The sequence below is a fragment of the Flavobacterium sp. SOK18b genome (assembly GCF_014156605.1).
GTDB lineage: Bacteria > Bacteroidota > Bacteroidia > Flavobacteriales > Flavobacteriaceae > Flavobacterium > Flavobacterium tiangeerense.
Genome location: NZ_QKNZ01000066.1, coordinates 1 through 49,027, shown reverse-complemented (window position 1 = coordinate 49,027; position 49,027 = coordinate 1). Strand labels below are relative to the sequence as shown.

Below are 49,027 nucleotides of genomic sequence, written 5' to 3'. Positions count from 1 at the left end.
ATACGGTAAAAACCATGCCATATAAAGACATGATGCCATAAATTTTTGTTAAAGATATAAAATGTTTTATTGTAATGAAATGAAAGTTCAATTGATATTAAATTTTTACATTTAGTTCAGTTTTTACCAATTTCAGTCAGTACATTTGTTATTAATATAAATAAAAATTCTTTTTTTTAATTTTAAGTAAATGAAAAAAAACAAGCCACTAATACTTATTACAAACGACGATGGCATTTCGGCACCTGGGTTGAGAGCTTTAATAGCTGTAATGCAAGAAATTGGCGAAATTGTTGTTGTTGCTCCAGATAAACCTCAAAGTGCTATGGGACATGCCATTACCATAAACAGCACTTTATACCTAAATAAAATATCCAAAGATACCGACCCCTTTTTAGAATACAGTTGTTCTGGAACTCCAGTAGATTGTGTTAAACTTGCCGTAAATGAAATCTTAGAAAGAAAACCAGATCTTTGCGTATCTGGAGTAAATCATGGTTCAAATTCATCCATCAATGTTATCTACTCAGGCACCATGAGTGCTGCCATGGAGGCGGGAATTGAAGGTATACCCGCTATAGGATTTTCTCTTTTGGATTATGATTGGAATGCAAATTTTGATGCCATCAAAACCTTTATTCGTAAGATTGCGCTACAAGTTCTTGAAAATGGCTTACCCGAAGGTGTATTACTGAATGTTAATTTTCCAAAACTACAAGAAGAAAACATAAAAGGAATACGAGTATGCCGTCAGGCAAAAGCCATTTGGGTAGAAAAATTTGACAAACGCAAAACGCCTCAGGGCAGAGATTATTACTGGCTTGCAGGAGAATTTGTTAATCAAGATCATGGAGAAGATACTGATGAGTGGGCATTAAAAAACGGATACATATCAGTAGTACCTGTACAATTTGATTTAACAGCGCATCATGCCATTCAACAACTTAACACCTTTACATGGAATGAATAGTAGAGACATACTTATAGGATTTATAATAGGACTTTTGACTACCAGTTTAGGCAGTTTTATTTTTATTTATTTTTTTACAGATTACCAATTTATCGCGGGCATTCAGATCTTAAAATCTCAAGGGAATCTTGGAAAAATAATCACATTAGGCTGTGTATTAACGTTAGGAGCATTTGGGGTAGCTCTAAAATTAAACAGAGAAAAAATCGCGCAGGGAATTGTGTTTTCAGTAATTACTTTAGCCATTTTAACCTTAGTAATATAAATACAGAATTCGTTTTTTAAATTTAGCTTTTACAACCATGAAATATTACATAATTGCAGGTGAAGCCTCTGGCGATTTACACGGCTCAAACTTAATGAAAGAGCTTTTCAAAAAAGATCCACATGCAGAAATTCGTTTTTGGGGAGGTGATTTAATGGAGAATGTAGGTGGCACCTTAGTAAAACACTATCGTGAGCTTGCATTTATGGGTTTTATTGAGGTAGTCTTCAATTTAAAAACGATTTTAAACAACATAAACATTTGTAAAAAGGACATTCAGAAATTCCAACCTGATGTGTTGATTTTTATAGACTATCCTGGATTTAATCTCCGAATTGCAAAGTGGGCTAAAAAACTAGGAATCAAAACACATTACTATATTTCTCCTCAAATATGGGCTTGGAAAGAAAGTAGAATTACTGATATCAAAAGAGACATTGATAAGATGTATGTTATATTACCTTTTGAGAAAAAATTCTACGAAGAAAAACACCAATATCCAGTTGACTTTGTGGGACACCCCTTGATAGATGCCATTCAAAACAAATCGAATGTTACTGAAATAGATTTTAGAAAAGAAAACAATCTGAGTGACAAACCAATTATAGCAATACTTCCTGGAAGTAGAAAACAAGAAATTACAAAAATGCTGCAAATCATGCTCAGTGTTTCTAATGATTTTCCTGAATATCAATTTGTAATTGCTGGGGCTCCTAGTCAGGAATTCTCTTTTTATACCCCATTTATAACACAAAGTAACATTCAGTTTGTAGCAAATAAAACCTATGAATTATTACAAAATGCGACAGCCGCTTTAGTAACCTCAGGCACGGCTACACTTGAAACGGCTTTATTTAAAGTACCGGAAGTAGTATGCTACAAAGGCAATTGGATATCTTATCAAATTGCAAAAAGAATTATCACATTAAAATACATATCATTAGTCAACCTCATTATGGACGAAGAGGTAGTTACAGAACTCATTCAAGATGAATGCAATTCCAAACGCATCAAAGAAGAGTTGTACAAAATCTTGAAAACCGAAAAACGCAATACTATTTTAGAAAAATACATACTTCTTGAAAACAAATTAGGTGGTCGTGGTGCCAGTGAAAAAACAGCAGCTTTAATTGTAAATGATTTATTTTAAATTGAATTTTAAAACTTCGTACATACCAATAAAACAAGTACTTCGACGCAGTATAACAGTTGCTGTTATTGTGATTTTGGGTTACAGTTGTGCACCTAGAAATTATAGTTCAACGGCAAACAAAAGTGACTACAAAGAAATAAAACCTACATCAGATAAAAAAAAGATAGAAAAAACACTTCAATCAGTAATAGAAAATGCCTCAAAAGAGCTTGGAGCTCCCTACAAATATGGAGGAACTAGTTCAAAAGGATTTGACTGCTCTGGATTAATTATTACCATATTTAAACAGCAAGATATTATTTTACCACATAATTCTCTACAATTGTCCAAAACTGGACTAGTAATTAATGTAAAAAAAGATAAAGTCAAAAAAGGGGATTTAGTATTTTTTTCTAACAGCAAAAATAATTCAATAGATCACGTGGGCATTGTAATTGACACCTATGATGAGGAAATAAAATTCATCCACGCCTCTACTTCAAGGGGTGTAATTGTATCCTCTACTATGGAGCCATACTATAAAAAGAGTTTTGTTCAAGCCAATAGACTTTTTTAATTTTACAATTTTCTAACTAAAAAATAGTTCTTACTTATTTAAAATGTGTACTTTAGAGTTATGAAAGTGCTACATTTCCCACTGATAAAAATTACAATTGGTTTTATAATAGGACTTATTTTGTCTCATTATATCTTTTTCCCCACAAAATATATTTTTGTAGCAATACTACTTTCAGTTTTTGGATTAGGAGCACTACACTTTTTTCTCAAAAAAAATAAAAAAGCAGCACCATTATTTGGGATAAGTATATTGTTTTTAGCAGGATTAATTGGAGTTTCAACGCAACGCATACATTCTGATAGTTTCAGGGAGAGTCACTACTTACAAGTTAAAAATGTATTCGAACAAGAAAAAACTTATACACTAATCATTAGAGAAAAATTAAAAAAAACTTCATTTAGTGATCGATATGTGGCAATAATTACTCACATTAATAATGAAAATAAATCAGGTAAAATAGTACTGAACATCAATAATGATAGTATTGAAAATGCCTTAGAAGTCGGGAGCTTACTGCAGTTAAAGACCTCATTACACCGCAATACTTCACCCAAAAATCCTTATCAATTTGATTATGGAAAGTATTTAGAAAACAAACATATTTATGGCCAAATGTACACGTCAAGTGACGAAATAAAAATTGCAAAACAATTAAAAAAAGATCTTTGGTATTACTCGGATGCATTAAGAACACGCATTTTAAAAAACTTACAACATCATAATTTTAACGATGAAGAACTTCAAGTTGCCATGGCACTTATACTTGGGCAGCAACAAGAAATCTCGCCTACTATTATTAAAGACTATCAATTTGCAGGTGCTGTACATATTTTATCCGTTTCAGGACTTCATATAGGTTTCATACTAATGTTTATGACATTGGTTTTAAAACCTATACCAAACAATAAAAAAGGTTCGTGGATAAAGCTATTTATTATACTAACATCACTTATTTTATTTGGTATACTTGCTGGACTAGCACCATCAGTGGTACGTTCTGTGACAATGTTCTCTTTTATTGCAATTGGAAATCATCTTAGGCGCAGCGTAAACATATATCATACATTAATCGTTTCCATTCTAATAATTCTACTTATTGAACCTTCATTTCTATTTGACTTAGGATTTCAACTAAGCTATTTAGCGCTCTTTTTTATAATTTGGCTACAGCCAATGTTAAGCCTACTATACCAACCCAAAAATAAATTAACAAAATATTTTTGGGATATTTTAACCGTATCATTTGCAGCACAAATTGGTACCCTTCCATTAAGCATTTATTATTTTCATCAATTTCCTGGACTCTTTTTTATATCCAATATAATAGTAATACCATTATTAGGTGTAATAATGGTTCTTGGGGTACTGGTAATGCTTTGCGCTGCTGTATATGATACACCACAATTTTTATCTCAATTGTTTGAATGGAGTATCTATTTTCTAAATAAAATCATTCATAGTATTGCCTCCTTTGAACAGTTTATCATTAGAGATATACCTTTCCACTTTTTCATGTTAGTTAGTGCTTATATATCTATAATTTGTATGGTGTTTTGGATTAAAAAACCAAATTTTAATAAATTAGTTGGAGTATTGACCTCAATTATAGCAATGCAAGTTGGATGTATCTACACTCGCTGGCAAGACTCAAACAGTAGAGAATTAATTGTTTTTCATTTACCAAAAGAGACGTTAATTACTGTAAAACATGGAATTCATTGCAAGGTATATTGCAGCACTATCACTACAAAAGAAAACAAAGCAAAAAGTAACTTAAACACATACTTACTGAGCACTAATGGTTTTATACAACGAAAACAGTCTTTAAAAAACTTCATCTATTTCAAGGGAAAAAGAATTTTTGTATTAGACAGCTCGATACAACTTATCCCAAATATAAATCCCGATGTTCTACTATTAACACAATCAACTAAAGTTAATTTAGATCGTGTATTAATGAAGTTAAAACCCAAAATGGTTGTAGCAGATGGATCGAACTTTAGATCCATACAGCAAACCTGGAAAAAGAGTTGTGATAAACAGAAAATCCCTTTTCACATGACTCGTGAAAAGGGATTTTATAGTATTAAGTAAGTTAGAATTAATTATTCTTCAGTTACTCTTAAAAGTGCTTTAGCATCAGCTAACCATGTCTTTACTCCTCCGGTTTTGTAAACAATTTTACCTATCAACTGGTAATTAATCTTACCTTTTCTAGAACTAGCTCTTGCAAAACAAATTGAAGGAATAACATCCACACCAAAAGCACTTTTTAAATTTATGTTGCGATCAATATCCTCATTTCCTTCTGCTTGAGTAAGATCAATTTTAACAATTACAACATTATCCCTAGACCATAAAGCAAAATCAAGAGTATTCAAAACTTGAGAAAACAAAAGGGTATTTGAAGCATTTTTATCTGCAAATAAAAGTAATAAAGGCTTATTTTCTTTATTACTTATTTCAATAGCAGCATTTACATCTGTTAACCAATTCAAGGATTGGGCATTCATATTAAAGCTATACGAAAGTATAAACACAAAAAGTAAATTCTTAATCATAATGTAGGTCTTAAAAAGTTTTTATAAAAATAACAAAAAAACAGAATAATCAACAATAAAATGTAGATTTATGTTCAATTAATCTTTATAAAATAACAAAATCTCACCTAATTACTTTTTTAAAAGCTTATTAGCTTCTGTTAACCAGGCTGCTGGTCCTCCGGCAACATATCCCGTACTGCCTAATCCTTCAAAATTTACCTTACCTTCAACTGTTTTAGCATTTACAAAATGTACTGTTGGAAAACCTTGTATACCAAAAGCCATTTGCAATTCACTATTCTGCTTTTTAATTTCCTCTGTTTGGGTAGACTTTCTAGGAAAATCAAGTTCAACCAATACTACATTATCATTTGCCCATTTTGCAAATTCAGGTGTTTTTAGCACTTCTTTTTGCAATCTGATACACCAACCACACCAGTCACTTCCTGTAAAAAACAACAACATCGGTTTTTTAGTTTTGGTCGAAACTTCCATTGCCTTGTTAATATTAGTTTCCCAAACCAACTCTTGTGCTTGTGTAGCAACTGAAAAAGTTATCAGTAATAGCGTAATTATAATTTTTTTCATTGTGTTTTAATTTTTACAAATATATTCAAAAATAGTACCAAAAAAGGAGTCGCTACTTTACTTCCTGCATTAATTTTTTAATGAGTGGCGAACTTAAAATCAAAACTAACCCTGCAATTAAAGCATAAATCCCCAATTGATAATACCCATCAGCATATACGTAAAGTTTATCTAGATTGGATGCATTTTCAGATGCTTCTGCAATATTTGCCCCTAATATTCCAGCAAAATATTGTCCATACGCACTAGCTAGAAACCACATCCCCATGATTACGGCTTGTGTTTTTTGAGGGGATAGTTTAGTCATTGCTGACATTCCTATTGGTGATAAACACAATTCTCCAAAAGTGATGATAAACCAACCTAAAGTAAAAACTCCTAATGAGGTTCTTCCGTTTAAATCAGCAAAGAATTTAGTGTAATAAAATATCCAAAAACCTCCAGCAAGAAATATAAAAGCCAAACCAAATTTAATAACTGTATTAGGTTCTATCTTTCTTTTCGCCATCCACAACCAAACCAATCCCACTAATGCTGCAAAACCAATAACAAAAAACGAATTGGCTGCATTGTTTACTCCATTTGGACTTAATTCAACTCCTAAAATATCATTGTTTAAATTATTTGCAGCAAATAAGCTTAACGAACCCCCACTTTGCTCGAAAAACGCCCAAAAGAAAATAGAAAAAATGATAAACACTAAAGCAGCTAAAAGCTTTTTATTTTCTGCCAAAGAAAAATTCTTCATTTCATAGAACAAATACAATATAGAGGCAGGACCAATAAAAATCATAAAATAATCGGTATACTGGGTATTTGCAACCATGATTATTATTAACGGAATAATACAAAGCGAACCTATATAAGTTGCAATTTCAAGATTTTTTTTCTTCGATTTTTCAATATCCATCAAGGGTGAAAGTCCTATTGGCCCTAAACTTTTTTGAGTTTGAGTAAAGGTTAGCAAACTTACAATCATAACAACTGCTGCAAACCCGAAGCCAACATTCCATCTTAAATTTTCCGGTACTAATGATTGCCACATAGAACCTTCAGCTACAGCTATACAAATATAACCACCAATTAATGCTCCAAGATTTACACCCATATAAAAGAATGAAAAACCAGCATCTCTTCGTGGATCGTCATTTTTATATAACTGTCCCACCATTGATGAGATGTTGGGTTTAAAAAAACCTGTTCCAACAATTGTAAAACCCAAACCAATAAAGAAAAAATTCTTAGGATCAACGGCTAGAATGACACTTCCTATAATCATTAAAATTCCACCCCAAAAAAGTGACTTTCTTAAACCTAAAATTTTATCAGCAAATAATCCCCCAATAAATGTAAAGGCATATACCCAAGCTTGAGTAGCGCCATATTGCAGGTTAGCCACCGTTTCATTCATAGCTAAATGATTCACCATGAAAACCACGAGCATACCACGCATACCGTAGAAACAAAACCGTTCCCACATTTCACTAAAAAACAAATACCACAATTGTTTTGGATACTTTCCTTTAAAATTTTGAATTTCTTCTAATGACTGATTGATTTCCATACCTTAATTAATTCCGTGGTCTTTCATTACTTTGTTTAAATTTTTAACTAAAGCAAACATTAAAAGTGTCGCAAACATCAGTAACGCAAAATTAACCCAAAAGAAATTGGCTTTATCGTCATATTGATCCCACATACTTGCCAGAACTCCAGATAATTTATTTCCAATTGATGTTGATAAAAACCAACCGCCCATCATTAAAGCAGTGATATTTTTAGGAGACAATTTAGACACAATTGACAATCCCATCGGACTGAGAAATAATTCTCCAATGGTTATAATTCCGTAATTAGCTACTAGCCACCAAACAGAAACTTTTTCGGCTCCATTGTTGCCAATATGAACAGCAGCTACCATTACTAAAACGGATAATGCTGAAATTAATAATCCAAAAGCAATTTTAGTTGGAGTAGATGGTTCTTTTTTCCTGCTTCGTAAAAAAGTAAAAAAAGCAACAACCAATGGTGTTAAAATAATTACCCAACCTGGATTGATGGATTGACTTAAATTTGCCGACCATGTAAATATTTTACTTTCCTCTTTTGGTAATTTCTCATTCGCTACATTTCTAAAATACAATGGATAATCAACAACCTTTGTAACTTCGCCATCTTTTTTCTGAATTCTAAAAGCTGCATCATACAATGCAACTGAATCTTTTTTATACGTTAACGTATCGGTAAGGTTTAATTTAGATCCAATTTGTTGTGAAGTCCCTGTTAATTCTCTATCGGTATATTTATCACCCCAATTATTTAGTGCAGAACCATTCAATTTAAACACTGCCCAAAATAAAATCACTACTGCAAAAATTGACAGTAAGGCCCCGATTGGTCTTTTGTCTTCAACTTTAGCTTTGAAATATAAACTTCCGTAAAAAAACACAATTGGAATACACGCGAATATAAAAGCATCAGTACTGTCAGATCCAAAAACAGAACTATTAATATTCATTTCTGACTGAACACCTTTCAAAAACCAACCTATAACTCCAAAAACAACTGATGGCACTAAAATATACAATACAATTTTATAAAACGGCATGTCCCCTTCTTGCACTCCTTTTTTATCTGTTTTATCACCGTAATGTTTGGTCCCCAATAAAAATACAATCACACCAATAAACATTCCTACACCAGCGGCCATAAAAGCCTCTTGCCAACCGAAAAGAATTTTCAAAGCAGCACCAAAGAAGTTACAAATAAAGGCACCTACATTAATTCCCATATAGAAAATATTGTACCCCTCATCTTTCTTATCTTTATACTGTTCGTCATTGTAGAAATTACCTAACAGTGTTGAAATATTAGGTTTGAAAAATCCGTTTCCTACAATTACCAAAGTCATGGCAAAATACAACATCGGCAAACTGTGAATTCCCATCATGAGATAACCTGCACCCATCATCAATCCGCCAATTACGATTGATTTCTTGTATCCAAGATACCTATCTGCAATTAATCCTCCAATGAACGGAGTTAAAAACACCAAGGCAATGAAAGTTCCATACAAATCAGAAGCTTCTTTCTCTGTCATGGCAAATCCAGCCTCAACATCTTTTAGATATAAGGTAAAAATTCCGATCATTAAATAATAACCAAAACGTTCCCACATTTCAGATAAAAATAAGTAAGGCAATGCTTTAGGGTGACTTTTCCACATAATAAATTGGTTTAAAAAAACAAACCTACAAGGATTTCTTGTAGGTTTGAAAGATATAAAAATATTTTTAAAATTTAGTTAACGCACACCGTGCATCATTTTTTTCAATTTTGGAGTTAATGCCATTAAAATAACAGCTGCCAATCCGCAAAGAATAACGAATACCATGAAAAATTCAAATAAATTATGAATCTCAAATCCTGCAAAAACTGGATTGTTTGGACTGATTTGATTTTTCTCTAAGATTGCTAATTGTTCTACAGTTAAAGTGATTTTTTTATCTAAAACCGCTTGTAAATCTATGCCAAGTTCTTTTGCTTTATTGAATTTATCTCCAGTAGCAGGCAAAATAGAACCTAATGTTCCAGCCAAGGCATAACCTGAAGCATTTGATAAAAAGAATACTCCATATAATAAAGAAGAAAAACGCTTCGGAGATAATTTACCAACTAATGACAGTCCTATTGGTGATAAACATAATTCCGCACAAGTTTGAATCAAATATAAAAGAATCAACCATTTGATAGCAAGCAAACCATTGTTTCCTAAATCTTTAACATTGTAAGCAATAATAAAATAACTCAATGCAATTAATGCTAATCCAACTGCTTGTTTTACTGGTGAAATTGGCTCTCTGTCTTTGCTTCTTAAATAATCCCACAACATACTGAATGGTACTGCAAATGCTACAACAAATAATCCGTTAAAAATTTGAACCATCGATGGCGGCATATTGTACCCGAAAAAGTTTCTATCCGTTTGATTATCGGCAATAAATGTTAAGGATGAACCAGCTTGTTCAAAAGCAGCCCAGAAAAATATAACAAAGAAAGCTACAATATAAATTACAAAAATTCTATCTCTCTCTACTTTTGTAAGTGATGAATCTGAAATTATTAATCCCGCAAGTGATAAACCACTAGCATAAATTAAAGAGTATATAAAGTTTTGTCCGAATACAAAATGGAAAATTAATCCCAATCCGAAGAATGCTACTACTGCACCAATTAATGCTTTCTGCGAAAAAACAGCTTTTTGAGATTCTCCCTCTTCATAGTCAGAAGCATCATTTTTAGAAGGCAAACCTCCTAAAGGTTTTCCCTCTGGAGTAACTACATATTTGTTTTTAAGAAAGTAGAAAACTGCAGTTCCTATTAACATAGCAATAGAAGCTGCTAAAAACCCCCATTTAAAGGCATGGATGTCTCTTACTCCTTCTGTTTTAACATCACCAACAATTGGGCAAATCAACTGACCTAAAAAAGCTCCTAAATTGATACCCATGTAGAAAATTGTAAAGGCTGTATCTAGTTTGCTTTTTTCTTGCTTTGGATATAAACTCCCAACCATGGAAGAAATATTTGGCTTGAAGAAACCATTTCCAAAAATTATAATTCCTAAAGCTGACCACATTAGAGTGCTTGCTAAACTGATGTTAGTACCAAATACACTAGCGCTAATAAACAAAAAGAATTGTCCAATTGCCATCATCAATCCACCTAGCAAAATACAATTTCTGTTTCCAAAAAACCTATCGGCAATAAAACCACCTAACATAGGAGTTAAATAACAAAGTCCCAAGAATCCTCCATAAATTAAAGAGGCATCTTCTTCTTTCATCATCAGTGAGTTCACCAAGAACAAGGTCAAGATAGCCCGCATTCCGTAGAAATTGAATCGCTCCCACATTTCGGTTCCAAATAACACCCAAAGTCCTTTTGGATGTCCTGTTTTTACTGCTGTTTCACTCATTTTTATTAATTTGGTTTGTTTTTAATTATCGCTTTTATAAATTCTCTTTAATGAAATTTGTCATCTTTGTATACAATTGAACCCTAGTTTTACCACCATAAATCCCGTGGTTATTATCAGGATATATCTGAGAATCAAATTGCTTATTTGCTTGTATCAAAGCCTCCATCATTTGCATAGTATTTTGCACGTGCACATTGTCATCTCCAGATCCATGAATCAACAGGTACTTTCCTTTTAATTTATTCACGTGGTTTATAGGGGAATTATCATCATATCCACTAGCGTTTTCTTGTGGCGTAGTCATGTAGCGCTCTGTATATACACTATCGTAAAAACGCCAGTTGGTAACAGGTGCCACAGCAATTGCCATCTTGAAAACATCATTGCCTTTTAGAATACAATTTGAGGCCATAAAACCACCATAAGACCAGCCAAATATACCAATTCTAGATTTATCTACAAATGAATAATTCCCTATTACTTTGGCAGCATCAATTTGATCCTCTACCTCATACTTACCTAACTGCAATTGAGTCACTTTTTTAAAATCGGCGCCTTTAAAACCGGTCCCTCGTCCGTCAACACAAGCTACAATATAACCTTGTTGTGACAACATCATGAACCAATAATCATCAGTACTGTTCCATTCATTATTTACTTGTTGAGATCCAGGACCCGAATATTGGTACATGAAAACTGGATATTTCTTATTTGGATCAAAATCTTTTGGCTTTATAATCCATGCATTCAATTCTATTCCTTTTTCTGTTTTCAATACAAAAAACTCTTTGGCAGGTAGATCGTACTTCTTCAATTTGGCCGCAAGAGACTCATTATTTTCTATTACTTGAATTTGTTTTCCGGCCTTAGCTTCATTTAAAGTATAAGTAGTAGGCTGCGAAGCGCTAGAATATGTATTGATGTAGTATTGAAAATTTGGGCTAAAAGTAGCTGCATTAGTGCCTGTGCTTTGAGACAGTCGTACTTTTCCTTTGCCATTAAGCAAAACTTTATATACATCTCTATTGATGGAACCATTTTCTACAGATTGATAAAAAACCGAATTAGTTTTGTCATCATAACCATAATAATTAGTTACTTCCCAATTTCCATTGGTAACCTGATTTTTTAAACTTCCATTTTTGTCATACAAGTAAATATGATTGAAACCATTTTTTTCACTCGTCCAAATAAAACTGTTGTCTTTAAGAAAAGTCAAATTATCAGTAACGTCAACATAGGCTTTGTCCTTTTCATTCAAAACTACTTTTGTAGTTCCAGATGTGGCATCAACAAAAATTAAATCTAAATTGTCTTGATGACGGTTTAAAACCTGAGCCGAAACAACATTACTGTCATTTGTCCATTTTAATCTGGCAATATAAAAGTCATTGTAATTACCTAGATTTATGTTTTTCACCGCATTTGCGTCTACATCATAAACGTGCAAAGACACAACCGCGTTCTTTTCACCCGCTTTTGGATATTTAAAAGTTTGCATTGTAGGATATAAATCTTTAGCAAACATAGACATCGAGAATTCAGGTACTTTACTTTCATCAAAACGAATGTAAGCTACTTTTTTACTATCAGTACTCCAGTCGAAAGCTTTCACAAAAGCAAATTCTTCTTCGTAAACCCAGTCTGTAATTCCGTTTATGATACTATTTTTTTGTCCGTCTGTAGTTATGGCAGTAGATTTAGTAGTAGCTAGATCATAAACATAGAGATTGTTCTCTCTAGCATAAGCAATTTTTTTACCATCAGGTGAAAAGGTTGGCTCTTGAACTTGAAAATCAAAAAGTTTTTTCAACTTTTTTGTAGTTATATCGTACAAATAATAATCAGCTGTAAATGAATGACGAAAAATCTGATTGGAATTACAAGCCAGTAATATCATTTTTTCTGAGGCGTCAAAGGAATAACTGTCTATTCCACTAGCCAGCTCTTGATGTGATTTAGTATCAATTAATGTAACTATTTTCTTTAAAGTCGCAAAATCATATAAATCAATTTGCATACTCCTAGATTGCATATCTACGTTTAAAACAGTGTATTGATTCGTGTTTTTTAAGGATTGCAATTCATCCATTCCTTTGGCTCGAAATGTACCGTTGTACATTTCATCAATGGTTATTTTTTGTTGTCCAAGAACCGAAAAACAAATAAATAAAAATAAAGCGATATAATTTTTTGAATACATACTATTAAATTAAGGATAAAAAACCGTCAATTTTAGTGAAAAAATTACAATAATCAGTTATTTTTTATGTTAAATGTAAAAACAGCTTACCACAACTCACTCTTATTGAAATGATTTAGATTGCAAATAAAACCGCTAATAACGTATCTTTGCAGTATAGTACACCCTAATCAATTGAGAATGAACAAGACCATCAGTGGATTTTCAAAATTATCAAAAGAAGAAAAAATCAAATGGATTGCAACAGAATATTTCTCCAATCCATCTGAAGCAATTGCGATAATTAAAAATTATTGGAACAACGATGAAAAAATTCAACAACTTCATGATGAGTTCATAGAAAACACGATTACAAATTTTTACATCCCCCTTGGAATTGCACCAAATTTTTTGATAAACGGCAAGTACCGCACCATCCCAATGGCTATTGAGGAAAGCTCTGTCGTAGCAGCAGCATCCAAAGCTGCAAAATTTTGGGCTACACGAGGAGGTTTTAAAACCACGGTTATCAATACTGAAAAAATTGGCCAAGTTCATTTTATCTATAAAGGTGATGTATCTAAACTTAGCCTGTTTTTTGCTCAAAACAAAAATAAATTTTTCTCTGAAACCGAGTCGATCACCGCTAATATGCAAAAACGCGGCGGTGGAATTACCGATATTATTCTAAAAGATAAAACTGATTTATTACCAAACTATTATCAGTTACATGCTACTTTTGAAACTAAAGATAGCATGGGTGCCAATTTTATAAATTCGTGTTTGGAACAATTTTCCAAAACCTTAAAAGAAGAAGCACAACATTATGATTTATTCTCAACGTCAGAGAAAGAAATTGAAGTAGTAATGAGCATTCTTTCAAATTATGTTCCAAATTGCATAGTAAGAGCTGAAGTTTCTTGTCCTGTTGCTGACTTAGAGGAAAAACAAATTCCAAACCCACAGGTATTTGCAGAGAAATTTGTTCAAGCAGTACAAATTGCCGAAGTAGAGCCATACCGTGCCGTTACTCACAACAAAGGAATCATGAACGGAGTGGATGCCGTTGTACTGGCTACAGGTAATGATTTCCGCGCGGTTGAAGCCGGAATTCACGCCTATGCTTCCCGTAACGGAACTTATTCTAGTCTTTCCCATGCCAAAATAGAAAATGGAATATTTTCTTTTTGGTTGGAGATTCCGTTAGCATTAGGAACTGTTGGAGGATTAACATCACTACATCCTCTTGTAAAACTTTCTCTCGAAATGCTAGAAAAACCCTCTGCACAAGAACTCATGCAATATGTTGCAGTTGCAGGGTTAGCACAAAATTTTGCAGCCTTACGTTCGTTGACTACCACCGGTATTCAAGAAGGCCACATGAAAATGCACTTAAACAACATAATCAATCAATTTGAGGCCAGTAATGAAGAACGCCTTTTGATTCAAAATCATTTCAAAAAGAATGCTGTTTCTCATAGCGCCGTAGTCTCCTTTATTGAAAACCTAAGAAAATAAGATTGATTTTTGATTTTCCAATCAAAATTAGAAACCTTGATTTGGATTAAAACAAGACTAATGAAAAAAACATTTTATAGTAATGGTAAACTTCTAATTACTGGAGAATATCTTGTTCTTGATGGCGCACAAGCCTTTGCATTGCCAACAAAACAAGGACAAAACCTTTGTGTAGAAACAAGTAACAACAATGAAATCGTTTGGATAAGTTATGACTTTGATGGTCAAATATGGTTTCAAGACACCCTTTCATTTTCTGATATTACTAATGAAACTAAGGATCAAATGGAATCTGTAAAAAGTACACTTACCACTATTTTACACGAAGCCTATAAATTGAATCCTGAATTCATTCTCAATGCTAATGGATACACTGTTACTACTGAACTCAGTTTCTCTAAAAATTGGGGCTTAGGGACATCATCCACTTTAATCAACAACATTGCCCAATGGCTGCAAATTGACGCCTTCACGCTATTAAAAAACAGCTTTGGCGGTAGCGGATATGATATTGCTTGTGCACAACATGACACGCCTATTCTTTTTCAGATAAAAGACGGCAATCCAACCGTTAAAAAAATTGAATTCAATCCTGAGTTTAAAAAAAATATCTATTTTGTATATCTTAATAAAAAACAAAACAGTAAAACAGCCATTGCAGCCTATCACAAAAATAAAAAAAACAAGCTAGCCGAAACCATAGCACTAAATGACCAATTGACAACAGCCGTTTACAACGCTCCTACTCTTTTGGCATTTTCCGATGCTTTATCGCAACACGAAGCCCATTTGAGTTCTATTCTAGAAACTGCAGTCGTGAAAGAAACTTTATTTCCAGATTTTGATGGCGTTGTAAAAAGTCTTGGCGCTTGGGGCGGAGATTTTGTAATGACAGCATCGGAAGATAACCCAACCGCTTATTTCAAATCAAAAGGATATGAAACTATAATTCCTTATGAAGAAATGATCTTGTAGCTCATTTTAACTCATAAAAAAACCCGATACTTTGTCAGTATCGGGTTTTTTTTAGTGTTCGGAGTAGATTAATAATTAAAATCTAATCTGTTATCTTCAATTTTAGCATTTTCTTTAAGAGCAGGAATAACTCTATTCGCGTCTGATGCACTTTGAGCTTTCAACTTTGTAACATAAGCAGCATGGCTTTTTAAAGCTGGCGCTTTTACAACTCCTACATTTTTTACCACATAAACTCCTGTATTACCTTCAATTGGTGCAGAAAGTTTGTTAGCTGATAATGCAAATGCGTTTCCAACAACTTTTGGTTCTGGACCTACATTTGGTAACATAGAGTTCTCCATTGTTAATCCTGTTGCTTGTTGAACTGTTCCACCTACTGCTTTTGCAATAGCTTCAAGAGAAGAACCGTTCATTTTAGCTTTGATTAATTCAGCTTTCTTTTTGTTTTTCAGAATAGATTCTACGTAAGGTCTTGCTACTGAAACGGCGATCAATCCAGAATCGTCAATGCTTTTTAATTTAGCAATAACATGCCCAACATTAGCTACTTCAAAACGTTTTACATCACCTACTTTTACTCCTTTTTCAAAAGCCCAACGAACAATTGTTCTTTGGTTTCCAAGAGTACCGAAATTCTCATCTAAACCTTTAACAGATACTGCAGGTGCAACTTTTAAACCTAATGTTTTTGCAACCGAATTAAGATCTTTATCAGCTGCATCCATCTCTACCTTTGTAGCTTGAGCAAATATTTTATCAGCAGTAGCCTCAGAAGCCTCCACTTTTTGAGCTACAGTTGCTAAACGAATTCCATCTTGTTTATCAGTAACTTTAATTACGTGGAAACCAAATTGAGTTTCTACTAAACCTACTTTACCAATACCATTACTAAAAACAAAATCATTAAAAGGTTTTACCATTTGGTTTGGACCAAAATAACCTAAATCACCACCTTGTTGTGCAGAAGAGTCATCAGAAGCTGTAAAAGCCAACATCATAAAACTATCCGGATTTGCAGTTACCTGAGCTAAAATACTTTCAGCTTTTGCTTTTGCTTCCTCCTTAGTTCTTTTTTCTTTTTGATTAGGAACTTGAGAACCTTCATACCCAATTAATATATGACTTGCTTTAACATTTACTGCTAATTTTTTACCCATAGACTTTGACAAACAAATGTATTTACCAAACATGTACGGACCATAAACAGCACCAGGAGCAAGGTTAAACAATTTATCAGCATCTACAGCTGGTAAGTCTTTTTTGGCTATGTATGTAGAGTCATAAGGAATATCAGAATTAGAATTAACAAAATCTACAGCATTAGCTGTAGTTCTAAATCCTGGTAAAGTATCATTTTTACCTGTTTTTTGGTTGTATACCACACTACCAGATAACAATCCGTTTATTCTAGTTTTAATTTCAGATTCATCAGCTGGTGATGCTTTGTCTTCAATTAATACATACTCTACTTCACGAGATTCGTCAGCTTTGTATTTTTTCTTGTTTTTACTCATGAAATCTACAATTTCTGAATCAGAAATTTTAACTTCACTATCTTTAATTGTTGAATACAAACCAGCAACATAAGCAAAATTTACTTTGTTAGATTCCATTTCGTACTTCATCTTACCTTCGCTATCCGTTGTAAAAACTGAAGCTTTTATAAGCGTGTTGTACAATTGAAACTTAGCATTCAAATCAGCATCTTTTTCTCTGTCTTTCAAAAACTGAGCTTGTTCTGGGTTTGATTTAAAATATTGTTTGAATTTTGCAACATCAAAAACGCCAGCAGCATTTAAAAACAATGGATTACCACCTATGTTTTGATCCGCTTTAAAAATCTCTAACAAATGTTTCTCACCTACACGTAATCCTAGTTTTTCAAACTCAGATGTTAATAAAGCAACAGAAACCTCTTGATCCCATACTCTATTTGCAGCTTGTGTAGAAGTAATACCTTGACCACTTTTTTCAACATTACTAACTTTAACTCTAAAATCTTCAAATGAAATGTCTTTTCCATCAACACTACCTACATCTTTTGAAGTACTGCTAAAACCACCGCTATTGAATATATCACCTATGATAAATGCTAATAAACAAAACCCGATAACGAGTATCAAGAGAAGTGAACGTTGTCTAATTTTTTGTAAAACTGCCATTTTATTGTTGTTAATTTTTATATTCAGTTTGCGAAAATACAATTATCTAATTAATAATTATACTAGTAGCCTTTTATTTTGCAAGAAAATTTATTTTCCCAATAAAATAAAGCCTTGAAGCTTTATTTAGTATTTTTAATTTAGCTTAAACCAATGATTTTTGAGGGCTTTAAACACTATTTAGAGCTTTTTTCATAGTCATTGAACCGTTAAAAGAAACTTTGAATTAAATCTGAAAAATGATTTAAAACTAAAGTTTCATCACCTAAAAACACTTGTTTTATTGAAGACAAAACCCAACTTTTAACAAATAAAGCTATCTTGTCAAATAAACAAACCAAGTATTTTTATGGTTTCATATTTTTATTTCTTTCCTCAAATTTTTTAGTGAACCTCCTTCTAAAGAAAAACATAAACACTGCAAAAGCTGCTATTATAAAATTCAACCAAGCTTCACCAAGAGCTGGATTGTTGAGTTTTTTAACCCCATCAAAAATAAGATAGGCTGCAAAAAGTAAATAAATGTATTGTGTGTATTTAAAATATTTCATGATGATATGTTTTATTCTTCTGTTTGAACCTCTCCCGTTATTTTTTGTGAATTAATGATCTTAAAGTCTTTACTAAAATCTATTCCTTGCCCATTTGAAACACCTTTTGCCCCAGAAAGCTTAAATTTTCTTTCGGTAAAAAACCATTCGTTTTTTTGATCAAAATACAATTGCTCTGTTTCTAATTTTTGACCGTCTTCGGTGAAAATTTTAACATTGCCTTGTAAATCAATCATATTTGTAGCTTTGTAAGAGACTGCATAATTTGACTTTATAAAGGTTTTTTTGCCTTTCTTGTCATACAATGTTACATCAATACCTTTTGGGAATTCAGTAAAAGGAAATTCAACTGTGGCATAATCTAGCATTTTTGGACTTACTAAAACAGCGGTAATTCTTCCCGAATCAGTATATTTTAAGTCTACTAAATCAGCATCACTACTAGGTACAAACTCAGAGAAATTGATTTTTTGAATGTTTTTAAAATTACTCTCGCAACTTACAAGTGCTAAGACACAACTGCTAATGGCTGCAAATTTTAAAAAAAAACGTTTCGTAATTGTCATATACAGCTATTAAGAACACAAATTGTAAAAATCCTAGTAGAACTTTCTTCTTTCAAACCATTTTTCATTTAATGAAAACCCAAGACTAACATTAGCATAATTCTCCTGAATTAAATTAGCTTTTGTAGTACCTCTTTTTCCCATTTCAAATCCAATGTTTACATTAGAGAATGTTCCATTTAGCGGCAAACCTACACCAAGCGTAAGACCCATGTCATTTATAGATTCTGAATTAATAACGAGACCCGTTTTTTCATACCTTAAACCACCTCTATAAACAATTCGCTTAGCATAACTAGTAAAAGAATTGTATTTTGGAATGTAATATCCTCCTAGAGAAACACTACCATATTTACCATAACCTACATTAGCACTATTATTGTATTCATTGGCTTGACCTGAGTTTTTTCCGTACTCAATTGTACCTCCCAAAAGCCATTTTCTAGCTTCTCCAATACCCCCACCAAGCGCTATTTTACTTGGCATGCTTAAATCTTTAGACGAATTGATATCTGCAAGAACATCAACAACCGCGATATTAAAATCCGAATTGTATAGTGCAGTTGCAATGTTACGAGAGTTATTTGATTTCAAATTACTCTGCAAGGTATACGTCAAACTGCTATATGCATTGATCTTTTTGTACAATTTAGTTTCAAACATCATTCCCAAACTAAAATTAACACCCGATAAATCAGCAGTGTTTAACTCCCTTGACCCTATTGAAACATCATTAATATACTCAAAACTGTTAGTCTCAATTTTACCAAAATTATAACTTACATCAGCACCGATGTTAAATTTAGGAGTAACTTTGTAGCCAAGACCTAAAAAAGCCTTATTCAAACCACCTTTTCCATCAAAACGTCTGTTTGTGGCAGCAGCATCCTCAGATGTAGATTGTATTTTAAACCCAACAGAAGAATACGGTATCAAACCAAAACCTAGACCAAATTTACCCATTGGTAATCCAACAGCTAGATAATCTATAGTTGTTCTTTTAGCATTTGCAGATTGCGAATCATTTTTCAAAGTTGTAGTTCCATATGTACCTCCAAGCGCTACACTCGTATATTTCAAATTAGCATAACTTGCAGGGTTTTGTAAATTGATATGTATACTATCTTGCTCCACTGCAACACCAGCCATAGAACGGTATTCATGTGCTCCTCTAAACCTTATTTGTCCTATACCGTAAAAAGAATATGGAGATGCCGATCCTTCTTGTGCGAAAGTTGCTACTGAAAAAAACAAGCAAGAACTTATTAAAATTTTTTTAATCATTTTTTGATATTATAATGGAATTTTCGATTCAAACTCTCTAATAGGAAATTTGAATTGGCAAATATGGTATTTTTTAATCGTTTAGCCAAAAAAACTGCATCACCGCCCGTTAAAATTATTATAAAATTTGGATACCTCAATTTGTAATCTGCTATGAATCCATCGATTTCATAGACCAATCCATTTACAACACCTGAATGAATGGAACTGTTAGTAGAATCGCCAATGCTGTCTTTTGGCATTTCTAAAGTAAGCAAAGGAAGTTTTGCTGTGAAATTGTGTAAAGATTCATATCTCAATCTTAAGCCAGGAGAAATAGCACCACCCAAATAATTATCTTGATCGTCTATAAAATCATAGGTCACACAAGTACCTGCATCTATCACCAACCTATTTTGCTCAGGAAACTGCAATACAGCACCCGCTGCCAAAACCATTCTATCAATTCCTAATGTTGCTGGTGTTGCATATTTATTAGCAAAAGGATACTCATCCTCACGTCTAACATAGTGTACTTTTAACTTTGAATGATGGTCTAAAAAAGCAATTTCATCTACAAAACCCACTGATGAGATTGCAACATCAACCACCGATGGGAATTTTTTTAAAATATTTTCAATATTTATTTGAACATCCTCTTTAGCAAAAATAAAAACCTCATTAGACTTATCCCCCTCAAAAACAGCAGCTTTAATCCTGGTATTCCCAACATCTATTACTAGAACCATATTTAAACATTTAAGATGACGAAGATACAAATTCATTTTTTTTTAAATTTGTTTTGGAGAAACAAAAAATGATTCTATATTTGCACCCGCATTAGCACGGTACCTTAGCTCAGATGGTAGAGCAATGGACTGAAAATCCATGTGTCCCTGGTTCGATCCCTGGAGGTACCACAAAACCCGAATAGAAATATTCGGGTTTTTTGTTTATCTATACCTCTCAAAAAATCAAAAACTAGTTTTTACTTTTTTTTTAAAACACTCTGCAATACCAACCAACTATTTTTCACTACACGAGAAATCTATTTGTAGCAATTTTACTATTGCTACACTAAATCTTCCTTTTTTAAAATCCCTTTACAGTCAAAACCTTATTTTACTGATAATACCATAACAAATAATAGATAAAAATAAACAGTATATATATTTATTTGATTTTTTTTAAATAATTCTAATTTAGAATGTTGCTAATTTAGTATATTTATGCAAAATTTATATACATGGAGCTTTTAGCCTGCCCGAAATGTCAAGGAACCCAAATCACAAAAAGCGGAGTAATCAACAATAAACAAAGGTATTTATGTAAAAAATGCCGCTACTTTTTTACGGTAAATAAATTGGGTAAAAAGATTGATGATTACTATGTCACTAAGGCCTTACAACTTTATTTGGAAGGGTTGAGTTTTCGAGAAATCGAACGTATTATTGGCGTTTCGCATGTCACCATTAGCAATTGGGTAACATCATTTAACATAAAAAAACCATCTCACGCAAATTACCACCCTACCTACAAAATTTTAAGTCACTTAGAACTAATTGAATACTTAAAGAACAAAGCATTATTATCTGGTGCAGGAATGATTATCACTGAACTGGGAGATAAATTCATGCTAATTAAATGGGAACGATTCAAGGATTAACTATAGTATTTACACAAAAATATATCTGAATTTTTTTTCACAATAAAAAAATAGAATTTGGCACTTTATTAACCGACCATTTACTAACCAAAATTTTATTTATGAAAAAAATATTGTTTTCAGCGGCAGTACTCCTACTATCACTGCAAGGTTTTTCTCAAGGCTCCACTGACTACGGTGCTGGCATGAAATTTAACCTGAACGAAGACGGTTCTAAATTCATGCGTGTCATTGCATGGAACCAGATCTGGATGCGTTCCTCTCAGATGAATCCCGGTACAATGATTGGTGGCGAAGCAACATCAACTGGAACCGATATAGGGAACAGACGTTTGCGTTTTCTAGCCTATGCACAAGTATCTAAACGATACATGATTTTGACCCATTTTGGGATTAACAACCAAACTTTTACTAATGGTGGTGCAGCAGGATCTTCAGGAACTGGAGCTTATGGTGCAGGAAAAAAACCAGGCTTATTCTTTCACGATGCATGGAATGAATATGCGGTTGTACTTCCAGAAAAAGACAAAAAATTTAGTATGTCACTGGGTGCAGGATTGCATTACTACATGGGTTTATCCAGATTAACAATGGCATCTACACTTAACTTCCTCACTATTGATGCTCCTATATTTAACTGGCCCTTGATTGAAAACTCAGATCAATTTGCTAGACAAATGGGGCTGTTTGCAAAAGGTAAATATGGAAAACTAGAATATCGCTTGAGTTACAACAAACCTTACGCCACTAATGTAGTTCCTACAAACACTACTACCGCAGATAACGCCGTAGCGGTCGATAACAGTGGTATGACAAAATGGTCGAAAGCTGGATATTTTGAATATCAATTTCTAGATCAAGAAGCAAATGTACTACCCTTTAAAGTAGGTAGTTATTTAGGTACTAAAAAAGTATTCAATGTAGGTGCTGGTTTTTATAATGCTCCAGATGCTACAAGATCTTCTGTGAACAGCACCATCAACAAGCACGACATCACACTTCTATCTGCTGACGTGTTTCTAGATTTACCTATTGGAAAAAAAGAAAACAAAATGGCTGTAACCGGTTACAGTGTACTTTATGATTATGATTTTGGACCTAATTATTTACGTAATGTGGGTATTATGAATATTGGATCAGTAGATCCTAATTTCACAGGAAGCAGAGCTATTTCAGGACCTGGAAATGCGCAACCTACTATTGGTTCTGGAACGATCTGGTACACACAAGCCGGGATTTTATTACCCAATAAAGAAGCAAAACCGAAGATTAGAATTCAACCCTTTGGAGCAGTTACTTATAAAAACTTTGATGCTTTAACACAGTCCAGCACACAGTTTGATGTGGGATCTAATTTTTTCTTAGATGGGCATCATGCAAAAATAACGACACAGTATTCAACGAGACCCGTTTATACCTCATCAACAAATAGATCAGGTTCATTAGGAGACTTCGTAGTACAATTGCAAATTTATTTATAACTAATTTTAAAAGCATAATTTATGAGCACTAAATCAACAAAAGGAATTTGGAAAGTCATTTCTGCATCCTCAATGGGTACCATGATTGAATGGTATGACTTTTATATCTTTGGAAGTTTAGCCGTTGTAATTTCAACTAAATTTTTCCCTTCTGACAATCCTACTGCTGCTTTCCTATCTACTTTAGCCACATTTGCAGCTGGATTCGTTGTTCGCCCGTTTGGAGCCCTTTTCTTTGGAAGATTAGGAGATTTGATCGGTAGAAAATACACTTTTATGGTTACACTCCTTTTGATGGGAGGAGCTACATTTTTAATAGGATGTATTCCAACTTATGAAACCATTGGGTTTATGGCGCCATTATTAGTTTTGATTCTTCGTTTGCTTCAAGGACTAGCGCTTGGGGGTGAGTATGGAGGAGCTGCAACTTATGTAGCGGAACATGCACCCGTAGGACAAAGAGGGTATTGGACTTCATGGATTCAAACTACCGCTACGGTGGGACTATTTATTTCCTTGATGGTAATTTTAGCTACGAGAAACTTTCTTTCTCCAGAACAATTTGACGAATGGGGATGGAGAGTTCCGTTTTGGGTATCCATTGTCATGGTAGGAGTTTCGTATTTGATTCGTAAAAATATGGATGAATCTCCTGTTTTTGCCAAAGCAAAAAGCGAAGGAAAAACAAGTACCAACCCACTAAAAGAAAGTTTTGGAAACCGTTACAACTTGAAATTTGTATTGCTTGCGTTATTTGGAGCAACAATGGGACAAGGTGTCGTTTGGTACACAGGACAATTTTACGCGATGAGTTTCCTTAAAACGGTTATGTCTATTGATTCCTCACAAGTAGATACTTTACTTGGGATTGCATTAATTATGGGTACTCCGTTCTTCATATTTTTTGGATGGTTGAGTGATAAAGTGGGTAGAAAATACATTATGATGGGAGGAATGCTAGTTGCTATACTATTGTACAGACCAATCTACAAGCAGATGTTTGAAACAACAAATGTGAAAAATAAAACAGAAGTGGTTGCCAATACTAAAATTCTTGCCGAATTAAAAGAAAACAAGAAGCAAACCATGGACTCTATCTACACGACTAACAAAGAGTACGAAGATGGAACAACATTAGTAGAAGTAAAAACAGTATCTTTAGAAAACGGTATTGCAAAAATAGTTGACGGAAAACCAAAAGTTGAAACTAAAACCACTATAAAAATTAACTCTAGTGACAACTGGACACTAATCTTTTTAGTTTTTATTCAAGTGATATTTGTTACAATGGTTTACGGTCCGATAGCTGCTTTCCTTGTTGAAATGTTCCCGGTGAAAATTAGATACACTTCTATGTCATTGCCTTATCACGTAGGTAACGGAATTTTTGGTGGCTTACTACCCGCAATATCAACCTACTTTGTAACCAATGCGAAAGATTTAGGTCATCCTGAATATTACTTAGAAGGATTATGGTACCCAATTGTTATTGCTGCTATCAGTTTTACCATTGGAATGGTTTACATAAAAAATAAAGATAAAAACGCTCACGTATAAAAAACACAGCTATGAATCAATTAAAAAGACTTTTAGGATTAGTTTGGATTGCATGTGCAGCAGCTGCAGCCTATTTTTGTATTTTCCAATTTGGGTTACCCAAATTTACATCAGGAAAACAAGAAGATTTAGTATTTGGAATTATTATCCTTTTTGTGCTCACTCCGTTAATCGTGGCGGGACTTGGAACCTTTGGTTACTATGCTCTCGCTGGTGATTATGACGAAAGAAACGATTAAGCAAACCATTATTTTGGGCAATCTCTACAATCAATTGTAGAGATTGCTTATTTAAAGCAACGTTGAATGAAAAGCCATTTGCTTTACGTGCAGGAACAATTACTCCTTATTAAAAAACGCATCAATTAGACTATTCCCTTTTGTATGAAAAAGAGACATGAACAAAAACTCGTTATTCTTTCAATGCTAATGCTATTGGCCTTGAACATGCCACTCTTACTTTTATTTGACAGTTCACAACCCCTTTTTGGATTTCCAATTGTCTATGTTTATATCTTCTCGGCATGGCTTTTTTCAATTGCAATCTCGTATTTAATTATCAAAAGGTATTATGAATAGTATAGGTCTTTTATTAATATTAGTACTCTATGTGTCTATTCTTTTTTACATTGCCTATTGGTCTGAAAAAAGAAGCCACTCCAAATGGACTAATAATCCTTATATTTATTCTTTTTCGTTAGCCGTGTATTGCACTGCCTGGACTTATTATGGCAGCATTGGCGTAGCTGCAGAATCCGGTTTAGGATACTTACCTATTTATCTTGGCCCCATATTAATCATCCCAACATGGATGATTATCCTAAAGAAAATCATCCGAATTTCGAGAGTAAATAAAATTTCCAGCATTGCAGATTTTATTTCTTTACGCTACGGAAACAGTAGATTTCTTGGTGCCTTGGTTACCATAGTTTGTATTTCTGGAATTTTACCCTACATTTCCTTACAACTTAAATCGATATCAGATACTTTTCATATTGTAACAAAAACACAAGCAAGTTCAAATATTTTTAATGATACTACCACCTACGTATGTCTTGCTCTAGCTCTTTTTGCCTCTTACTATGGAACTAAATATGTTGATGCATCTGAAAAAAGAAGAGGTATTGTTACTGCTGTGGCAATGGAGTCGATCTTAAAGTTGATTTTCTTTTTGATCATAGGGATTTATGTAACCTATTTTGTATTTGATGGCGTTGATGATATTTATAAACAAGCAGCAACTCTAAAAGATTTTGACAAAAAAAATACCATTGGTGGCATTACAGATGCTATGAACTGGTTTTTCCTTTGTGTTTTATCCATGTTTGCCATATTTCTTTTACCACGACAATTCCATACCGCCATAGTAGAGAACAATAAAGAAACTCATATACGCACCGCAATATGGCTATTCCCGCTGTATTTACTACTATTCAATATATTTGTATTCCCAATTGCTTGGGGCGGCAACATCCTTTTTGAAGGTAAAGGACACAATTCAGATACGTATTCGTTACTTATTCCGCAATTGTTTGACAACGATACCTTGACGGTAATGGTTTTTCTGGGTGGATTTTCTGCAGCTATATCCATGATTATCGTTTCGTCTATATCTCTAGCCACCATGTTAAGCAACAACTTATTGATTCCGTATGGCTTTATAGGTTCCTTAGAAAATTCGTCGCAAGAAAAAAACAGCAAACGCATCGTGAACAGCCGTAAAATTGGAATTTTTTCTCTAATTATTTTGGCGTATGCCATTTACAGATTATTTATTCTAGACTATTCACTAGTTTCAATAGGTTTAGTAGCCTTTGTAGTGATTGCCCAATTAGCACCCTCCTTTTTTGGTGCTATCTTTTGGCGTCGAGGATCAAAAAAAGGCGCTATAACAGGAATCATTCTCGGATTTGCTGTTTGTTTTTATACCTTACTAATTCCGTATGCAACTGGCATGACTAATTCAGTCAGTCTTTTTGTTACCGAAGGACCTTGGGGCATTTCCCTCTTAAAGCCATTTCAACTTTTTGGATTGGATTATTTAGAACCTATTCCACATGCTTTTTTTTGGAGCTTATTGATTAACATCATGAGTTATGCGGCAGTATCGGTGAGTTTCAAAGGAAATTACAGAGAACGCAATTATGCCGAAATGTTTGTGGATATTGATAAATACATCACCAATCACGAAAACGCTTTTGTATGGAAAGGAACAGCATACATTTCTGATATTCAAAAAGTATTACAGCGCTTTCTTGGCGAAGACCGAACAAAACGCGCTTTGACTATTTTCAATTTAAAATACAACATTGATAAAAATGTGACCACTGCTGATGCCCGATTTATAAAGTTTGCCGAGAATTTATTAACAGGGCACATAGGTACGGCTTCCGCCAAAATACTAATTTCGAGCGTTGTCAAAGAAGACAAAATCAGCTTGCCCGAAGTATTGCGAATTTTGGAGGAATCCAAAGAAAATATCATCATCAACAAGAAATTGACAGACACTTCGAACGAGTTAAAAAAAATATCGGAACAACTCAAGAATGCCAATCAGGAATTAGTCAATAAAGACATCCAAAAAGATGAATTTCTAGACACCGTAACCCATGAATTAAGAACGCCCATAACAGCAATACGCGCAGCAAGCGAAATCTTGCATGATGATGACGCTATTCCCGAAGAACTGAAAAAGCAGTTTTTGCAAAACATCATTTCAGAATCGGATCGGTTGAATCGTTTGATTGATAAAATTTTGGATTTAGAAAAATTTGAAACGGGAAAACAGAAAATCTACTTGTCAAAAAACAACATTACAAAAACGATTTTAACGACGATAACTTCATTAAATCAATTAATTAAAAACAAAAAAATCACAGTTGACTTTGACAAAACTGATCACCTCATTAAGGCTTTTTATGATGAGGAACGCATCGTACAAGTAATCCATAATTTATTGTCTAATGCCATAAAATTTTGTTCAGAAACGGATGGAAAAATAACTATTTCTATCCTTGAGAATGAAACAAATGTAGCGGTCAAAATTCACAATAACGGCAAAAGTGTTAAAGAAGAAGATGCCGAAGCTATTTTTGATAAATTCTATCAATCTCGGAATCAAAACATAAAAAAACCAATAGGAAGCGGATTAGGATTAGCCATTTGCAAACAGATTATAGAACATCATAAAGGAACTATTTGGAGTGAAAAAAATGAGGTTGAAGGCGCCACTTTTACTTTTACATTACCCAATTATAATACAAGCGAAACACATTAAAACATGAAAAAAATTTTAATTGTAGATGACGAACCAAACATTGTAATGTCATTAGAATATACCTTCAAAAAAAACAATTTTGAGGTTTTTATAGCCCGTGACGGACAAGAAGCATTGGATATTTTACAAACTAAACTCCCAGACGTTATTATTCTAGATGTCATGATGCCCATGGTGGATGGTTTTGCAACATTGGAACAAATAAAAAAAGAGGAACGTTTGCAACATTGCAAGGTAATTTTCCTTTCGGCAAAAAATAAAGAAAAAGACATTGAAAAAGGGCTTTCATTAGGTGCTAACTTGTATGTCGTGAAACCATTTTCGATCAAAAAGTTAGTCGAGCAAGTACATGATTTACTATCCTAAAAAACACATTCAGTACCATGAAATATAACAAAATTTACGAAGACAGTATTGCAAAACCAGATCAGTTTTGGGCACAACAAGCTGATGCAATTGAGTGGTACAATAAACCCGCGACAATTTTATCGAAAGATGAAAATGGATATCCGCAATGGTACAAAGACGGAGAATTGAATATTTGTTATTTAGCCCTTGACAAACACATTCAAGATGGATACGGCGACCAAGTTGCCCTAATATATGATTCTCCCGTAACACAAACCGTAAAAAAATATACCTACTCTGAAGTAAAAACCGAAGTAGCAAAACTAGCAGGTGGTATGCTGGCATTAGGGTTAAAAAAAGGCGATACGGCCATTATTTACATGCCTATGATTCCGCAAACAGCATTTGCTATGTTAGCTTGCGCACGAATTGGAGTGATTCATTCAGTTGTTTTTGGTGGTTTTGCACCACATGAATTGGCTATCCGCATTGATGATTGTAAACCACGTGCCATTATTACGGCTTCATCAGGAATAGAAGTAGATCGATTAATTGCCTACAAACCATTAGTTGATGAAGCCATTGCATTAGCGAGTCACCGACCTAAAAAAGTTATCGTTTTCAATAGAAAATTAGGCGCCCGAATTCCGTTTAAGAAGTATGATGTAGATTATGACGCCTTAGTGTACGGCTCCGAAGAGACAGCCTGTGTTGCCTTACCTTCTAATCATCCGCTTTATATTTTATACACATCTGGAACTACAGGAAAACCAAAAGGAATTGTAAGAGACACTGGAGGTTACGCCGTTGCATTGAAATTCTCGATGAAACATATTTACAACGTAAATCAAGATGAAGTTTTTTGGGCAGCGTCGGATATGGGTTGGGCAGTAGGACACAGCTACATTTTGTACGGCCCATTATTAAACCGAAATACAACCATTGTATTTGAGGGCAAACCCATCAAAACACCTGATGCGAGTACGTTTTGGAGAATCATTTCGGAGCATAAAGTAGGCACCATGTTTACAGCACCAACTGCCATTAGAGCCATTAAAAAAGAAGATCCGAACGGAGAATTCATCAAACAATACGATTTAAGTTGTTTAAAAAATCAATTTTTAGCAGGAGAACGCTGTGACAATGCCACGTTAGAATGGTATCAAGAACACATCCCGATTCCTGTTATAGACCATTGGTGGCAAACCGAATCTGGTTGGCCCATGATTGCCAACTCCCTTGGAATCGAAAAAATGCCTGTCAAATCTGGTTCGGCTACAAAAGCAGTTTGTGGCTATGACATTCGGATTTTCAATGAAAACGGCCAAGAACTAGGTCCAAATGAAGAAGGGCTTGTAGTCATAAAATTACCATTGCCACCCGGTAATTTATTAGGAATTTGGGATAATGAAGCCCGATTTAAGGCAAGTTACTTCAGCAAATTTGATGGTTTTTATTTATCTGGTGACGGCGGTTATAAAGATGAAGATGGCTACATTTTTATTACCGGAAGAACCGATGATGTCATTAACGTGGCTGGACACAGGTTGTCAACCGCCGAAATGGAAGAAGTTGTTGCTGCTCATCCCTGCGTTGCAGAATGTGCTGTTATAGGAATTCACGATGAGTTAAAAGGACAAGTTCCACTGGCATTGGTCGTAACTAAACTTGGAACCGAAATGGAACAATACCAATTAGAACAAGAAATTATAAAACTGGTTCGGCAGCAAATTGGGGCCGTTGCTTCACTGCGAAATGTAGTTGTAGTGCAACGTTTGCCAAAAACACGATCCGGAAAAATATTGAGAAAACTAATGCGAAGTATTGTTGATGGTGAAACCTTTCAAATTCCATCTACAATTGATGACGAAGCCATTATTGACGAAATTACACAAACAGTGCAAAAACATAAAATAGGTAGTTATAATTTATAAAATTAATCAAACATCATGAGTTACTATAAAATCAATACTTTAGAAGAATATTTTAAACATTACAAAAAATCAGTTCGTGAACCAAAAAAGTTCTGGGACAAAGTAGCCTCTGAAAACTTTACTTGGTACCAAGAATGGGACAAAGTGGTTGATTTTAATATGGCCGAAGCCGAGATAAAATGGTTTACCGAAGCCAAAGTAAACATCACTAAAAATTGTATTGACAGACATTTAGCCAAAAACGGAACAAAAACTGCCATCATTTTTGAACCCAATGATCCAACCGAGACCGCTTTGCACATTTCCTATAACGTACTACACGAGCGTGTGTGCAAAATGGCTAATGTTTTACAAGAGCAAGGCATACAAAAAGGAGATCGCGTATGCATTTATTTGCCTATGATTCCAGAACTAGCTGTTACTACGCTAGCATGTGCAAGAATTGGTGCTATTCACTCCGTTGTTTTCGCAGGATTCTCGGCATCGGCGGTGGCAGCTCGTATTAATGACAGCTCTTGTAAAATGGTCATCACCTCAGATGGTGGTTATCGGGGCAATAAAACAATTGATTTAAAAAGTATCGTTGACGAAGCCTTATTGAGTTGCGATTGCGTTGAAAAAGTATTGGTTGCTAAAAGAATCAACTCCACTATCAATATGAAAGAAGGTCGTGACCAATGGTTACAGCCACTTCTAGACGCTGCATCAGACAATAACGTGGCTGAAATTATGGATGCCGAAGATCCGTTGTTTATTTTGTACACCTCTGGCTCTACAGGAAAACCAAAAGGAATGGTTCATACTACTGCAGGCTATATGGTGTATACCGCGTATACGTTTAAGAATGTTTTTAATTACGAGGACAACGACATTTTTTGGTGTACTGCTGACATTGGTTGGATCACTGGACACTCCTATATATTATACGGACCTTTATTGAATGGAGCTACGACTGTAATTTTCGAAGGCGTTCCCTCCTATCCTGATTTCAGTAGGTTTTGGCAAACTATCGAGAAACATAAAGTCACTCAATTTTATACCGCCCCAACAGCCATTAGAGCTTTGGCGAAAGAAAGTATCGAATTTGTACAACGATACCAATTGACTTCTTTAAAAGTCATTGGATCCGTGGGAGAACCTATTAATGAAGAAGCTTGGCACTGGTACAACAACCATGTAGGCGATAAAAAATGCCCTGTGGTGGACACTTGGTGGCAAACCGAAACTGGAGGAATTATGATCTCGCCAATTGCTTTTGTAACACCAACTAAACCTACGTATGCATCGTTGCCATTACCTGGAATACAACCCGTTTTGATGGATGAAAAACGCAACGAAATTGAAGGTAATCAAGTTACAGGAAGTTTGTGTATTAAATTCCCTTGGCCAGGAATTGCAAGAACTATTTGGGGTGATCATCAACGTTACAAAGACACGTATTTTTCTACCTTTCCAGGCAAATATTTCACTGGAGATGGCGCTTTGCGTGACGAAGTTGGGTATTACAGAATCACAGGCCGCGTAGACGATGTTGTAATTGTTTCTGGTCATAACCTTGGAACAGCCCCTATTGAAGATGCCATCAATGAACATCCAGCGGTTGCTGAAAGTGCTATTGTAGGTTTCCCGCATGATATTAAAGGAAATGCTTTGTATGGCTTTGTAATTCTAAAAGAAACTGGAGAATATCGTGATAGAGAAAATCTGAGTAAAGAAATTAATCAACACATATCAGATCACATTGGTCCTATTGCTAAGTTAGATAAAATTCAGTTTGTTTCTGGTTTACCCAAAACCCGTTCAGGCAAAATCATGCGTAGAATTCTACGTAAAATAGCCGAAGGAGATTACTCTAATTTTGGAGATACTTCAACCTTGTTGAATCCTGAAATTGTGGACGAAATCAAAGATGGTAAAATTTAATTTTTAGTTTTAATTTGTTGTTGAAAAACTGCTTCATCTCTGGAGCAGTTTTTTTATACAAAAACGGCTGTCTTTTTAAGGACAGCCGTTTTTCACTAATTCAACGCAATATTAATTTTTCAATAGTTTCAATACCTTCATGACATTATTCTCATCGAATGTTTTTACAATATAAAGTCCTTGATTCAAATCACTAACTAAAAATTGAGATCCTGCTGTTTTAGTAGCATCAAAACTTTTAACCAATTGTCCCGTGATAGAAAAAATTTGAACTTTAGAAATAGTTCCATTCAATGTAAAATAATCAGATGCTGGGTTTGGATACAAAACAATCGTTGGTGATTTTTCATAATCGGCAATTGCCAAAGAAGCTGTTTTATTTCCGTATATTTTAAACTCACCTGGCTGTAAAGATATTGGTTGTGATGTACTTGAAATTACAATTTCACTGTTATCCATCAAATTATACCATGTACCTGTGTAAGCAAAACCAGATGGAACTGTTTGAGCGGTTACATTAAAATTAGCAAGAATCAAAACATCTTTTAATTGGCTTGAAGCCAAAGCACTGTTTGTAATTTTGATATTTGGGTATAACGAACTCGTGTTTGCAATGCTTGCGGTACCAGAAAAAACCGGTTCGATTGTTTTCATGGTGATCATTTTGGCCCAATCATCGTAAATTTTACTTCTATTGGTATCTCCAAGCCAATTACCCGTCCATTGCGGTTGTGGTTTTGTATCCAATTTACAATCGCCAGAAGTACCATCAGACGATGTATTTACCGTTCCATTGTTACAAGAAAATATAGATTTGTCCCAACCTAACTCCCCAAATTGCCAAATCATTTTTGGTCCAGGAACCAATAATGAAACGGCTCCTAAAGCAGACATTCTAGATAATGCAATATTCAAGTTTTTAACATCATGATTGGCCTCAGAACTGTTACCGGTCTGTAAGTTATTGTACATCAAACGTTCTTCATCATGACTTTCAGCATAACCCATTAATCGATGCGCTGTAAACCCTCTACTGGAAGCGTTCATTCCTGATATGTTTCCTGCAAATCCTTTTGTAAGATTGTTGTATTGACCCGTCAAAATTCCCCACATCATAACTCCCTTGCTAGGTGTTTCATTCAATCTGTAATTTGCCCATTGCTGTTCTTCATCATTACCTCCTAAATGTTCAAAAATAACATAGTGATTCGGGTCTAAACTCCAAGAATAACTGGCATATTTTTGCAATACCTCTACTCTATCTTGCTGTCTATTTCCAGTGCAATTTTCCTGACCACCGGCCACATTAGCTGGACAATTTTGGGTAAACCCTTTGGTTAAATCCCATCTAAATCCATCAATTTTATATTCTTCAACCCATTGTTTAATGACACGTTGTACATAGTTCTGCGTTCTAGGTTGCTGGTGGTTAAAATCTTCACCCACACTGTAACTGTGCATGGCTGTTGTATTAAAATAAGGATTCTCAGTAGATGGTGAACCCCAGCCATCACCGTCAGGATCATTCATCCACATACGAACCATAGGATTACGACCAAAAGCATGATTTAACGCCACATCAAGAATCACGGCTATCCCGTTTTGATGGCACAAATCAATAAATTCTTTTAGTTTATCTGATGTACCATAAAACTTGTCTAATGCCATGTGAAATGAGGTGTTGTATCCCCAACTTTCGTTGCCTTCATATTCCATCACTGGCATTAACTCAATTGCATTGATTTTCAAATTTTTGAAATAATCAATCTTATTAATTAAGTCCTGATAGCTTCTATTAGCATCAAAGTCACGCACTAATAATTCGTAAACAACTAGTTGTTCTTTTTCTGGCTTCACAAAGTTGGTAGTAGCACTGCTCCAGTTATAAGGAGCTTTACCCGTTTGCAAAACAGTAACCTCACGTTCTTGCCCTACTGGATATACAGGCATGTTTGGATACTTTGCTGCTGAGATTCCACCATCATCAAAAGGAGATAATACAAGCGTCGAATACGGATCTGCAGTTTTTACTAAAGAAGGTGTACCTGCAATTGGAGTAGCATCAACAACCCAGTATTGATAGGTGTAATTTACTCCTGATGTTAAGCCTGTTAATTCTAACCAAAACTTCCCCGAGGTCGGGTCCTTTTTCATAGCGTAAACGTCTGTAGGTTGCCAATTATTAAAACTTCCTGCAACGTAAACAAAATCTTTAAATGGCGCATCAAGTACAAGTGTTGCTTTTGAGGCATCCGCATTATTATAGTTTATACCATCTAACAACCCCATTGGTATGGCTTGGCTAGCAGCATTTGGGTTTACAATAGCGCTGAATTTTTTACTAATTGTTGTTGCTCCTTGTGTTACTTGAAGTTCGTAATTTTGATTACTAGTGATTCCTATTTGATTAAAATTGTAGTTAGCAGTAGCAGGGTTTGTGTTTACTGTTACTCCGTTTGCTTTTAATACATAACTCGCACTACCACCCGAATTTAAAGCTGAAATATTCAAACTTCCGCCACTAGAAATGATAGTTGCGCTGTTTTCTGAAGGAGCAGTCAATGTTACTTGAAATGAACCTACTTCATTGATTATATCTTGCGATTTTTTATCTCCCGTACCGTCTTTAGCTTTTACTAAAAAACCAATTCTTCCGATTCCGTTTCTACTGTAAAAAGTGTTTGGAGTAAATGTTTTTGTGTAGGTATCTGAGCCCGAATCATACGTAAATCGGTTCGCTTCATTAGATGCTGTCCATGCACCATTAGTAGGACAATCAACAATATTTGCATCATTGATGTCAAAAGACCATGCCCAAATATATAGTGCATTTCCAGTTACTCCCCAAGCAGACTCATTTACACTACTCCCATTGATGGTAATGGTTATAGAATTAGTTTCTTCAAAAGTAGGAGGACTGATGCTATAGCTAACTGTTTGTTGTTGAGCTGAAGCGACAATTGAAAAGAAAAACAATACAAAAAGTACAATTTTTTTCATGGTTTAAAGAGTTAGATTTAGTGAAATAAAAAAAGGGCTATCTGTATGACAGCCCTTTTTTATCAAAAAAAAAATTTAATTTAAAGTGATCGTCTTAGCAACGCCATCAACCTTCAAGACTCTTACTCTTGTTGTACCTGTATATTTAAAATTACTATCACCATCATTTGCATTAACTAATTCAGGAGTAATAGTATATCCAGCATTAGCATAAAACGGATAGTTTCTACTTGAATCCCAATTTCCGTTGCTTGTAAAGTTGTTTCCTAAAAAGATACGAAACGCTTCACCATTTTTTAATACTACGGATACTTGGTACACATTAGTTTGACCCGGTACAAGAGGAAACTCAGTTTCTGCATCGTTATCCCATGTCCATCCACCTGGAGTGGCAGCACCAACTAACCAGTGTGAAGATGCTAGTGGTACTCGGTAAGGAGTAACTTTAATAGTAAATGAATTAGAAAATTGAGCAGCAGTTGCTGTAGCACCCACTGATGATTTGATACGAATATCAACTAAGTTTTCTTGCTTGTCTATAAAACCTCCATTAATTAAAGCTGCATTTAACTCAGCAACTGTAATACTTTTAAAACGACTTGTAGTTGTAGTTACTACTGTTGGAGTAGCAAATTTAGTACCTGCTTTTGCAATTTCAATACTGTAGTTTACAACAGTTGAAGTTCCAGCATAAGCTGCATCATCCCATACCATTGTAGTAGCAATATCTTTTTCGGTAGCTTTAGAAAGAACAATATTAAAATCTCCTTTTGGTGTCAATAATACAGGTGCAGTAGTTGCTGCTACAGCCTCTCTATCCGTATTTTGAATGTCATCGGTACATGAAATGGCTACTATACTTAACATAGCCAATACTATTTTATTAAAATTTTTCATTTTTTATGTTTTTTGAATTAAATATTATTTAGTAACCCGTGTTTTGAGTTAAGTTTGGATTTGCAGTAATAGAAGCGCTAGGAAGTGGAAACACATTCAACTCAGAAGGAATAGAAGTTCCATTTGCAATATTACCTTTCCAAGCCCAATTGTAAGATCCACCACCATATTTGTTAAAACGAATCAAATCTTGTCGTCTGTGTCCTTCCCAATGTAATTCACGTGATCTTTCGTCAATCATAAAATCAAGATTTACTTGTGATTGCGTAACATTTGCAATTGTTGCTCCACCATTTGCACGTTGTCTTAAAGCATTAATATAAGTTAATGACTGAGCAGTTGCAGTTGTAGCATTATTAGTGTTTGTAGCACCATCTTTTCTCATTTGAGCTTCGGCATACATTAAGTAAGCATCAGCCAATCTAAAAAGTGGAAAATCAGTATCTACAAAAGTAGAGTTAACACCAGCAACACCTGTTGTTGTTTTATTAGAATATTTGCGTAAAATGTAACCTTGTCCAGCATTGGTCAAATCGGCAATATCAATAGGTCTAGAACCTGCAGAATACGTTTTTCTCTCATCATTATTAAATTGAGAACCATCAAACTTTTCAACAAATTGCTTTCTAAGTCTAAGGGCACCACCCCAACCACCTACAGCAAACTCAGCACCATTAGACTCAACCGAACCAACTTGACCGTTAATCATAACAGTTGTTGCACCATAATTTTGAGTTTTTACTCCGTCTGATTGTAATGTAAAAATCATTTCAGATGAAGTGTGGTTATTTGCCTTAAAGTTGTCAAGGTATTTTGTAGTTAAGGTATATCCACCAGCAATTACCTCTTGACATTTTGCCATACACTCAGCATACTTTGGAGTACCAATGTAAACTTGGGCATTCAAATACATCTTAGCCAAAATCATTTGAGCCATAGCTTTGTCTAATCTTCCGTACTCATTTGTTTTAGCCGCTTTCAAATTAGGAATAACCTCATTCAATTCTTTTTCAATAAAAGTAAAAAGCTGCTGTCTGTCATATTGAGGTCCTTTAAAATTTAAAGGATCATTTTCAGTAATAAACGGTGCTTTTCCAAACAAGTCCATCATGTTATAGTATGCAAATGCTCTTAATACACGCACTTCATTTCTATATACATTAATTTCAGTAACATCAGCAGGATTAGTAATTCCTCTTGAACTAAGCAAAGCTGGAGTAGATTGTCTCAAGAAATCATTAGCAAGAGCAACCTCAGCCATCGTTCTACTGAACATTCCTAACAAAATAGGATTAGCAGAAGTCCAAGTATTACGCTGAAGCTCAGCAGTTCCTTCGTCATTTTCATAAGTCCACACTACCTCATCAGTAGTTAAATTTTGCAAATACCACATACAACGTCCAAACTGACTTGTACCAGCATCAATACCTTGTAAGAAAGACGAACCAGCATCACCAGTTCCTGTTAAGCTTAAATTACCGTAAACACCACCTAGTGCTTGCTTGTACCCTTGAGGCGTAGCAAATAACTCCCCAGGAGTAAGTACACGGGCATCCTCGGCTACTACATCTAAATCACTGGTACACGATTGTAACGTCGCGAAAGCGAATAGTACGTAAATAAAATTTATTTTTTTCATGATTTAATTATTAAAATTTAACATTAACCCCACCTAAAATAGAACGCTGTCTAGGGTAAATTGTATTATCAACACCATTATTAGCAACCTCTGGATCCAATCCTGAATAATCAGAAATTACAAAAACGTTTTGCATTCCAGCAAACAAACGTAGTGATGCTTTCCCTTCTAACCATTTTGGGAAAGTGTACCCTAATGTGATGTTATCCATTCTTAAAAACGATGCGTTTTCTACAAACAAATCAGACAAAACAACATTTGATGTTGTTGTAAAATTAGTATCAAGAACTGATGTAGGTATGTTACCTACTGTAGCACCACTTACTAATTGATCATATTGAGCTCTTCCAGCATTTACAGCGTTAAAGACTCTATTTCCTACACTTGCTCTCAAGTTGAAAGAAAAATCAAGGTTTTTGTAATTTAATGTTGAAGCAAAACCAAAAGTTGCTTTTGGATCTGGATTTCTATATACATATTTATCACTTGAGTTAATTACACCATCATTATTGATGTCAGCGTATCCATTCTCAATTGGTTTTCCTGCAGTGTCAAATAATTGTTTGTATAACAAGAAAGAGTTTGGTGCAAAACCTACTTGGTGAACTTGTCCTTGTGTTCCTGTTCCTGCAATGTTTCCTCCAACTCTAATAAACTCTGAACTTAGTTTTGTAATCTCTCTTTGAAAAGTAGTTGCATTAAAGTTTAAATTCCAGTTTACAGCTTCTGTTTTTATAACATCACCGCTTAAAGACAATTCAGCTCCCTTTGTAGTAAAGCTTCCAATATTCTGCCAAGATCTGTTTGAAAAATTACTACCATCAGCAGTAGCAACATCAGCTAATAAATCTTTAGAATCTTTATAAAAAACCTCTACACTACCTGTGATTCTATTTCCATACAATCCAAAATCTAAACCTGCATTGTAAGTTGTTGTTTCTTCCCATTTAAGATTAGCACTTTGTCTTGCAGAAACCGCAATAGGCAAAGCAACAGTTCCAAAATAGTATTGAGAGCTTCCGCTTCCTAGATTATATTGTTGTAGGTAATCATTATTATTACCTATTTCTTGTTGACCAGTAATACCGTACCCTACTCTAAGTTTCAAGTCAGATACCGTTGTGTTATTTGACAATAAATCTTCTTTAATTTTCCAAGCAAATGCAGCAGCTGGGAAATTAGCCCATCTGTTGTCTTTGTCAAAACGTGACGATCCATCTCTTCTATAAGACAAAGTTACTAAATATTTGTCTTTGAAATTCAAGTTTGATCTCCCAAAGAAACCAACATTTACTCTATCAAAATCAATGGTCGTTTGCGGAAAACCTGTCAATCCAGTTGGTAAATTTGGATCGTTTGTATTTCCTGTAACATAATTAAAGGAATCCCATTTTTGATACGAGTAACCTGCAGTAACATCATACACTAAATCTTTGTATGTATTGTTGTAAACTAAATACGCATCCAGTAATTTGTTTTTTCTTTCGCTTCTTGAAAATTCCTTAGTTCCATAAGGAATATCATTATTTGATCCGCTGCTTGCAGCAAATAAAGATGCAACTTTTGATCTCTCACCGTCAGCTTGATCGTAACCTGCATTTACTACAGCTCGTAAAGCTGGCATGAAATGAAATTTATAATCTACCTCAAAGTTACCAAAAACTCTATTATTAGACCCTTTATCAAATGTTTGTAACAATTGAGCAACAGGATTTCTTGGCGTTTGAGGAAATAATTTATTGTCAATACGGTTGTAATATTCAAAGAAACCACCATAAATAGACCCTGCGCTGTAAATAGGTTGTGTAGGATCAAAACGAAGAGCAGAACCTTCTACATTATCTGCAAATCTATTTTTCTCATTAGAGTAATTTGCATTCAATTTTATTCTTAAATGATCTTTCAAGAAGGAAGGGTTTAATGCTAAACCTACTGTATTTCTATTGAACGTATTCGTTAATCGTAATCCTTCTTGGTACGTATTACCTACAGTTAATCGAGTAGGTATTGCGTTGAACAAGTTTCCTCTTATAGAAATGTTATTATCAACATAATCAGTTTTTCTATAAATTGCTTTTTGCCAATCTGTGTTTGCAGTACCTAGTTTAGATAAATCACTCGGACGCTTATCTGCAATTAATGCTCTAAATTGGTCTGCATTAAATACTGGAATCGTTTTATCAAGTGATCCACTTCCGTATTGAAAATTATAATCAACAGCTAAGTTTTTACTTCCTTTTTTAGTAGTAATGATAATCACACCATTAGAAGCTCTTGACCCGTAAATAGCAGTAGCCGAAGCATCTTTTAATACAGTCATAGACTCAATAGTACTTGGATTGATTGAAGCTAAAATAGAAGTTGAACCAAAGTTTTTATCTGAATTATTCTCTATAGGTAATCCATCAATAACAATTAAAGGATCATTACTTGCAAATAAAGATGATCCACCACGAATTCTAATTTGAGAACCAGAACCTGGCGCACCACTAGTATTCACAGTAACACCAGCTACTCTACCGTTTAATAAATTCTCAGCAGTTACGTTTGCTCCTTTGTTAAAGTCTTTTGTACCTAATACAGTTACAGCCCCAGTAGCATCTTTTTTCTTAACGGTACCATAACCTACTTGCACTACAACCTCTTTTAATTGGTTTGCATCTTCTTGCAAGCTCACATTAACTGTTTTTTGACTTAGGAATTCTACAACAGCCGTTGTATATCCTATAAAAGAATAAACAATCTTATCGCCTGTTTTTACATTATTTATTTGGTATTTCCCTTCGTAATCCGTAGACACTCCATTTTTAATACCTTGAACGTTGACATTTACTCCAGGAATAGGTTGACCTGTGGTTTTATCAACAACAGTTCCACCTACTGTACTCTGAGCCAGAATACTAAATGGGAGTAGCAGTACTAAAATCAACAACTTTTTATAAATTGTTTTCATACTTTTTGTTTATTTTAATTTAATTTTGTTTTGGTTGCGTTATAGCTTTAACAATTACTTCGAATGTTAAATTTATGTAAAATTTAATACACACAACAAGGTAAAAAAAATATCAGGTTACGAAAACGTAATAGTGTTGAAAACTTTCTGTTTTATTGAAAATTTTGAGAGTATAATTACCATATTAAAAATTTAATTTTATCTTTATTGAGAATTAAATTATACCAAATGCTATCATGAAAAGGAAAATAACGCTTAAACAAATTGCAAAAGAATTAGACGTTTCCATTTCTACCGTTTCCAAGTCCTTAAGAAATAGTCTTGAAATAGGCGAAGAGACAAGACTTAAAGTTCAGGCTTTCGCCAAATTTTATAATTACAAGCCCAACAACATTGCGCTAAGTTTAAAAAACCGAAAAACTAAAGCAATAGGCATCATAATCCCAGAGATAGTGCATCATTTTTTCTCCACTGTAATCAATGGTGTTGAACAAGTTGCAAATGAGCATGGGTACAGCGTAATCATTTGTCTTTCTGATGATTCTTTTGACAAAGAAGTATTAAACATGGAAATGCTAGCAAACGGTAGCATTGATGGTTTTATCATATCGTTATCAAAAGAAACCCAATTTAAAGCAGATTTTCATCACATTACTGAGGTCATCAATCAAGGAATGCCGGTTGTAATGTTTGACAGAGTTACCAATGATGTTTTATGTGATAAAGTAATTATTGATGATCAAGCAGCAGCTTATGAAGCCGTACAAAGCTTAATTGATAAAGGTCGAAAAAAAATAGCCCTAGTAACTACTGTAGACTACGTTAGTGTGGGCAAGTTACGAACTGATGGTTATACAAAAGCGCTATTGGATAACGGAATTCCATTTAATGAAAATCTAATCCTTAAAATTGAAGACGTAAACACCTGTGAAATCACCATTAGTAAACTCTTAGAAGACAAGGCTATTGATGCGGTATTTGCTGTAAACGAACTATTTGCCGTAACAATAATCAAAACTGCTAATAAAATAGGTTTGAATGTCCCTAAAGATCTAGCAGTAATTGCTTTTACAGATGGTATCATTTCTAAATATTCTACTCCTACTATTACCACTGTAAGTCAAAGTGGGGTAAAAATGGGAAATAAAGCTGCTAAAATGCTTATTGACCGACTTGAAGCCAAAGATGAAGAGGATGAAAATTACAAAACCGAAATTATAGAAACACACTTAATCGAAAGAGAGTCTACTTTATAAAATAATCCTTTTTTAGGCGCAGTTTTCAGCTGCAGTTTTTAGTCCCTTTTTGTAAACTGCAGCTGAAAACTGAATTGATTTTTTAAAAATTCTTGTATTATATTCATTACTACAACCTTGTAGTTAAAAAAGATTGCTGATATTTCTATTTGCAAAACAATTGTTCCAAATATCTTTTTATATTTACCCCTCAAAGCTTTAACTTTTACTTCGAAAAAAAAGATAAGTTTTGATAAGCAAAGCGCTTATCGTATCACAATTAAATTACGATAATGGAAAAGCGTAGATTAAGTTTCTGGGAAATTTGGAACATGAGTTTCGGTTTCTTAGGAATTCAAATGGGTTTTGCACTGCAAAATGCTAACGCCAGCAGAATTCTCCAAATTTTTGGCGCTGACGTTCATGAACTATCCTGGTTTTGGATTATTGCCCCACTAATGGGACTTATTGTACAGCCCATCATAGGCCATTACAGTGATAAAACGTGGGGAAAATTCGGAAGACGAAAACCTTTCTTTTTAGTGGGTGCCTTGTTAGCTTCTATTGGTCTCATATTAATGCCTCAAGCCGAAATCTTTATTTCGTTTTTGCCTGCACTTTGGGTGGGAGCAGGAATGTTAATGATTATGGATGCTTCGTTTAACATTGCCATGGAACCTTTTCGTGCCTTGGTGGGCGATAATTTACGTACTGACCAACGTACACTAGGATTTAGCGTGCAAACAGCCTTAATTGGGTTTGGTGCTGTAATCGGATCTTGGTTACCTTACGTATTAACCAATTGGTTTGGCGTTTCTAACCGTGAAGAAAATGGCGGAGTACCAATGCACTTAATCTTATCATTCATCATTGGAGCTGCTATTCTTGTGGGTTCTATTTTGGTTTCCATCTTTACAACTAAAGAATATTCACCTGAGGAATTAGCACAATTTGAAGACGAAATGGCACATCAGCAAACTAAGGTAGTTGATGCAAATCCAAAAGAATCCAGTTTACTTGACATTTTTGATGATTTTAGAAAAATGCCTACCACCATGCGACAATTAAGCTGGGTGCAATTTTTCTCGTGGTTTGGTTTATTTGGAATGTGGGTTTTTACCACGCCAGCTATAGCCCATCATATTTATGGCTTACCCATTTCAGACAGCAAGAGTGAAGCATATCAAAACGCAGGAGACTGGGTAGGAGTTCTTTTTGGTATTTACAATTTAGTATCTGCTTTTTATGCTTTTGCTTTGCCTTACATCGCAAAAAAAATAGGTCGAAAATTAACACATGCCATCTCCTTAATTATTGGAGGACTTGGACTTATTTCCATCTATTTTGTTCCCGATGAAAACTGGTTAATTCTTTCCATGATTGGTGTGGGGATAGCTTGGGCAAGTATTTTATCTATGCCGTACGCCATATTAGCGGGATCAATTTCTCCAATGAAAATGGGCGTTTACATGGGGATTTTCAACTTCTTTATTGTTATACCCCAAATTATCAATGCCTTAATTGGCGGACCATTAGTTAAATATGCATACAATGACAATGCCATATTTGCATTAGTTACCAGCGGTGTCAGCTTCTTGATTGCTGCAATATTAGTAGTAAAAGTGAAAGATGTTGATGATGTAATAAAATAATAGTAATGACTAAAAAAGCATTTATATTCGACCTTGACGGAGTGATTGTTGACACGGCTAAATACCATTTTTTAGCATGGCAAAAAATTGCAAATGAATTAAATATCGAATTTACACTCGAACACAATGAATTATTAAAAGGAGTAAGCCGTGTGCGCTCCCTTGATATCATATTAGAATTAGGAAAAGTAACCGCTTCGCAAGAAGATAAAGACCGATGGTTAGTTCAAAAAAATGAAGATTATTTATCCTATATAGTTGACATGGATGAAAGCGAAATTCTTCCAGGAATTTTCCCAATACTTCAATTTTTAAAAGAAAAAAAACAACCTATAGCATTAGGTTCAGCAAGTAAAAACGCTAGACCCATTCTAGAAAAAACAGGTTTGTTATCGTATTTTGATGCAGTTGTAGATGGAAATGATGTGACCAATGCCAAACCAGATCCGGAAGTTTTCTTGATGGCTGCAAAATTACTAAACATCTCTCCAGAAAATTCCATCGTGTTTGAAGATTCAGTAGCAGGAGTTCAAGCGGCCAATATTGGGAATATGACCAGCATCGGAATTGGAGAAGCATCTACGTTGCATGAGGCAAAATATATCTTTAAGGATTTTACCGAAATTGATACCGCATTCATTGCAACATTGATACAATAAAACGAAATATATTTTAAAGTTTTCGAGACTACTTGAAACCTTACCCGAGGTGATGCCAAATTGTATGGAGCGCAGCGGAATAAAACTTTAAACAAAAAATAAAATGAATCAAGATTATATAAAACCAGACAATTGGTCCATCATAGAAGAAGGTTTTGACGCTGAACGTGTAAAATCATCCGAAAGTTTGTTTAGTATTGGCAACGGAGCTATGGGACAACGCGCTAATTTTGAAGAAAATTATAGCGGAGAAACCTTTCAAGGCAGCTACATTGCTGGAATTTATTATCCAGATAAAACAAAAGTAGGCTGGTGGAAAAACGGATATCCAGAATATTTTGCAAAGGTTTTAAATGCACCAAACTGGATTGGGATTGACATTGAAATCAACGGTGAAAAATTCGATTTGAATACCTGTACCGATGTCAAAAACTTTCGTCGAGAATTGAACATGAAAGAAGGATGGTATCATCGTTCTTTTGAAGCTACCTTAAAAAATGGAACTGAAATTTCGGTAAATATTCGTCGTTTTCTTTCTATCGTTTTGGATGAAGTTGGTGTTATCAATTATGAAATTACACCTTTGAATAAGGATTCTAAAATTGTATTCAAACCTTATATTGATGCTGGTGTAACAAATGAAGATGCAAACTGGGAAGAAAAATTCTGGGAAACGGTTGATGTAAAAAAATCAGGAAATGAAGCTTTTGTAACAGCTCAAACCTTCAAAACCCATTTCAAGGCAACCACGTTCATGCACAACAGCATTTTAGCTAATGGTGAAAAAACAGGAATTTCACCATCAAATATTGATGCTACTACAGATAAAATCCAATTTAGCTACGATGTAATTGTGGCTCAAGGCCAAAAATCATCGATCCAAAAAATTGGAGGTTATACCGTTTCTTTAAATCATGAAAACACTATCACTGCTGCCGAAAAAGTAATACAAGCTGCCTTAACTTTGGGCTACGAGCAGTTAATACAAGACCAGATTGACGCTTGGGCAAAAATTTGGGAAATGTCAGATATTACTATTGATGGCGATGTCAAAGCACAACAAGGAATTCGTTTCAATATTTTTCAATTGAACCAAACCTATCTTGGTAAAGATTCTCGTTTGAATATTGGACCAAAAGGTTTCACTGGCGAAAAATATGGTGGTTCTACCTATTGGGATACCGAAGCATACTGTATTCCGTTTTACATGGCGACTAAGGATCAAGAAGTAGCGCGCAACTTGTTGACGTACCGCTACAATCAATTAGACAAAGCCATTGAAAATGCAACTAAATTAGGATTTACTAATGGTGCAGCTTTATACCCAATGGTTACTATGAACGGTGAAGAATGTCATAACGAATGGGAAATCACTTTTGAAGAAATTCATAGAAATGGAGCCATAGCATTTGCTATTTACAACTTTTACAGATATACTGGTGATTACAGCTACATTCCTGAAAAAGGTCTTGAAGTCCTTATTGGTATTGCTCGTTTTTGGCATCAAAGAGCGAATTTTTCAGCAAATTTAAACCAATATGTAATACTTGGTGTAACGGGTCCAAACGAGTATGAGAACAACGTAAACAATAATTTCTATACCAATTATATTGCAAAATGGTGTTTGGATTATACCTACGAACAAATTCAGAAAGTATCCCTGGAATATCCATCAGATCACAAAAGAATTACTGAAAAAGTAAACATCACAGACGCAGAATTACAATCTTGGAAAAAAGTTTCGGACAATATGTACTTTCCGTTTTCGGAAGAACATAATGTATACTTACAGCAAGATGGTTTCCTAGAGAAAGATTTGGTTCGCGTAGCTGATTTGGATAAAAGCCAAAGACCTATCAATCAAAAATGGTCTTGGGATCGCATTTTACGTTCGCCATACATCAAGCAAGCCGATGTTTTACAGTGTTTTTATTTCTTTGAAGATCATTTTACGAAAGAAGAACTAAAAAATAATTTTGAATTTTACGAATCCTTTACGGTTCATGAAAGTTCACTTTCGCCTTGCGTACACTCTATTCAAGCGGCTTTGTTAGACAAAATGGATATGGCTTATACCTTCTATTTAAGAACATCACGCCTGGATCTTGATGATTACAATAAGGAAGTAGAAGAAGGTTGTCATATAACCTCAATGGCAGGAACTTGGATGAGTATCGTAGAAGGTTTTGGCGGAATGCGAGTTAAAGATAATACACTTCATTTTTCGCCAAAAATCCCAAAAGAATGGACAGCATATTCGTTTAAAATCAATTTCAGAAATCAAATTTTGACTGTGAATATCAATCACAAAGAAACTACTTTCTCTATTGTTGGCAATACAGAATTGACAATTGTAATAAACGGAGAGCAGGTTATGGTCTCTCCAGAAAACGCACTTGCAGTATAAAAAAATGTTAGAACTTGTAGTACAATCTATCATTTACAAAGTCCTTTACTAGGAAAAAACAATCCCAATTTCAATTGGGATTGTTTACATAATGTTGATTCTTAAGCATATTTAACAGCAGAATACACCTAGACATAGCATCAGCTATTCTAACCTCGCTTTTTAAAATTATATCATTGACCATGGACAAAATTATTTCTCTATCTTTAGCTAACCGGAATTTTTTTAAAAAGATAACCTTATTCCTTTTTTTTATGTCTGTAACGCTACACGCTCAAATTGACAAAATGGAACCACCGTTTTGGTATGCAGGAATGAAAAATACAGAATTGCAGATTCTGTTTTATGGCAAAGACATTTATCAATATCAAGTCTCGGTTTCCAATGGGATAAAAATAAGCTCCGTTCAAAAGACAGAAAATCCAAACTATCTTTTTGTAACCATTGACACCAAAAAAGTACCCGCCTCTAATTTTCTATTTACCTTTAAAAGTAAAAACAAAGAAACGTTTACACAGAAATATTCTTTGAAGCAAAGAAGAGAAAACTCAGCGCAACGCAAAAGTTTCGACTCATCGGATATGATGTATTTACTGATGCCAGACCGATTTGCGAATGGGAACGCAAATAACGACAGTGAAAATTCAACTCAAGAAAAGTACAATAGAGATTTACCTGGTGGAAGACACGGTGGCGATATTGAAGGAATTATTAAAAACCTAGATTACATTTCATCCTTAGGAGCAACAACCATTTGGAGCACGCCACTTTGCGAAGACAACGATGCTAAGCATTCCTACCATACTTACGGACAATCTGATGTCTATAAAATTGATCCACGTTATGGAACTAATGCTGATTATGCTAGATTGGCTTCTGAAATGCATAAAAGAGACATGAAACTGGTGATGGATTATGTCACCAACCATTGGGGAATTGAACACTGGATGATTAAAGATTTACCCACCAAAGATTGGATCAACCAATTTGAAAAATACACACAAACCAATCACAAACGCACAGTAATTCATGATATCAACGCAGCAGAAATTGATAAAAAAGTAGCTATTGACGGCTGGTTTGTACCATCGATGCCTGATTTGAATTTGAAGAATCCACTTACTTTAAATTACTTGATTCAAAATGCCATTTGGTGGATTGAATCAGCTGATTTAGATGGATTTCGAGTAGACACTTACAACTACTCCGATCCCGCAGGAATTGCAACTTGGACAAAATCTATCACCGATGAATACCCAAATTTTAATATCGTTGGCGAAGTTTGGATGCAAAGTCAGGCGCAAATGGCATATTGGCAAAAGGACAGTAAGATTGCAGCTATTCAAGATTACAACTCAAACCTGCCAAGTGTGATGGATTTTACACTTTACGAAGGCACAGCCAAAGCATTCAACGAGGACGATGCAGGATGGGACAAAGGCGTGATGAGGTTTTACGACAATTTCTCAAATGATTTTTTATATCCCAAACCAAACAATATTTTAATTTTTGCGGAGAATCACGACACCAATCGCATCAATGAAACTTTCGGAAAAGACATTAGGAAATACAAAATGGCAATGACGATTCTTGCAACTGTTCGCGGAATACCTCAATTGTATTACGGTAGCGAAATAGGTATGGCCGGAAATAAAGATAAAGGTGATGCTGATATTCGTCAAGATTTTCCAGGAGGTTGGAATGGCGATACCAACAATGCTTTTACAAATTCGGGACGAACTGCAGAACAAAAGCAATATTTCGATTTTACGTCTAAATTATTCAATTGGAGGAAAACACAAACAGCCATTCATACTGGAAAAATGACGCATTACATTCCAGAAAACAATGTGTACGTGTATTTTAGATACAACAATGATGAAACAGTAATGGTTCTAATGAACAACAGTACTGAAACTAAAACGATAAAAACCGATCGTTTTAAAGAGAACATCAAAAACTTTAAATCAGGAAAAGATGTGATTTCTGAACGTACTTTTGACGTTAACAATGAAATAAAAATCGAAGCTAAATCGGTTTTGATTTTAGAGTTGAAATAGTATAAACCATAAAAGTCATTTAAGAAATTTGAAAGTAACTAATATGACTTATATGTTTCAA

At 34.4% G+C, this 49,027-nt stretch carries 35 protein-coding genes and 1 tRNA gene; 21 read left to right on the top strand and 15 right to left on the bottom strand.

Translation table 11 applies throughout. The features are described from left to right. Nucleotides 1-190: 190 nt before the first annotated feature. The 5 genes from surE to DNC80_RS10750 are packed head-to-tail and all read left to right on the top strand — an operon-like array spanning nt 191 to nt 5,041. Nucleotides 191-970 carry a 5'/3'-nucleotidase SurE gene (gene surE / locus DNC80_RS10770; protein WP_144891496.1) on the top strand — a complete coding sequence of 260 codons (780 nt, stop codon included), beginning with the start codon at nt 191-193 and terminating at the stop codon, nt 968-970. Continuing rightward, on the top strand, nt 930-1,235 hold the full coding sequence (locus DNC80_RS10765; protein WP_244289540.1) for a hypothetical protein: 306 nt from the start codon (nt 930-932) through the stop codon (nt 1,233-1,235). The genes surE and DNC80_RS10765 overlap by 41 nt, the downstream gene beginning before the upstream one ends. A gap of 37 nt (nt 1,236-1,272) precedes the next feature. After that, nucleotides 1,273-2,385, top strand: a complete 1,113-nt coding sequence (gene lpxB, locus DNC80_RS10760) for a lipid-A-disaccharide synthase (protein ID WP_182651227.1) — start codon at nt 1,273-1,275, stop codon at nt 2,383-2,385. A 1-nt stretch (nt 2,386) separates the two neighbouring features. Further along, the gene (locus DNC80_RS10755; RefSeq protein WP_182651226.1) at nt 2,387-2,944 is read left to right on the top strand and encodes a C40 family peptidase; all 558 of its coding nucleotides are present in this window, start codon (nt 2,387-2,389) and stop codon (nt 2,942-2,944) included. Nucleotides 2,945-3,004: 60 nt separating this feature from the next. Next, nucleotides 3,005-5,041, top strand: coding sequence for a ComEC/Rec2 family competence protein (locus DNC80_RS10750; RefSeq protein WP_182651225.1), 2,037 nt, complete (start codon nt 3,005-3,007; stop codon nt 5,039-5,041). Nucleotides 5,042-5,052: 11 nt separating this feature from the next. On the opposite strand, the gene DNC80_RS10745 is transcribed toward DNC80_RS10750, so the two are convergent. The 6 genes from DNC80_RS10745 to DNC80_RS10720 form a co-directional block, all read right to left on the bottom strand. Then, a complete protein-coding gene (locus DNC80_RS10745; RefSeq protein WP_182651224.1) occupies nt 5,053-5,508 on the bottom strand; it encodes a thioredoxin family protein in 456 nt (151 codons plus the stop codon). Nucleotides 5,509-5,619: 111 nt separating this feature from the next. Then, complete coding sequence (locus tag DNC80_RS10740; RefSeq protein WP_182651223.1) at nt 5,620-6,078, bottom strand: thioredoxin family protein; 459 nt, start codon at nt 6,076-6,078, stop codon at nt 5,620-5,622. Between the two features lie 52 nt (nt 6,079-6,130). After that, nucleotides 6,131-7,642: a peptide MFS transporter gene (locus tag DNC80_RS10735; protein WP_182651222.1), complete on the bottom strand. Its 1,512-nt coding sequence runs from the start codon at nt 7,640-7,642 to the stop codon at nt 6,131-6,133. A gap of 3 nt (nt 7,643-7,645) precedes the next feature. Further along, a complete protein-coding gene (locus DNC80_RS10730; protein WP_182651221.1) occupies nt 7,646-9,304 on the bottom strand; it encodes a peptide MFS transporter in 1,659 nt (552 codons plus the stop codon). 78 nt (nt 9,305-9,382) lie between these two features. After that, entirely contained in the window at nt 9,383-11,056 is a 1,674-nt protein-coding gene (locus DNC80_RS10725) for a peptide MFS transporter (RefSeq protein ID WP_182651220.1), read from the bottom strand. 34 nt (nt 11,057-11,090) lie between these two features. Beyond that, nucleotides 11,091-13,262, bottom strand: coding sequence for a S9 family peptidase (locus tag DNC80_RS10720; RefSeq protein ID WP_182651219.1), 2,172 nt, complete (start codon nt 13,260-13,262; stop codon nt 11,091-11,093). 180 nt (nt 13,263-13,442) lie between these two features. Between DNC80_RS10720 and DNC80_RS10715 the strand changes: the two genes are divergently transcribed. Continuing rightward, nucleotides 13,443-14,759 carry a hydroxymethylglutaryl-CoA reductase, degradative gene (locus tag DNC80_RS10715; protein ID WP_182651218.1) on the top strand — a complete coding sequence of 439 codons (1,317 nt, stop codon included), beginning with the start codon at nt 13,443-13,445 and terminating at the stop codon, nt 14,757-14,759. Between the two features lie 60 nt (nt 14,760-14,819). After that, nucleotides 14,820-15,734 (top strand): GYDIA family GHMP kinase, encoded by a 915-nt coding sequence (locus tag DNC80_RS10710; RefSeq protein ID WP_182651217.1) that lies wholly within the window; start codon nt 14,820-14,822, stop codon nt 15,732-15,734. A 68-nt stretch (nt 15,735-15,802) separates the two neighbouring features. On the opposite strand, the gene DNC80_RS10705 is transcribed toward DNC80_RS10710, so the two are convergent. From DNC80_RS10705 to DNC80_RS10685, 5 genes are all read right to left on the bottom strand, one after another. Further along, entirely contained in the window at nt 15,803-17,899 is a 2,097-nt protein-coding gene (locus tag DNC80_RS10705) for a peptidylprolyl isomerase (protein ID WP_182651216.1), read from the bottom strand. A 347-nt stretch (nt 17,900-18,246) separates the two neighbouring features. Further along, nucleotides 18,247-18,450, bottom strand: coding sequence for a hypothetical protein (locus DNC80_RS10700; protein ID WP_144891466.1), 204 nt, complete (start codon nt 18,448-18,450; stop codon nt 18,247-18,249). Nucleotides 18,451-18,461: 11 nt separating this feature from the next. Next, nucleotides 18,462-19,016 carry an LPS export ABC transporter periplasmic protein LptC gene (lptC, locus tag DNC80_RS10695; RefSeq protein WP_182651215.1) on the bottom strand — a complete coding sequence of 185 codons (555 nt, stop codon included), beginning with the start codon at nt 19,014-19,016 and terminating at the stop codon, nt 18,462-18,464. Nucleotides 19,017-19,049: 33 nt separating this feature from the next. Next, nucleotides 19,050-20,300 (bottom strand): hypothetical protein, encoded by a 1,251-nt coding sequence (locus DNC80_RS10690; protein WP_182651214.1) that lies wholly within the window; start codon nt 20,298-20,300, stop codon nt 19,050-19,052. Beyond that, complete coding sequence (locus DNC80_RS10685; protein ID WP_182651213.1) at nt 20,297-21,028, bottom strand: type III pantothenate kinase; 732 nt, start codon at nt 21,026-21,028, stop codon at nt 20,297-20,299. The genes DNC80_RS10690 and DNC80_RS10685 overlap by 4 nt, the downstream gene beginning before the upstream one ends. 98 nt (nt 21,029-21,126) lie before the next feature. Here DNC80_RS10685 and DNC80_RS10680 point away from each other — a divergent pair. From DNC80_RS10680 to acs, 9 genes are all read left to right on the top strand, one after another. Continuing rightward, a tRNA-Phe gene (locus tag DNC80_RS10680) sits at nt 21,127-21,199 on the top strand. Nucleotides 21,200-21,525: 326 nt separating this feature from the next. Next, nucleotides 21,526-21,945 (top strand): IS1 family transposase, encoded by a 420-nt coding sequence (locus tag DNC80_RS10675; protein WP_182651212.1) that lies wholly within the window; start codon nt 21,526-21,528, stop codon nt 21,943-21,945. Between the two features lie 101 nt (nt 21,946-22,046). Then, entirely contained in the window at nt 22,047-23,426 is a 1,380-nt protein-coding gene (locus tag DNC80_RS10670; RefSeq protein WP_182651211.1) for a porin, read from the top strand. A 21-nt stretch (nt 23,427-23,447) separates the two neighbouring features. Continuing rightward, a complete protein-coding gene (locus DNC80_RS10665) occupies nt 23,448-24,983 on the top strand; it encodes an MFS transporter (protein WP_182651210.1) in 1,536 nt (511 codons plus the stop codon). 11 nt (nt 24,984-24,994) lie between these two features. After that, entirely contained in the window at nt 24,995-25,222 is a 228-nt protein-coding gene (locus tag DNC80_RS10660) for a DUF6814 family protein (protein ID WP_158728461.1), read from the top strand. 331 nt (nt 25,223-25,553) lie between these two features. After that, nucleotides 25,554-28,259 (top strand): sensor histidine kinase, encoded by a 2,706-nt coding sequence (locus tag DNC80_RS10655; RefSeq protein ID WP_182651209.1) that lies wholly within the window; start codon nt 25,554-25,556, stop codon nt 28,257-28,259. A gap of 3 nt (nt 28,260-28,262) precedes the next feature. Beyond that, complete coding sequence (locus tag DNC80_RS10650) at nt 28,263-28,625, top strand: response regulator transcription factor (RefSeq protein ID WP_144891445.1); 363 nt, start codon at nt 28,263-28,265, stop codon at nt 28,623-28,625. Nucleotides 28,626-28,642: 17 nt separating this feature from the next. Continuing rightward, nucleotides 28,643-30,541, top strand: a complete 1,899-nt coding sequence (locus DNC80_RS10645; protein WP_182651208.1) for an acetate--CoA ligase — start codon at nt 28,643-28,645, stop codon at nt 30,539-30,541. A gap of 15 nt (nt 30,542-30,556) precedes the next feature. After that, nucleotides 30,557-32,464, top strand: coding sequence for an acetate--CoA ligase (gene acs / locus DNC80_RS10640; protein WP_182651207.1), 1,908 nt, complete (start codon nt 30,557-30,559; stop codon nt 32,462-32,464). A 111-nt stretch (nt 32,465-32,575) separates the two neighbouring features. Here acs and DNC80_RS10635 read toward each other — a convergent pair whose 3' ends face one another. From DNC80_RS10635 to DNC80_RS10620, 4 genes are all read right to left on the bottom strand, one after another. Further along, nucleotides 32,576-35,464 carry an alpha-amylase family glycosyl hydrolase gene (locus DNC80_RS10635; protein ID WP_182651206.1) on the bottom strand — a complete coding sequence of 963 codons (2,889 nt, stop codon included), beginning with the start codon at nt 35,462-35,464 and terminating at the stop codon, nt 32,576-32,578. A 75-nt stretch (nt 35,465-35,539) separates the two neighbouring features. Then, nucleotides 35,540-36,361, bottom strand: a complete 822-nt coding sequence (locus DNC80_RS10630) for a SusE domain-containing protein (RefSeq protein ID WP_182651205.1) — start codon at nt 36,359-36,361, stop codon at nt 35,540-35,542. Between the two features lie 28 nt (nt 36,362-36,389). Beyond that, nucleotides 36,390-38,000, bottom strand: coding sequence for a RagB/SusD family nutrient uptake outer membrane protein (locus tag DNC80_RS10625; RefSeq protein WP_182651204.1), 1,611 nt, complete (start codon nt 37,998-38,000; stop codon nt 36,390-36,392). 10 nt (nt 38,001-38,010) lie between these two features. Further along, a complete protein-coding gene (locus DNC80_RS10620) occupies nt 38,011-40,953 on the bottom strand; it encodes a SusC/RagA family TonB-linked outer membrane protein (protein ID WP_182651203.1) in 2,943 nt (980 codons plus the stop codon). A gap of 236 nt (nt 40,954-41,189) precedes the next feature. On the opposite strand from DNC80_RS10620, the gene DNC80_RS10615 reads away from it, so the two are divergent. From DNC80_RS10615 to DNC80_RS10595, 5 genes are all read left to right on the top strand, one after another. Further along, nucleotides 41,190-42,209, top strand: coding sequence for a LacI family DNA-binding transcriptional regulator (locus DNC80_RS10615; protein ID WP_182651202.1), 1,020 nt, complete (start codon nt 41,190-41,192; stop codon nt 42,207-42,209). A gap of 272 nt (nt 42,210-42,481) precedes the next feature. Further along, nucleotides 42,482-43,840, top strand: coding sequence for an MFS transporter (locus DNC80_RS10610; RefSeq protein WP_182651201.1), 1,359 nt, complete (start codon nt 42,482-42,484; stop codon nt 43,838-43,840). Nucleotides 43,841-43,845: 5 nt separating this feature from the next. Continuing rightward, nucleotides 43,846-44,499, top strand: coding sequence for a beta-phosphoglucomutase (gene pgmB / locus DNC80_RS10605; protein WP_182651200.1), 654 nt, complete (start codon nt 43,846-43,848; stop codon nt 44,497-44,499). A 103-nt stretch (nt 44,500-44,602) separates the two neighbouring features. Next, on the top strand, nt 44,603-46,906 hold the full coding sequence (locus DNC80_RS10600; RefSeq protein WP_182651199.1) for a glycoside hydrolase family 65 protein: 2,304 nt from the start codon (nt 44,603-44,605) through the stop codon (nt 46,904-46,906). Nucleotides 46,907-47,160: 254 nt separating this feature from the next. Then, complete coding sequence (locus DNC80_RS10595) at nt 47,161-48,966, top strand: glycoside hydrolase family 13 protein (RefSeq protein ID WP_255493224.1); 1,806 nt, start codon at nt 47,161-47,163, stop codon at nt 48,964-48,966. Nucleotides 48,967-49,027 lie beyond the last annotated feature (61 nt).

Coding starts and splice junctions, on each gene's coding strand:
- surE (WP_144891496.1), top strand. CDS start 191: ATGAAAAAAAACAAGCCACTAATACTTATTACAAACGACGATGGCATT.
- DNC80_RS10765 (WP_244289540.1), top strand. CDS start 930: ATGCCATTCAACAACTTAACACCTTTACATGGAATGAATAGTAGAGAC.
- lpxB (WP_182651227.1), top strand. CDS start 1,273: ATGAAATATTACATAATTGCAGGTGAAGCCTCTGGCGATTTACACGGC.
- DNC80_RS10750 (WP_182651225.1), top strand. CDS start 3,005: ATGAAAGTGCTACATTTCCCACTGATAAAAATTACAATTGGTTTTATA.
- DNC80_RS10745 (WP_182651224.1), bottom strand. CDS start 5,508: ATGATTAAGAATTTACTTTTTGTGTTTATACTTTCGTATAGCTTTAAT.
- DNC80_RS10740 (WP_182651223.1), bottom strand. CDS start 6,078: ATGAAAAAAATTATAATTACGCTATTACTGATAACTTTTTCAGTTGCT.
- DNC80_RS10735 (WP_182651222.1), bottom strand. CDS start 7,642: ATGGAAATCAATCAGTCATTAGAAGAAATTCAAAATTTTAAAGGAAAG.
- DNC80_RS10730 (WP_182651221.1), bottom strand. CDS start 9,304: ATGTGGAAAAGTCACCCTAAAGCATTGCCTTACTTATTTTTATCTGAA.
- DNC80_RS10725 (WP_182651220.1), bottom strand. CDS start 11,056: ATGAGTGAAACAGCAGTAAAAACAGGACATCCAAAAGGACTTTGGGTG.
- DNC80_RS10720 (WP_182651219.1), bottom strand. CDS start 13,262: ATGTATTCAAAAAATTATATCGCTTTATTTTTATTTATTTGTTTTTCG.
- DNC80_RS10715 (WP_182651218.1), top strand. CDS start 13,443: ATGAACAAGACCATCAGTGGATTTTCAAAATTATCAAAAGAAGAAAAA.
- DNC80_RS10710 (WP_182651217.1), top strand. CDS start 14,820: ATGAAAAAAACATTTTATAGTAATGGTAAACTTCTAATTACTGGAGAA.
- DNC80_RS10705 (WP_182651216.1), bottom strand. CDS start 17,899: ATGGCAGTTTTACAAAAAATTAGACAACGTTCACTTCTCTTGATACTC.
- DNC80_RS10700 (WP_144891466.1), bottom strand. CDS start 18,450: ATGAAATATTTTAAATACACACAATACATTTATTTACTTTTTGCAGCC.
- lptC (WP_182651215.1), bottom strand. CDS start 19,016: ATGACAATTACGAAACGTTTTTTTTTAAAATTTGCAGCCATTAGCAGT.
- DNC80_RS10690 (WP_182651214.1), bottom strand. CDS start 20,300: ATGATTAAAAAAATTTTAATAAGTTCTTGCTTGTTTTTTTCAGTAGCA.
- DNC80_RS10685 (WP_182651213.1), bottom strand. CDS start 21,028: ATGGTTCTAGTAATAGATGTTGGGAATACCAGGATTAAAGCTGCTGTT.
- DNC80_RS10675 (WP_182651212.1), top strand. CDS start 21,526: ATGGAGCTTTTAGCCTGCCCGAAATGTCAAGGAACCCAAATCACAAAA.
- DNC80_RS10670 (WP_182651211.1), top strand. CDS start 22,047: ATGAAAAAAATATTGTTTTCAGCGGCAGTACTCCTACTATCACTGCAA.
- DNC80_RS10665 (WP_182651210.1), top strand. CDS start 23,448: ATGAGCACTAAATCAACAAAAGGAATTTGGAAAGTCATTTCTGCATCC.
- DNC80_RS10660 (WP_158728461.1), top strand. CDS start 24,995: ATGAATCAATTAAAAAGACTTTTAGGATTAGTTTGGATTGCATGTGCA.
- DNC80_RS10655 (WP_182651209.1), top strand. CDS start 25,554: ATGAATAGTATAGGTCTTTTATTAATATTAGTACTCTATGTGTCTATT.
- DNC80_RS10650 (WP_144891445.1), top strand. CDS start 28,263: ATGAAAAAAATTTTAATTGTAGATGACGAACCAAACATTGTAATGTCA.
- DNC80_RS10645 (WP_182651208.1), top strand. CDS start 28,643: ATGAAATATAACAAAATTTACGAAGACAGTATTGCAAAACCAGATCAG.
- acs (WP_182651207.1), top strand. CDS start 30,557: ATGAGTTACTATAAAATCAATACTTTAGAAGAATATTTTAAACATTAC.
- DNC80_RS10635 (WP_182651206.1), bottom strand. CDS start 35,464: ATGAAAAAAATTGTACTTTTTGTATTGTTTTTCTTTTCAATTGTCGCT.
- DNC80_RS10630 (WP_182651205.1), bottom strand. CDS start 36,361: ATGAAAAATTTTAATAAAATAGTATTGGCTATGTTAAGTATAGTAGCC.
- DNC80_RS10625 (WP_182651204.1), bottom strand. CDS start 38,000: ATGAAAAAAATAAATTTTATTTACGTACTATTCGCTTTCGCGACGTTA.
- DNC80_RS10620 (WP_182651203.1), bottom strand. CDS start 40,953: ATGAAAACAATTTATAAAAAGTTGTTGATTTTAGTACTGCTACTCCCA.
- DNC80_RS10615 (WP_182651202.1), top strand. CDS start 41,190: ATGAAAAGGAAAATAACGCTTAAACAAATTGCAAAAGAATTAGACGTT.
- DNC80_RS10610 (WP_182651201.1), top strand. CDS start 42,482: ATGGAAAAGCGTAGATTAAGTTTCTGGGAAATTTGGAACATGAGTTTC.
- pgmB (WP_182651200.1), top strand. CDS start 43,846: ATGACTAAAAAAGCATTTATATTCGACCTTGACGGAGTGATTGTTGAC.
- DNC80_RS10600 (WP_182651199.1), top strand. CDS start 44,603: ATGAATCAAGATTATATAAAACCAGACAATTGGTCCATCATAGAAGAA.
- DNC80_RS10595 (WP_255493224.1), top strand. CDS start 47,161: ATGTCTGTAACGCTACACGCTCAAATTGACAAAATGGAACCACCGTTT.